We start from the raw sequence: 57,671 nt of genomic DNA on the forward strand, positions 1-57,671 counted from the left end.
CGTTTCAGCTCACTGCCGTCAAGGCCTCCGTATCGCTGTCGCCATTTGTAAAAGGAGGCAGGACTGACCCCGTGTTCACGTGTGATCTCCTGAACGCTTTTTCCTGCCTCGAACTCCTTAAGGATCCTGCTGATCTGCTCCGGTTTGAATCGTTTCCCTTTCATAATACACTGTTAAAGTTATCAATCATTTTTCTATTCTCTAACAGTCTTTTTTTTAGGGAAGCTTACAATTAATTACATCAGATTCTGTTAATGCCGAAGAATAACCAGAAACACAATCTTTAAGTTTGATATTTGGCGACTGAGACAGAATTAATTTCTGACACAGCCCTTTACTAAGAGAGAACGAATCTCAAATCTAATCAAACGCTATTTCAAAATACTGAAGAATAGCTTTGTAATTGTCTTGAGCTGTAAGACAAGTATCTAACAAATATTCTCTTATATTAGTCCACTCCTGTAATCCTCTGTAGTGAAATAGCTTAATGTCTTCGTCAATAATGAAGGGCACAATATTATTAGCAAGACATTCCTTCAACATGATTAGCCGACCAACACGACCGTTTCCGTCCTGAAAAGGGTGAATGATCTCAAATTGGTAGTGAAAGTTTATAATATCTTCGAATGTTTTCTTTTCAATGCTGTGGTAACCAGAAAGCAAATCTTTCATTTTAGCCATTACCTCTTGAGGTGGACAAGTTTCATTACCTCCAACTTCGTTAGGAAGTTTTTTGTATTCGCCAACATTAAACCAGTCTTTTCGACTATCAGACGTTCCTGATTTCAGGAGGAAATGTAATTCCTTTATAAATGATTCTGATAATTTAGATTTTGCCTTATCAATGACTAAATCAATACATCGAAAGTGGTTGATTGTTTCTATGATGTCATCTACATTAACGCTTTCTTTAGAAGCTCCGATAGTATTCGTTTCAAAAATATATCGAGTTTGATCATGGGTTAACTTGCTTCCTTCTATACGGTTTGAGTTATAGGTCAGATCGATTTGTGTACGGTGATAAATACCACCTTTGAGCTTCATTTCTTTTTGCTCTTTGAGATAATTAAGTAATGGATTATCACTAAATTTCTTCTTATTTGCTTTCTCAGGCAATATCGCATCACCGGGAATATTCCATGTTTTACCAGTTAAAAAAGATCCCTTAATTCTTCCTGTAGCACAATAATTCCGGACGGTTCTTTCCGGAACATTCCACTTTTTTGCAAACTCACTTACTGAAATATAATCCATAGCTTTTGATTATAGATGCCGTTATCGGCAAATATACAACAAATTACAACTACATATTTTTAATTTTTGCCGATAACGGCATGTTTAAGGATTTAATTTATGTGACACAAAGGGGACTAAAAAATAAGGAGCAATTATAAACGACGGCGAGCGAGCATGATAGAATAGTCTACTTTAAAATCTAATACAGCAGTCCAAAATACCATAGAGGAATCGTTTTTAAGAAACCATGTTCAATATCATCTTTCACGACAAATCCCCTCTTGGCATCTGCTAGTTGCTTACCCCCTTTATTTTTTCCGCCTATTTCAAAGTCCATATCCTCTATACGAAAATCAGCTGTAGTAGAAGATAACACTTCATGATTGACACGTAGCTGATTAATAAAAAATGTTTCGCGCACATTACCTATATTTTGGTTATTCTTTGCCAATGCATAAACCAAATTTGCATTGTCTAGATAAACCTTATCTATTTTTCCCAGAGATCTTATTCCCGTAGTATCGCCGCGCAATTGCGCTACCATCCCGGCTTCTTCCATGTAGAGCAAGTAGTCGGCTATATTATTCCTACTGATATTTAGGATTTCAGCGATCTTACTCATGTTCGGTTTAAAAGGTACGCTTTCTGCCACAATTCCTAACAATTGCTTTAGTTTTCTTCCTGTAGAGACATTCATTTCGGCATAAGTCGGGATATCCACTTCTAATGTTTGGTTAATCACCTGCTGTAACCTAGTATCGAAATCATCTTCCTGAGCAAAAGGATAATAACCGACCTTTAAATAGTCTGCAAAAACAGGAAGTGGTCGCGGCAATTGTGGAAGTTCTATTTCATGTGCAAGCAATTGCTCTAAGGTATAGACAGGTACAGTCAATTGGTGAAACAAGCGCAGGTACTCCCTAAACGACAAGCCCTGCATAGAATACACCACAGCTCTGCGGCTGAGATCGGCAGTTCCTTTCTTAATATCTAAGACTGAAGAACCCGTGAAAACCACCTTGAGATCTTTATGATAATCATAGATCAACTTTAACTCCCTCGACCAGTCTGGATATTTGTGTATTTCGTCTACAAACAAATATTGCCCACCAGCCTTGGCAAAAGAATCCGCTAAGTCTAACAATCGATTATTTGCAAAATAAAAATCTTCGGCCGTAACATAGAGTGTCTGCTGAACGGGCAAATTCATTTTGATATGCTGCAAAACTAGTGTTGTCTTACCTACCCCTCGAGGCCCAATAAGGCCAAGCAACCTATTATTCCAATTAACTTGCTGATAAGCATACCTAACAAAATCAGTGTTCACCTCAGCTATCAAACGGTTCGAGTACGCAAACAAATCTTCCATTTTTGACTTTATTTATCCAAATATAGCTAAATTTGCACTGCAATAGTGCAAAAAAATAAAAAAAATGCACTGCAATAGTGCAAAATAAATTTATCAAAAAAAGACGCTCATTCTTTTTTTTAATAGAATGCCCTATTGTAAGGAATAATTTGTACTCATGATAATACATCATTTAAGTGACATGGTATAATATTTCTTTTAATTCTTTTTCAGCAATGTTTTTCTCACGAAGCTTACCCACCCTTATCACATCCAGTAAAGCAAGCAGCCGATATAACTCATCATCTCCCTGTGCTGCCTTGACTTGGTTAGCGTATAAAGGTTCTATCGCCTGCCCTAATATACTGCCAGATGGGGAAGGCCAAACATAAGCCTGATCACTGCTGATAAATGTCTGTAAGAAAGGATGTGAATGCGCCGTTGGCAAACCTCTTGCCAATATTCCGGGCTGTGCCGGAAATACATATTTCATTCCGTAGATAAGGAAATCTAACAGGTTCCCACGGTGGACATTCCGTTTTCCAAAATCAATCAAACCAGCGTAAACACTTCTTTCTAACGATTCCGATACTTCTGAATTACTGATGTATAGAGAATTTGCTAAATCTTTTAATTGCCAACTTTCATTGTACATTGTCAAGATCTTTATTAGGACAACGATATCCTGCGGTCTCATGCCGTTGTGTTTGCGTCTCATAACATAAAGGCAAAGCTTTGTTTTGCAATTTGCAAATTGCAAAATACAAAATCCTGTTTCAGTAAGTAGTGTTGCCTAAAAAAATGACTCACCGAATGACTCACTTTTTTATTGGGAAAATTGAAAGATCTATAGATACTGATAAGATAAAAAACGCTGTAAACATTTAATTTACAGCGTTTTTGTATGTTTTGACTTTTAAGTGTGTAGCCCGTAGGGGAATCGAACCCCTGTTTCAAGAATGAAAATCTTGCGTCCTAACCCCTAGACGAACGGGCCATTTGTTTTTGGTGATGCAAATATAAGCGCATTATTCGTATCACCAAAATATTTTTTCAGCAGCCCTTATAAAACACTGAATCTGAAAAGATTATTTTTATATTAAATCAAACCCAATGTCCTTGCGAAAGTATTTCCGCTCATAAAAGATGCGTCCAGCATCCGCAGTAGCCTGTTGCAAGGCCTCAAACAGGTTATCTTGAAGCGTCGTGATTGCTAATACCCTACCACCTGCAGTTACCACTTTGCCATCCACTTCTTTCGTACCCGCATGAAATACAATCGAGTCTTCCACATTCTCCATATTGGCTATCTCTTTACCCGATTCATAATCGCCAGGATACCCACCCGAAACAAGAACGACAGTAACTGCTGTTTTCGGGCTCACGGTGTAGGAACGATCCGTCAGGTTACCTTCCGCGACTCCCTCCAAAAGATCAACAAGATCCGATTCAATACGCGGCAACACCGACTCTGTCTCCGGATCCCCCATCCGTACATTATATTCGATCACAAAAGGATCACCATCCACATTCATCAATCCGATAAAAATAAATCCTTTATAAGGAATATTATCTTTTTTCAAACCATCGATAGTCGGTTTGATAATGCGCTCCTCGACTTTTGCTAAAAATGTTTCATCTGCAAATGGAACAGGAGAAATCGAACCCATACCGCCGGTGTTTAACCCCGTATCACCTTCACCTATTCGCTTATAATCCTTCGCAGAAGGCAACACTTTATAGGAGCTTCCGTCGGTTAATACAAAGACGGAAAGTTCAATTCCCTTAAGAAATTCCTCGATGACGACCACCGAACTCGCGTCGCCAAACTTAGCATCAGCAATCATAGCGTTTAGCTCCGCCTTCGCATCCTCTACTGTCTCGCAGATAAGCACGCCCTTTCCGGCAGCTAAGCCGTCAGCCTTTAAGACGATCGGTAATTTTTGGGAATCTAGATACGCCAATCCTTCCTCCAGATTGGATTTATCAAAGGATCTATACGCCGCCGTCGGAATGTTATGCCGAAACATAAACTCCTTGGAGAAATCTTTCGATCCCTCGAGCTGCGCACCTTGCTGCTGCGGACCAATTACTGGAATATGTTTTACATCATCACGACCCAGAAAATAATCATGAATACCTTTTACGAGCGGTTCTTCCGGTCCTACTAACACCATATCAATGGCATTTGTCAGTACAAAAGCTGCAATCCCCTCAAAATCCGTCACCTTTAAGTCGACATTTGTGCCATATTGCTTTGTTCCGGCATTCCCCGGAGCGATGTATAACTGATTTAACCTTGGACTTTTTGATAGTTTATATGCAAAGGCAGACTCTCTTCCGCCAGAACCAATAATTAAGATATTCATACCCGCAAAGATACCGATGTAAATCAATAATCTACAAAAATTAATAACCTGTGTCCATTTTTTTGTAAATTCAGTAAATTTTTAACCGTTATGATCTTGAAAAGATTCGCATGGCTCTGTGTACTTGTTTTATCGGCCTCTATTTCCAAGGCACAAGATATACAAAACCTGCTCACGAAAAGCAACGCTTACCACGATGCACACCCCGTTGAAAAAATGCATCTGCACCTCGATAAATATTCCTACACCGCGGGAGAAACAATCTGGTTCAAGGCATATACCGTGGTTGGGGCTGAAAATCTGCTATCGAATCTCAGCCACATCGCGTATGTAGATCTAATTGCGCCAAACGATGAAATCGTCGCCCACATTAAAATTCCGTTGACAAGCGGGTTGGGACTCGGCGATATCACCTTGTCAGATACACTTGTAGAGGGCACATACAGACTCCGAGGATATAATAACTGGATGCGAAACGACAGCTCCGCTTATTTCTTTCAACAAAACCTCCAGATAAGCAATGGTCGCCTTGACGATGTACTAACCCATTCAGGCGTGCAAGGTGAACATTTTATCGTGACACTTCAAAACCTGCAAGGAGCTGCACTTGCGGAAACAGCTGTGCGCTATCAGATTTCTAAAAGCGGGAAGAGCTTAAAGCGCGGACGGATAAAAACTGATACCGAAGGAAAAGCCCTCATTCCTTTCAAAGAGGAATATGGAACGGCGAAACTAGACCTCGAATTTGAAAATCAGGCGCAAGTGCCGATTAAGAAGATATTCAAACTCCCCGCTCAAATACAGGCGCCTAACAGCGTACAGTTTTTTCCAGAGGGCGGACGCATATTGGCCGGAACATTGAATAAGGTTGCCGTAAAAGCGCTTCGCCCAAATGGAATGGGGATTGCCGCGAAAACGTATATTCTGACATCGAAAAAAGATACGGCAGCTATCATAGAAACAAATATGTTGGGCATGGGGTCTGCCCCTTTATTTGCAGAAGGAAACGAGACCTTAATGGCGATCACGCTCTTCGCCGATGGCTCGCAAACCGAGTCGACGCTCCCCCCTTTTGAAAATACAGGCTATAGCATACAGGTTAATAACGGAAATCCTGCCAAACTATTCGCGCAGGTAAACCTCAGCCCGGACAAACAAGATGGCAAGGACATCTATTTCGTCGTCCACCACTTAGGACGGTCGTATTATGTATCCAAGCAAGCCGCAGCGAAAGCAGAACTGGTGTTTTCCGTCCCCAAGACATCCCTTCCTTCAGGAATTTTAACCGTAAGCGTATTGAACGCTGATCTGATTCCACTGCTAGAGCGCCCGGTCTTCATTTTTCGAAAGGATCATCAACTGCCGCTAACCGCGACGACAAATTCGCCCGCCGTGGGGTTGCGTAAAAAAGTGTCGGTATCGATGGAAAGTGGCACCGTCTCCGACTCCATACGAAATGCCGTGATATCGGCTTCCGTCCTCAACCTCTCAAAAATTCAGGATAGCACCACGTATATGCCCAACATCTTATCGTCTTTACTTTTGAGCGCAGACTTAAAAGGATATATCGAAAATCCAGGCTATTACTTTTATCCCGAGGTCAAAGACAATGAAATCGACAACTTATTATTAACCCAAGGATGGCGAAAAATTGATCTTTCGGCACTCCCCGTCGAAGAACCTGCCTTTATGCCAGAAAAGAGTATTACGATAAAGGGACAAGCACGAAAATTGGGGCGTAAAGCCCCAGCACCGAACGCAAAAATGACACTCATTTCTTCCAAAAATTTTATGGATTATATCGATACCGTTGCGACAGAGGATGGATATTTCGAGTTTGATAACCTGTTTTTTCCAGACAGTGTAAAATTTCTGATCACGGCGAAAGACGAAAAAGGGAAGAATAACATCGATATTATTGTCCCTAAAATAGAGAACCCTCCCCTGGAAGCAAACAAAAACGAACCGGGTGAACGCAATGATATCAACGCCGCCTCTCTCGATGACATCCAGAACAGCAAACAATACTTTGCGGGACTGGAAGCACAGGGGCTCATGGAAAAGTCTATCGCGATTCAAGAGGTCGTCGTTACCGCCAAAAGCCCCCGAAAAAAAGCATCAGAAAACTCAGCGAACCTCAATGGGCCAGGCAACGCTGATCAGGTCATTTCAGCCGAAGATCTGGAAACCTGTCCTTCGTTGGATATGTGCCTCAACGGTCGCTTAATGGGGGTTATGTTCCGAAATGGAATCCCCTACACTACGCGGGGTGGAGGCGAAATGCAGGTGGTGCTGGATGGCATGTACATTGAAGGCGACCAACTATCAATGATCAACCCGATGGACATACAAAGTGTAGAGGTTTTACGCAATGTAAATTACACCGCCATTTATGGATCATATGGCGGCAATGGACTCATCATCATCACCTCCAAGACGGGGAAAGATGCTATGCGAAGCTACACGCCGAAAGGAATTGTAACCGTACAACCGAAAGGATTCCATCTGAATAAAACATTTTATAAACCGATATATGAAGCAGGTTCGGAAACGCAATTGCAACGCGACCTACGTACAACCATACACTGGGAACCGAATATAGTCACGGACGAAAACGGAAAAGCACATTTCGATTTTTACACATCGGATGAAAGTGGCACTTATCTGATCAACATCGAAGGACTGGATTTTAACGGGCGACTTACGCAGCAGACATTACGCGTCGAAGTAAAATAACAAATTACTTTGAAATAAGACGGGTGAGGGAGATGTGGCATCACGTAGAGGGATCATGTGGCAGCCCCTTCTTCCTCCTTTTTACATGCGACCTACCGAAGTTATTGACGCATCCTAGCATTGTACGATGACAAAACCAGATCCCTTCACCAAGCTACTACTTCGTATAGGCACACCGTTTCTAAAACATGTGTTTTTCGGCATCATTTATCTTGGTAATCATGTAGCGTCCGATACCTGCCCGCTGTACGGCATCTACAGCGTCGACCAAATTCCGGGTCACCGACGCGTCGCTGGGTTTAATAAGAACGATTATCTCCTGTCCATTCGTTTGCCTTTTGACCACTTCTTGCTTGTTAGTAAGTAACTCTCCCAAACCAAGTTTGCCGTACGAGATCCGTTCAGGCGCATTTTTAGGCGTTTCAGAAGCGCCAGTATAATATATCAGCTCGTTATCCGCTCCCAAAAGCAAATTAAGGGTACGATCTTCGCTCAACAAAATAGGTTCGGAAAGAAAACCCTTGTCCGGCATAGCCAGATCAAGCCTATTGGGTGAACGTAGCGAGGTTGTCAGCATAAAAAATGTAATCAATAGAAACGCCAAATCTACCATGGCCGTCAAATCTACTTTAGGCATAGGCCGATTGCGTATGCTACGGCGCTCCTTTTTTCCTTCTTTTCTGGGGTTGTTTGCGATTTCTGCCATAACGTGGGTATTTTAAAAGTTAGCGATTGGTTATTTATAATCTTGATGATTTTTTGCGTATTTTTCCATAAACTATTAAAGGGGGTTATGGGCGAATTTATCCGAACGCAAACAACTGATCACGTGATGCACATAGGGCTTGATCGCGGACGTTCAAATGCGATGCATCTGGAAATGATCGTAGAACTGAATCAAGAGCTGGAACGGATCAAAAATGATCCGGCAATTGAAGCTCTAGTTTTATATGGAAACGAGGGCTTCTTTTCATCGGGCCTAGACTTGATTACACTTTACGATTATAATGAATCGACCATACAGTTATTCTGGGAGAATTTCATCAACTTGACCTATACCCTAGCCTCTTTACCCAAACCTACCATTGCCTCCATTACCGGACATAGTCCCGCTGGAGGGTGTGTACTGGCCATCTGTTGTGATTATCGTATCATGGCGGCCGGTGAGTATATCATCGGACTAAATGAAGTGCCTGTAGGCATCGTTGTTCCGACAAGTATTTTTGACTTATACAGCTTTTGGATCGGACGCGCACAAGCATATCGAAACCTCTTGGAAGGTAAGCTATACGCTCCGGAAGAGGCTTTACGTATAGGGCTGGTAGACGAAGTCGTTGCCTTAGACCGTATTCAGACTGCAGCAACGCGAAAAGCAAAAAGCTGGACACAATATGATCGGCATGCGTGGGGTGCAACCAAGCTCAACTTGCGCCGCGAGCTCCTGCTAAAAATCGCCGAAAACAAAACCGAAGCCATCCAGCAGGTGTTAGAACAATGGTGGCGGCCGTCAACACGGCAGATATTAAAAACGATTATCGAAAACCTAACAAAGAAAAAAGGGTAACACTATGGTTGAAGGTGCATTAAAAGCGAACGCTTTACGGGGCAAAACAATCGTCGTAACTGGAGGAGGAACAGGCTTGGGTAAGGCTATGTCTACTTATTTTTCCGAACTCGGCGCAAATCTGGTTATTACCAGTAGGAAAATCGACGTGCTGACGCAGACGGCTCAGGAAATCGAGCAAAAGACAGGAAATCCCGTCTATGTGGTTGCGTGTGATGTACGTGATATCGAACAAGTACAAGAGCTGCTACGCAAAAGTGAGGAACGCTTTGGCTCCGTTGAGTTATTGGTGAACAATGCCGCAGGTAATTTTATCTCTCCCACGGAGCGACTCTCAGCCAATGCGTTTTCGACCGTTATTGATATTGTACTTAAAGGAACAGCGAACTGTACCCTTACCTTTGGGAAAAACTGGATCGCGAAACAACAAAAGGCTTCGGTATTAAATATCGTAACCACATATGCCTTTACAGGGTCGGGATATGTCGTACCTTCGGCCATTGCAAAGGCCGGCGTCTTAGCATTAACGCGATCATTGGCCGTTGAATGGGGAAAATATGGGATTCGGCATAACGCCATTGCACCGGGCCCCTTCCCTACGAAGGGTGCCTGGGATCGTCTATTGCCCGGGGATCTATTGGAGAAATTCGACTTTAAAAACAAAGTGCCCCTGAAACGCGTCGGCGAACACCAAGAGCTGGCAAATTTGGCCGCATTCTTGTTGTCTGATTTCGCAGGATTCATTAACGGTGAGGTGGTCACTATCGATGGTGGCGAATGGTTACAAGGCGCCGGCGAATTCAACAATATGGAAGCGATTCCTAACGAAATGTGGGATATGATCGAAAATACCATCCGTAAAAACAATAAATCATGAAGAATACTTGGCTAACGCTTTGCTGTTTTATTATAGTATGCTCCTCCTGTACCTCATCTAACAAAAAAACAGAAGAAAGAACGGATTCTGTTCGCACACCAATCACAACGGAAGAGACACAGTTGATCAGCGAGGTAATTACCCGGTTCGCTCGCGCGTATATTTCGCAGGACAACCAAAAGGCAAATGCGCTCATAAACCCGAAACTAGGTCTATATATCATCTACCGCCCTGGCGCTGCGGATAGTTACGAACATGTAGATAGTATTGACTTTCAAAGCCCTATCCCGACCCATTTTCCATATACGAAATTTGAAAATGACTATGTCTTAACGTTCGATAAACTCCCAGTATACGATTGCGGCGGCGAAAAATGGGATAAATTGGGGTTCTTCTGCGATACCACAACACAGGCAAACCAACTGACACAAATCGCTAAATTCAAACAAGAATTCGACGAAAAAAATGCTGCAGAGGTCAGCAAAATCTCCGAGATAGAAAAGGACACCTACCGCGTGATATTGACTAAAAATGAAAATCTAATTTTCCATATCAAAAAATTCGAAGGGGCTTGGTATGTAATCGTGTTGGACCGCGCTTACGGATGGTGTGATGCATAACATAAATAGTCCCAACTACGTATCAAAAGAGAAACCGTGAACAGAATTTCCCTAATGGAAGGAGCTGACTGCATGGTAGCAAGCAAAAAACGAGTATATTTAACGCAAAAAATTATAGAATTACATGAATACCATAGACCAACCGACCCAAACCCGCATACAACAATGGCTGAGTGCCGAATACGATTTGGATACCGTCTCGCTCGTCCAGCAGCTAATAGATAATAACGAGGAGACTGAATTGATCGACTCGTTCTACAAAGACCTCGAATTTGGCACAGGTGGTTTACGCGGAATCATGGGCGTAGGTTCTAACCGCATGAACAAATACACCATTGGAAAAGCGACACAGGGGCTTGCAAATTATCTTAAAAAACAATTTCCAAACCAGCCGATTAAGGTCGCCGTGTCTTATGACAGCCGGAATAACTCCCAAAAATTTGGAAATCTTGTTGCCGATGTGTTCGCTGCAAACGGTATGCACGTATACCTATTTCAGGAACTACGGCCCACGCCCATGTTGTCCTATGCCGTACGTCACTTCGGCTGTCAGGGTGGGGTGATGTTGACGGCTTCGCATAACCCAAAGGAATACAATGGATACAAGGCCTATTGGAGCGACGGAGGCCAGCTGGTTGCTCCACATGACAAGAATGTAATCACCGAGGTGAATGCGATCCAATCCGTGACGGAAATTCGCTTTGAGCGCGTGGAAGAGAATATCACGCTTGTCGGAGAAGAATTTGATCAACTGTATATCGACGCCAACAAAAAACTTAGTATCCATCCCGAAGCCGTTCAGGCGCAACACGACCTGAAAATCGTATATTCTTCAATCCATGGAACGGGCATCACAGTTGTTCCAAAGATGTTAGAGGCATGGGGATTCCACAATATACACTTGGTGGAAGAACAGGCTCAACCAAATGGCAACTTCCCGACGGTCGTTTACCCGAACCCTGAAGAAGAGGAAGCCATGACTAAAGCCATACAAAAGGGGAAGGACATAGATGCTGACGTTGTTATGGCGACAGATCCGGACGCAGACCGTGTAGGACTGGCTGTAAAAAATCACCGCGGAGAAATACAGCTTTTAAATGGAAACCAAATCGGCAGCTTGCTGATCTACTACGTCCTCTCCTCAAAGAAAGACAAGGGTCTTTTAAACGAGAATGATTTTATCGTTAAAACAATTGTTACATCTAATTTGATGACGGACATCAGCACAGCCTTTCACGTAAAACACTATGAAACATTAACCGGATTTAAATTTATTGGTGAAGTAATGACTTTGGTGGAGGAAAAAGAAAACTACTTGGTAGGAGGCGAAGAGAGCTATGGCTTTCTGGTCGGCGATCTGGTGCGAGACAAGGATGCAGTCAATGCCTGTGCCTTCATCGCCGAAATGGCGGCTTATTTTAAGAATCAGGGAAAAAGCGTATTCGACGTTTTGTTAGACATTTACGGATCCTACGGTTTTTATCAGGAAAAGCTGATCTCCTTGACAAAAAAGGGAAAAGCGGGAGCCGACGAAATCAAACAAATGATGGCAAACCTACGCGCTACTCCTCCGCAGTTCCTTGGCGGAATACCTGTTAAAGAGATCCGTGACTATGATTTAGGAATTGCTCATGAGTTAGCATCTAATTCGAAAACAAAAATTGCATTACCGAAATCTGATGTTTTACAGTTCATCACTGTGGATGGCGATGTGATTTCAGCGAGGCCTTCCGGCACGGAACCAAAAATCAAATTTTACTGCTCCGTGAAAGAACAATTACCATCGCCAGATGCCTACGAACAGGTCGCCCTACAGCTAGAGCAAAAGGTGAAGAACATTATGGCCGATATCGTAAAAGATTAGCATGAACAAGTGGACATTACTAGACTCTAAATATATCATTCAACGTCCATGGGCGACGTTGCGTGTAGATAAGCTACAGCTACCTAACGGGAATATAAAGGATGAGTATTACGTATTAGAATACCCCACTTGGGTCAATATGGTCGGTATAACTGAGGACGAACACGTCCTTTTTGTACAACAGTATCGCCACGGGGCCGGCCATATATTGGTCGAATTACCTGCAGGTGTCGTAGAAGAAGGCGAAGACCCCGCCGAAGCAGCACGCCGAGAGCTGTTAGAGGAAACAGGGTATGCATTCGATTCCATTGAAAAAATCTGCCAATTGTACGCCAATCCGGCCACCAGTGGAAATATCACCTATACCTATCTATTGACCGGCGGTAGGAAAGTGCAGGAACAAGAATTAGATCACTCGGAAGACATTGATGTAATCCTGATGCCAATAGACGAGGCCCGACAGTTTTTGTTTGACAATAAAATAGGCCAAGCGCTACACACTTCTGCATTATTTTATACTTTTCAAAAATTAGGTTTGCTTTAAGCATACCTAATTTTATTCCTTTAAAATAGACTTCCTCCGAATAATCCCCGTGATTTTTGTACCTTTGCAACATGGCTAGAGAAATTTTTGAAACCAAACGAAAGGCGTTAAAAATCAATTTGAATTCCGACATTTATGGTACATTCGCCGAAATAGGTGCCGGACAAGAAGTGGCACGCAATTTCTTCGAAGCCGGTGCTGCATCGGGCACCATCGCAAAGACTATCTCAGCCTATGATATGGCGTTCAGTGATGCAATTTACGGTGTAGAAGAGTCTGGACGATACGTGAGCCGAACAAGGTTAATTAAAATGCTGCATCACGAATTCGATTTACTGACAGAGCGGCTACATGGCGAAAAATACGGCTCCAAAAAGTTCTTTGCCTTCGCCGATACCGTAACGACGCTAAATTTTACCAAAACAAATGAACCGCACGGTTGGATTGGTATCCGATTTCAACATGAGGTTGGAGGTCCGATAAATGATATCGTCATCCATGTCCGGCTCTTGGATAGTGACTCCCGACTACAATCAAAAGTCTTAGGAATCTTGGGAGTGAACCTTATATTTGCTGCATATTATTATGCAGAGGCCCCTCAAACCATGATCGAATCGTTGGTGGACAATCTCTCTATCGGATCGGTAGAAATCGACTTGGTAAAAGTCTCGGGACCAGTATTTGAGCAAGCCAATGAGCGCCTCCTCAATCTATATCTTATCGCTAAAGGGTTTGCTAAAGCGGCAATATTTAGACCGGACGCCAAAGCAGCACAAATAAAAGACTACCTCTACAAGAAGAATATCATTATTTTACGCACCAAATATCGTCAAAAATCAAATCCAAACTTCGATCTCTTCAATCTTGCTGTGGAGCAGTTCGAAAAAAATACCGGGGCAACACCAACCGATACTGTCGTCTTGATCGAGGTGCTTATGGGCAATGTGTTGGACGAAGACAGTCCAATTACCGACGACGACCTGACGTACTTTGCTGAACGGGCAGAGTACCTGTGTTCGACGGGCAACAATATTATGGTATCGAACTTTCGACGCAATAACCACCTAGCTGAGTTTATCAAAAGCTTCAAGCCAAAACATGTAGGGATTGCAACGAACGTGTCTAACTTGAAAAATATATTTAACACCCACAACTACAACAAAGACCAGTATACCAACGAGCTGCTGTCTTATATATCAGGAATGTTCAACAAAGACGTGAAGCTCTATGCGTACCCTTACCTAGACCGCAAATCGAACGAGATCGTCACGACGAAAAATATGCCGGTAGCCGACGAAGCGAAACATCTTTTTGATTTTCTTATACAGAATAAATACATTGTGGATATAGAAAATTACGATGAAAAATTTGTAAAAACCGTCTAAAAGAGCGCGTCGCCTGTATAACTATGCAACGCGCCGCTTGCCAGATAAGAATAACCTATAAATACTTCTTAAAGATCGAATACAATATCTTCAAATCTTCGTCGTTTAACGAAGCTGTATTTGTATCACGTTGTATATAATGAATCTTGAATGCTTTGATGGCGGCCTCCAAATTTTTTACATCATAGCCAATTATACGTAAAGCCAATTTGGGATCGAACCCTTCAGGTGGAGTCTCCAATTGAGCGTCATACCAATACCCAAAGCCGCTGTCTGCCAATCTCTCCCAAGGGAATCGAGACGGATCGTTTTTCCGGGTTGGCGCATAGTCCATATGTCCGATAAAGTTGGCCTGTGGGATCTTGTAGGTGTCTTTCAAATACTGCAGCAAAACCAGTAGCGCATGTATTTGTGCATCTGGCCATGGATCTGTCGTTCCATTATTATCCAGTTCGATGCCAATAGACGAAGAGTTAAGGTCTGTATCATTTCCCCATTTACCGAGCCCTGCATGATGCCCGCGATATAGGTCATTGACCATTTGCACAACTTTACCATCCCGGCCAATCACATAATGCGAACTCACACCAGCCTTTGCACTATGGAATGTCTTTACTGTTTGGGCCAAGGAACCTTGAGCAGTGTGGTGAATCATGACATAATTAGGCTTCCGCACACCGAAATTTATGGAAGCAATCCATTCCTTTTCCGACGTATGAATTTGCTCCAATTGTCCAATAACAGGAGAAGCCTTATACAGTTCGGCAAATCCCTTCGCTTTTTCTTTATAAACCTTCTCGGTCGCCGCATATTTGCCGCCGCCGCAGGAAACTGCCGATAACATCAATGCCGCAATCGGCACTATAAGTCCTGATCCTTTCATTTCGTTCGTTTTCTCAAAAATACAACTCGTGTTCAATAAACCTTCACGTGTTAGACTTTTGTTACGTAGAGCAAGAAATACACCAAAACAGGTATTTCGCAACACAAATCCATCGCTTATTTTTGTTTCAGCAAGAATACATAGTTCATAGTGTTAACGACTGCGCTTTCAATCAGTTGCTGTTCCGTTAGTCGTGCAACGACACAGCAACTGGGCGCATGTCTACCGATTACAAGCGATCGACCACCTGTTCGGGAAGGATGTATCCTTCGTCCAGTTCTAAAATTTCCAGATTTCGAAATTCGATCTTCGCTCCTTCTGATTCCAAGCACAAATAGCCCTTGCGCTGGGACGATTCTCGGATACCATTGACGAACTTTCCGTTGACAGAAAGCTTAATTGTACCGTCTACACAAACAACGACATAGGTATTCCACTCGCCTTTTCCCAAACAACGATTTTCTATAGCCCTGCTACGAACGCCTCTCGGGTTGTCCGGGACAGCTGTACTCTGACCGGCTCCGAAAAGTTCCCCGTGCACATAAGCTATGGGTGGCTTCTCACCGTTCACACGATGTTGGTTCACCCAATCGAGCTCTAGCATCTGGACCTCCACCCCGCTCGGCAACCGATTATGCGCTTCTGGCTGGGCATCACACCAGACAAAAATACCAGAATTACCGCCTGCTTCCAGATGCCGCCATTCCACACGCATGATAAAATTCTGATACATCTTCTCCGAACGTACAACTCCGATTGGTAGTCCTATACAGGTCAGCACCTCGTTTTTCACGGCCCAAGTAGTATCACTTGTATTTACCTGCATCCATCTCAAGGGTGCTTTTTTCTCATCGGCGCTAGGAAATAAGCGTCGACGTTCCCCAAACTCAAATAGGTTTCTTTGCGCCAGCACATACGAACCAATCACATGGCAGATCAAAAACAGAAATAAGGATATAGATTTATGCATGATAACGAGGTTAGCTGCACTAAAATAAAAAACTCCAGCTATATTTTACAGCTGGAGTTGTATTTTTAAGGATAGCCCAGTAAACTAAGCTTCTGCATACTCTTCGATCGACGGACAAGAGCAAATCAACATACGGTCGCCTTGTGAATCATTGACACGTCCTACTGAAGGCCAAAATTTATTGACTTTCAGGTACGGCAACGGATAAGCTGCTGTTTGCCGGCCATACGGTCTGTTCCATTCATCGCCCGTAACGACCTCCGCCGTGTGGGGCGCGTGTTTCAATACATTTTCCTTCTGATCTGCTTCGCCAGTCTCCACGGCCGCGATCTCTGCACGAATAGCAATCAACGCGTCGCAGAACCGATCCAATTCCGCTTTCGACTCAGACTCCGTCGGCTCAACCATCAAGGTGCCAGCAACCGGGAAAGAAACGGTAGGTGCGTGGAAACCGTAATCCATCAAACGCTTTGCAATATCCGCGACTTCTATACCGACATTTTTGAAACCACGACAATCCAAAATCATCTCGTGTGCACAACGGCCGTTTGCACCTGCATATAAAACGGGATAGTGACTTTCCAAGCGAGTTTTAATATAATTCGCATTTAGAATGGCCGTCTTAGTTGCAGAAGTCAATCCATCGGCACCCATCATCGCAATATATGCATATGAAATGGTGAGGATCGAAGCCGAGCCAAATGGCGCTGCAGACACGGCAGATATCCCCTGCTCTCCAGAAATTTCAATAACTTCATGATTCGGAAGAAATGGTACTAAATGTGCAGCAACGCCAATTGGTCCCATTCCCGGCCCACCTCCTCCGTGCGGAATACAAAATGTTTTGTGAAGGTTCAAATGGCAGACATCAGCACCTATAAACCCAGGACTGGTAAGCCCCACCTGCGCGTTCATATTCGCTCCGTCCATATATACCTGTCCTCCGTGCTGATGAATAATCGCACAGATTTCAATAATGGATTCTTCAAAGACACCATGTGTAGATGGGTAGGTAACCATCAGGGAGTTTAAGTGTCCAGCGTGCTCTTCTGCACGGGCACGAAGATCAGCAACATCGATATTGCCATATTCATCACATTTTACCACGACAACCTTTAATCCGGCCATAGAAGCAGAAGCAGGATTCGTTCCATGTGCAGAGGCTGGGATTAAACAGATGTTACGATGCCCCTCGCCACGGCTTTCGTGGTAGGCCCGAATAACCATCAAGCCCGCATACTCTCCCTGCGCACCAGAGTTGGGCTGGAACGACATCTTAGCAAATCCGGTGATTTCCGATAGCCAGTCATTTAATTCATTGATCAATTGCATGTAACCCGTTGTTTGATCCACCGGAGCAAATGGATGAAGACCTCCAAAATGAGCCCATGTCAACGGTACCATCTCGGTTGTTGCATTTAATTTCATCGTACAGGATCCTAATGGGATCATAGAGTGACACAAGGACAAATCCTTCGACTCTAACGACTTGATATAACGGAGCATCTCGCTTTCCGAATGATAGCTGTTGAAAATTGGATGTGTAAGATAAGGCGATGTACGCACGAGTTCGTCGGGAATAGATGTTCCGAGGCGCTCAATTATTTCACGTAAATCAATATCATTAATAGATTTACCTTTGATCTTTGCAAATACCTTCACGATCGTCTGAATATCTTCAAACGTTGTTGTCTCGTCTACTGAGACACCCACTAACCCCTCGTGGTAATAGAAATTTAATTCCTGATTAAGCGCCTCCGCCTTTAAGGCTCCTACATGATCGCCTACCACAACCCGAAGCGTATCAAAATAAGAAGTATTTATTTGTTCGTAACCAAGTGCCTGCAGTGCCGTGTCCAATAATTTCGCCAAATCATTGATCCGGCTTGCAATATTTTTCACACCTTGGGGACCGTGATAAACAGCATAGAAGGAAGCCATAATGGCCAAAAGAGCCTGCGCAGTACAAATATTAGAAGATGCTTTATCGCGGCGAATATGCTGCTCCCGCGTCTGTAGCGCCATCCGAAGCGCATAGTTCCCGTTGGCATCGGCAGTGACTCCAATGATACGGCCGGGTATATTCCGCTTATAGGCGTCTTTCGTTGCAAAGAAAGCGGCATGCGGCCCTCCGAATCCCATTGGAACACCAAAACGCTGTGAATTGCCCACAACAACATCCGCTCCCCATTCGCCTGGGGGCGTAAGTAAGGTTAAGGAAAGTAAATCTGCGGCGACACAAGTCGTAATATGCTTGTCCTGTGCTGCTGCAGTAAACGCTTTGTAGTTTTCGATCGTGCCATCTGCAGATGGATATTGGATAAACGCGGCAAAAACATCGTCAGAAAGATTCGATTCCACAATATCAGCAACACGGATCTCCACTCCAAATGGCACGGCTCTAGTTTGTAAAACATCCAAAGTCTGTGGAAAGATATTTGGCGTTACTAGAAATACGTGTGCATTCTTGTTTTTACGAGCACTGTACAACATAAACATAGCTTCCGCTGCAGCCGTTGCTTCATCTAGCAACGACGCATTTGCAATCTCCAGCCCCGTCAGATCTGACACTGCTGTTTGGAAATTCAGTAATGCTTGCAAACGGCCCTGCGCGATTTCCGCTTGATAAGGTGTATATTGCGTGTACCATCCTGGGTTTTCCAGGACATTCCGCTGGATAACACCTGGAACAGTGACATCATAGTATCCTTGACCGATATACGATTTGAATACCTTGTTCTTGTCGGCGAGTTGTTTTACCTTGGCTAAATAGGCTTTCTCGCTCAAAGCTTTTGGTAGGGCGAGTGGATTTTTTAGTCTGATTTGGCTGGGAACAGTTTGCTCGATAAGTTCATCTACCGATTGCACGCCTAAGTAGGCTAACATTTCTTGCGCTTCGTCGGCACTGGGGCCGTTGTGGCGATCCTGAAATCTTTCTTGATAAAATACGTTGCTCATTGTGCGCTTAACTTTTTCATTCGCATCGTCCTAAATCCAAACAAGTTAGTCTTTAGAAAGACACTTTTTTCATATACGTTTTGAGACTGCAAAAATACGATTTTATCCGCGAATAAATACACGTCAAAGCATTTCTTCCGAGACAAAATAAGAGCAACCGTTTGCGCTGCCCCTGACCCGCAAGAATCTGATTTGCAGATCAACAGCGCATCGATCGAACTCCATCCTGTGAATGCCCTCCCATTCAAGATAGGCGCTGAACAAATGACTCCCACAAAAAAAAATCGTGGATTATCAACTCGATTCTGATAAATATTTATCTTTAAGTTCCAATTGGTAAACGAAAAAGCGGTATATGTTGAACCTCCATGTTAGAAATGAAACAGCCAGACTGAGGGCGGTTATTTTAGGGATAGCGAATCAAAATGGTCCCATACCCACGGTTGAAGAAGCTTATGACCCAAAATCCTTAGAGCACATCAAAGCAGGCACGTATCCTTCGGAATCAGATATGGTACATGAAATGACAATGTTCCAGAAGGTGCTCCAAAAATACAAGGTCAATGTATACCGTCCCGAATTAATCCCCGATCTAAATCAAATTTTTTCGCGGGATATTGGATTTGTGATCGATGACTTTTTCGTTAAAGCCAATATTTTACCGGACCGCGCAGATGAATGGCAAGCCATTGGTCCGATTATAGACCAAATTGATCCCGATAAACTGCTGGTAGCTCCCGAGCGGGCACACGTCGAGGGCGGGGATGTGATCTTATGGAACGACTATCTTTTTATAGGCACGTATAAAGGCGCAGATTATTCTTCCATCAATACCGCACGGACAAATTTGGAAGGGGTGCGATTTTTGCGGGAGGCTTTCCCTCATAAAATAGTTAAAGAATTTGATCTCATTAAATCCATGACCGATCCTCGAGCCAATGCGCTCCACTTAGACTGTTGCTTTCAGCCTGTCGGAAAGGATAAAGCCATTATTTATCCAGGTGGATTTCGAGATCCCGCCGACTACCACTATTTGTGCACGATCTTCAGTAAAGAGAATCTCTTCCACATCACTGCTGATGAGATGTATGCCATGTTCAGCAATGTCTTCTCAATCGCCGATGATGTGGTAGTCTCCGAACAGCGCTTCGACCGATTAAACCACTGGCTAGAAGAGCACGATATCTCCGTAGAAAAAATTCCTTATCACGAAATCGGCAAACAAGAAGGCCTTTTACGTTGCTCCACCTTACCGCTTTACCGGGATTAACCTATGAACCAAACGACTGATACTTTATTATTAGTAAGACCCTTTCTTTTTCGAAAGAATGAAGAGACCGCAGTAAACAATTATTTCCAAGAAGACCTGCTGACCGAAAATGCCGCGTCCAGCGCTCAACGGGAATTCGACCATTTCGTACGGGTACTAACGGATAATAAGATAAATACATTTGTTGTCCAGGATACTGGGCTATTAGATACTCCGGATAGCATCTTTCCAAACAATTGTATTTCCTTCCATAAACGAACCGCCGTATTGTACCCCATGTTTGCTGAGAACCGGCGTAGAGAACGACAATTAAACGTCCTGGACGCATTAGCGGGATGGGGATTGACATTTGACGATATCGTGGATTATACGCATTTTGAATCCGAAAACCGCTTTTTGGAAGGCACAGGCTGTTTGATTTTGGATCGGATCAATCGCATCGCTTACTGTTCGCTATCGCCCCGCGCCGACGCTGGCATCGCCCACCAATTCTGCTTGGATCTGGGATATGATCCATTCATTTTCGAAGCAAACCAAACCGTAGACGGTTTGCGTAAAGCCATATACCACACCAACGTGATGATGTGCTTGGGTACACGCTTTGCCACAGTCTGTCTAGACAGTATTGATAACACGTACTATAAGGCACAATTGCAGGAACGACTAGAAGGAACCGGTAAATCAATCGTTGCCATCTCAGAAGAGCAAATGCAAAATTTTTGTGGCAATATGCTGGAAGTCAAATCGATCGTAGGCGAACCGTATATCATCATGAGTTCGCGCGCGTACAATAGCCTCTCTTTCGATCAGATTGAAAAATTAAGTTCGTTTGGACAGATTATCCATGCGCCATTAGACACGATCGAAACCGGTGGCGGGGGCAGTGCCCGCTGTATGATTGCCGAAGTCTTCTATTAACGCTATGAAAATGACGCAAAGACTATGGTTTCCTACCGGAGGATCTCTCGGTCAGTAGCTCCCGACGGACGCGACTAAGGCTTTCCGGTGTGATTCCGAGATAGGAAGCGATCATCCATTGCGGAACACGCAAGAGTAGTCCTGGATACATCTCCATAAAGGACAGATATCGCTCCTTAGCACTCATGGCCAATAGCGAATTGATCCGCTTCTGTTGTATATAAATATTACGCTGCAGGGAATTTTCCAAGAAACAGGAAAAAGCCGTGTTTGATTGGGCTGCTTTTTCCATAAATTCGGGCTGAATAAAAACAATGGTTGAATGCTCAATGGCCTTGATATAATAATCGGAAGGTTTATTGAAATAGTGGCTCGCGCGATCAGAGACAATCCAATTTTCGGGTGCAAACTGCAAAATATGTTCTCCTCCTTTTTCATCCAAGGAGAACGACTGCAATAATCCTGTTTCGACAAAATATGCATAATGGCTCAACTCCCCTGCCCGAAGCAAATACGTGTTGTGTGGCACGGTTTTAAAAGAAAAGTACGACCGAAGCTGTTCCAGATCTTCATCCGTAAGCCCGCCCTTTTCTGAGTAGTACGCATAAAAATGACTCTCTTTCCAATTGTAATCTTCCACGGTCATTAATATAATATGGTAAACCTAAAATCTAATGGATTGAAATAGCGTTTCAAATCGCTTATAAGCTCATCCCCATGCTTCAAATATAAGGAAGCAAAGTTTTCGGTCCGCTCTTGCAACCCGCCCTGAGGGAAAAGCGAATCTTTTATCCGTTCAATTTGAACTAGTGCATCATCGTGGTTATGTTTGTCGGCTTTCAACAATTTTTTTTCCAGATTGTTGATCGCTTTTTTCAATCGTGCTTTAACGGCCTCCGTACTTGGGCCAAGACTCGGATCAATTTTGTGCGCACGTAATTTAATTTTAGCAAAGATAGCGTTAAATTCCATCCACTCGTCACGGAGGTTCAAGCGATGCTTGGTGTGGCGCCGTACATACTCATTTTTAAGTATATCAACCGACCGAAAAACGCTCTTAAAAGTCAAGTCTAACCGAAAAATTTTGCCCGCGATGTTGTCGTCGGTGATCATAGCAGAATTCCGGGGAACCAATACCGGAAAAGGGACTTTGTACTGATCAAAATTTGCTTTTAATTGCAACCAGTACACTATTTCTGCCCCTCCACCGATGTACGCCAGGTTCGGCAGAATGATCTCCTCGTACAACGGTCGCATAACAACGTTGGGACTGAAGCGTTCGGGATAATTGGTAATCTCCGCCTCCATTTCAGCGACCGTAAAGTAGCGCTGTTGATGCAAGATTTCAAAACGACCGTCTGGCAATCGAACGATGCGCTCTCGAAAGTCGTCGGTCAAATAAAAAAAATTTATCTCCCGTGCATGCACTTGTGTCTGATAACCTAACGCTTCTAACCTTTTCGATGTTTCTGCAATAACTTTACTGCTCTTTTCTTCAAGGATGTCTTGTGTAATGTAGGACGTAAAGGTTTCTTTCAGTGGTCTACAATCTGCATCTATGATCACCAACCCGTCTTCCTTAAAGAGTTCATTGACCATGATCCTAGTTGCCTCGGCCAGGGGGAGGTCTTGCAGGTATGCTTTTTCGACAATATTTTTTAGCCGTTCCGCATTTGTGGATATCCCGAACGTATTGCAATATTGTTTGACTGCATCAGCGATATCTCCGGTCGACATCCGTCCTGTGGCTGATCGTGCCGGTGTATCCCACAGGATTTTTTTTCCGAATACCCGAGTATGATTAATTTCAGCAAAATCGTGATCTTCCGTCGCCATCCAATAAACCGGCACAAAGTTGTAGCTGGGGTAAGCTTCTTTCAGATCCCTCGCCAAGCGTATGGCCGTTACAATTTTAAAAATAAAATAGAGCGGCCCCGTAAATATGTTAAGTTGATGACCTGTGGTAACCGTAAATGTATGCTCTTGTCGCAATAAGTCAATCTGCTCTGCAACGCGCGGAGAATCTTCCAACAAATTACCATATTGCCGCTGCAATTCATCGGCTAAAAGCGACCGATGAGGGAATTCACGCCGTTCCTCGATTTGCGCTCCGAATCCCGCCAAATTTGGTCGATGCCCGAAGAACGGCTGTAGTTTTTCTTCATTAGCCAAATAGGCCAATAACGTCTGGGAGAAGCTTCCCGTATCGCTATAATCGATGTATGTTGCTTTCATTTATCTCTTCTACTGCGTTCGTTTACGTAAGCAAGTGGTTATCTAGTAGCATGAAGCTGCGCTAGCTCACCGTATATCGTACGCGTCAAAACGAGAGGTCAAATTACATATTTTTCTGAAAAGCTTTGGGAGAGGGTTTATTTTATTTATTTATTTGACACTGCTTTTATATACCTTACGGCTGCATGCCGTACCGCCGCATCTCCTCAATAAAAAAGCACGATCCAATAAAGACCGTGCAGAATATATTTTCTTGATGTACTCAATCCTGACGAGCAACTATGCTATTTGACGACCTCTCCATAAAGATCGAAATCTTCAGCCCGATCCACCTTGACCTGTACAAAATCACCAATACGCATATAGTTTTGTTTAGCGTCCAAAATAACTTCGTTGTCTACTTCTGGCGAGTCGTATGCCGTTCTACCTATAAAGTAATCGCCGTCTATGCGATCAATGAGCACTTGAAACGTTTGGCCGACTTTTGTTTGGTTAATCTCATAGGATATACTTTGCTGAACCTCCATAATTTGCTCAACACGGGATTCTTTAATCTCCTCCGGAATATTATCTTCTAAGCTAAACGCATGGGTTTTTTCTTCATGCGAATACGTGAAACATCCCAAACGGTCGAAACGAGTCTCTTCTACCCATTGAAGCATCTCGCCGAAATCCTGATCGCTTTCTCCTGGATACCCGCAAATAAGCGTGGTACGCAAAGCTATATCTGGAACTTTATCCCGGATTTGGTTTACTAAATCGATCTGCTTTTGCTTGGTCGTACCACGGCGCATAGACTTCAACATATTGTCGCTGATGTGCTGTAGCGGCATATCCAAATAATTACATATATTGGATCGTTCATTCATAGCATCTAGGATATCCATAGGAAAACCCGATGGATACGCATACTGCAAACGTATCCATTCGATGCCGTCAACGTCGGACAAGTGGCGCATTAAATCCGAAAGATTTCGCTTACCATAGATGTCTAACCCGTAATACGTTAAATCTTGCGCGATCAGAATAAGCTCCTTTGTCCCGTTCGACGCAAGAAATTTGGCTTCCTTTACTAAGTCTTCAATAGACTTCGAGATGTGTTTTCCCCGCATTAGAGGAATCGCACAAAAGGAACAGGGACGATTGCACCCTTCCGCTATCTTGAAATAGGAATAGTGTGATGGCGTGGTCAACAACCGCTCGCCCAATAGTTCATGTCGATAGTCCGCGCCTATCGTCGACAACAGCTCTGGCAAATCATTTGTCCCGAAAAAAGCGTCGACATTTGGTATCTCGGATTGCAGCTCTGGTTTATAACGCTCAGACAGGCATCCTGTTACTATAACTTTATTGACTTTCCCCTGATCTTTAAGCTCCGAATATTGTAGAATTGTGTCGATGGATTCCTGCTTAGCATTGTCTATAAAACCACAGGTATTGATTACCACAATATCATCCGACTGTATGTTGGACGCCTCATGGACCACTTCCATCTTGTTGCCTTTGAGCTGCCCCATCAATACTTCGGAATCGTGAATATTTTTCGAACAACCCAAAGTCACCACATTTACCCGAGGCTTCCGCACTTGGGCAGCTGTTTTTGCATATTTTGTTTTCATGTTTTTAATACGGATGTATCATCTATAGCTGTCGCTATGGATGAAATCATTTAAATAAAGAATCGACAAAATCCTTTTTTTGGAAAAGCTGTAAATCGCCGATTTTCTCACCTACACCGATGTATTTAACGGGAATCTTAAATTGATCTGAAATGCCGATAACCACTCCTCCCTTGGCCGTGCCATCTAACTTTGTCAATGCTAGAGCATTGACATCAGTTGCCTGCGTAAATTGTGTCGCTTGTTCAATCGCATTTTGCCCTGTAGAAGCATCCAGAACCAATAAAATTTCGTGTGGAGCATCAGGTATTACCTTCTGCATCACATTCTTGATTTTCGTTAATTCGTTCATCAAGCCTACCTTATTGTGCAGGCGACCGGCAGTATCTATGATCGCGACATCATCTCCATTCGCTATAGCGGATTTCACGGTGTCATAAGCCACCGACGCTGGATCGGATCCCATCGGTTGTGCTACTACACGAACACCAACTCGCTCACCCCAAAGCTGGATCTGATCAACGGCTGCTGCTCGAAATGTATCGGCAGCGCCCAATACAACACTATTCCCAGCCTCCTTTAACTGATGCGCCAATTTTCCAATCGTTGTCGTTTTACCCACGCCATTCACACCAACCACCATAATGACATACGGTTTATGTTGCCCGTAAGCAAAGGATTCAAAGTCATTGCTGTTATTTTCTGCTAGCAAGTCTTGTATCTCCTCCTTCAACAAACGGTTCAAATCCTCCGTCCCAACGTATTTGTCCCGGGCGACACGATTCTGTATACGATCCACAATTTTTAAGGTCGTTGTTACACCGACATCAGACATAACTAATACTTCTTCTAGATTATCAAGCACCTCGTCATCAATCGTCGATTTACCGACAACTGCCTTGGTAATCTTAGATAGAAAACCCTCTTTAGTTTTTTCTAACCCCTTGTCTAAAGCCTCTTGTGCTTCCGGCGTTTCCTGCTTCTTCTTAAAAAAATCGAATAATCCCATAATGTGATCGTATGTAAGGATATGTCTTGCTTAAAATGGAGTCAAATATACTCAAAATCAGCTATACTAAAAAAGCCCTTTCGGCTGATACCAAAACGGCTTCTTTCATTTTTAAAGAAAAACTTTAAAAAAAGGAATATTTCCTGCGTAGCTTATTTAGTAGCTGCAGCTACAACTTCCTTCACTTTATCATTGTGAACCATACTCTCTTTGAAAGTATAAGCTCCCGTTTTCGCAGATTTAGCGGTAAGAACAACCTTTGTAAATTCTTTACCACCTCCTTTTTGTAACGATGCAACTGCTTTCTTTGCCATTGTCTTATATTTTTAGTCGAGCACAAAATGCTCAGGTTAATTACTTAATTTCTTTGTGAACAGTTACTTTTCTAAGTACAGGATTGAACTTCTTCAATTCTAAACGCTCCGTTGTGTTCTTCTTGTTCTTCGTAGTGATATAACGAGACATTCCCGGAAGACCACTTTCTTTGTGCTCAGTACACTCTAAGATTACTTGTACTCTATTTCCCTTTTTAGCCATTGTTTTACTTTATTATAATCCCGAAAGATTAGATTTCATGAATATTTTGATAACAGGCGATAATAATTAAATAGATCCTTTTTGGATAAATTTATTGATTACTGCTGTAATACCGTTCTTGTTGATTGTTTTGATCGCCGATGTCGATACTTTCAACGTAATCCAACGATCTTCCTCTGGAATGTAAAAACGCTTCGTTTGTAAATTTGGGTAAAATTTACGCTTAGTCTTAACGTTTGAGTGCGAAACGTTATTTCCTTTTAATGCCGCCTTGCCTGTTAAATCACAAATTCTTGACATGATATTTGATTTTTAATGTTGTCTGTTCTCTTTTTCTCTTTTCACAAAGAGTTTGCAAATATCCATATTTCTTTTGGGAATTGCAAGGAATGAAAAGAATAATTTTAAAAATTTAGGAAGCTCCTTGCTGTATGCAGCAAAACTAACGTTTTTACGTCAATCTGCCCTGTCTAAGTACCACAAATAGTTTTCCACAATCCACACTTCCCTTTCCCTGCTTTTTATTTGCTCCTTCGTATCTTTGCGCTTTATCGAATACGATTATGCTTTATAAAACGAAAGGGATTGCACTAAAAACGACAAACTATTCCGAGAACAGTATTGTCGTTCACATTTTCACAGAAACCTTTGGGATGCAATCTTACTTGATCAACGGAGCAAAAAAACCTCGAGCTAAAATCTCGGCTAACTTATTTCAGCCGCTGCATCCACTCGATATGGTAGTTTATCATAAAGAAAACAATGGCCTGCAGCGAATGAAAGAGGTTCATCAACTCCCCGTCCTGCGGGAAATTCCTCTCGATATTACGAAAAGCTCAATCGCTCTTTTTTTAAACGAGATCCTCTACAAAGTTCTGCGTCAACAATCACCGGATCCTTTCCTTTTCAACTTTATAGAAAAATCCATTGGATGGTTGGATGAAACACCACATAATTTGGCTAATTTTCATTTGGTCTTTTTAATTAAATTGAGCCGTTTCCTTGGATTTCTTCCGCTGCAGCCAACGACCTCCCATCTTCCCTACTTTAATTTAGTGGAGGGAGTCTTCTCCACCACCTTGCCTGCACATAGTCATATCCTACAGGAACCACACACTTCGTTGTTTCGTCTACTCTTGCAAGCAAGCTTTGAAGAAAGTCAAGCTGTCAAGATGACCAAAGAAGATCGAAAATACCTGCTCGAGAAAGTATTGGAATTCTACAAATTACACACGACCAACTTTGGCTCCGTCAACGCACTTTATATTTTGGAGGAAATTTTTCAATAATTTGTAAACTGTCACATTTTTATTGCTATTTTTATATGACACAATCGCAATTAACAAATTATACACTTAAAATCAATGACATATGGAATGGTTTCTGAAAGTAGTTCGAGACAACTACGCCAATTTTGATGGACGTGCTCGCCGTAAAGAGTTCTGGATGTTTGTGTTGGTTTGGATCGGAATTTACGTGGCGTTAGCCATCTTAGGAGGCATTCTTTCCTTTATTAGCAGTAGCCTTGGCTATCTGGTGTATGGACTCATTTCACTGGTGGGGATCGCACTGCTCATCCCATCGCTTGCTGTAGGTGTGCGCCGCCTGCACGACACAGGTGCTCCAACGTGGTATATCGTTTTCGCGTTTCTTCCAATCATCAGCTTTTACTATTTGTACCTGATGATTAAAGAGGGCGATAAGGGACCAAATGAGTTCGGCCCCGATCCGAAGGGGGCTGAAAATGACACAAATCCGTTTGGGAATTTTCCTCCGACACCAGAAAATAACCCGTTTACTAACCCCAACCCATAAATAAAAAGCCAGCCCATCAGGAGCTGGCTTTTCCATGTAGAAATTGGTTCATTTGCTTTCAAACGACTACTTTAACTAACAAAATAAAAAATATGGAATGGTATTTTAATGTAGTTAGGGATAACTATGCAAATTTTAGCGGACGGGCACGCCGAAAGGAGTTTTGGATGTTCGCACTATTTAACTTTATAATTGGTTCTGTCATTCTCCGTCTGCTTGACAATCTACTCGGACTAACATATGGCGGAAGTGATGTATATGGATCATACGCAGCATATGCCGAACAGGGGATCTTGAGTTCGATCTATAGTTTGGTGGTACTTATTCCCAGCTTGGCAGTAGCTGTACGTCGTCTACATGACACAGGAAAATCAGGCTGGTTTCTCCTCCTTCTGCTTATACCGTGCGTTGGATGGGCAATTTTGCTTTATTTTTACATCGTGGAAGGAGACCGCGAAACAAATCAATATGGCCCAGATCCTAAAATGGAAGAGCATAACCATCCCTTTGGAAATGTTCCCCCGCCGCCAACACCTAATCCTAATCCGTAGAAAGCTTGTTTTGCCCGCTATATTTTCGTGCCGTTCTAGGCTAAGTCGCAGTTTTATCAATTAAAAAAGCCAGATGTTACACACCTGGCTTTTTCACAATAAATATATTTTGAATCTACTACTAGATAAGCTTTACATTTACCGCATTTAGACCTTTACGGCCTTGTTCAATTTCATAAGATACGTGATCGTTCTCACGAATTTTGTCTACTAATCCCGAAACGTGAACAAAAATTTCGCTCTCGCCAGAGTTAGGAATGATGAAACCGAAACCTTTGGTCTCATTAAAGAATTTTACTACGCCTTCTTGCATTTTAATATGGTATTATATTTTGTATTGATCCTAAAGGTATAAATTATTTTTCAATGTACCTTTATTTCTTTTTAAAAATTTAAACGAAAAGCACCTGTATCGGTCAAACAATATGGACACATTTTTGTAGTAGTAACATTAAAATACAGAAACATGAAAAAAATAGTCGGTTTAATTTTAGCTATTTGTATGGTAACAATCGCCAGTGCACAATCGAACAATTATGAATTTAGCAGAAAAGTCTCTACCCGAGGCTATGCAGAACGAGAGGTAACACCAGATATCGTCTATCTTTCTGTTTCCCTAAAAGAGTACTTTGTAGATGGCAATACAAAGAAAAAAGTGACGATCGAAACCCTTGAAAAACAACTTTATGATGCGGCAATGACCATCGGAGTAAAGAAAGAAGACTTCACGATCCAAAACATTTACAGTTACAACTACGAAACTAAAAAGAAAGGGAATTCGGAGTTGCTGCAGGCCAAGCAATATCGGATTAAGATTTCAAACCTAAATGGATTGAACAGCATGCTGGATAAAGTCGACGCAAAAGGGTTACAAAGTACATCCATCAATGGATATGATCATTCCCAAAAACGCCAGATCGAAAAAGAACTTAAAGTGGCCGCCGTACAAGATGCCCGTGCAAATGCGGAGATCATTGCTTCAGCTACTGGAGACAAAATTGGAAAGGTGTTGGCTATTAACGATAACAGTTCTTTTGGCTGGAATGACATTATGCCAACACCGAGAGCTTACAGCATGGCCAAGATGGAAATGGCGGCAGATGCTGCAGGAGCAATGGAACCGAGCTTGGATATCAGTGTTCGGCCGATCAAGTTAACCTGTAACATCGATGGTATATTCGAACTGCAATAGAACACATGATGTTTGAACAGACCACACCGCAACCAAGCAATCGTAGAGACCAAGACTTTAAATGGGTAGAGCGGGTTGCTTCGTTGTTGGACAACAAATACAGCATCGGAGGGTTTCGATTTGGACTCGATCCGGTGCTGAATTTTTTTCCCGTGCTTGGCCAGACCGTGACCTTCGGGACTTCCGTTATATTAGTCGTCGTTATGTTTAGGAACGGCGTAAGTCCGAAAGCTGCAACCAAAATGCTCCTGAATGTTATGTTGGATGCGATTCTTGGTGCTATCCCTCTCCTAGGAAACGTGGTGGATTTCTTTTCAAAGGCAAACCAACGCAATATTAAGATCCTGAAAGAACATTATTATGAAGGAAAACACCAAGGCAGCGCAAAGGGGTTATTAACCGCTATTTTTATCGCCTTGTTATGCTGCTGTGTCGTGTTTATTTACCTGATATGGGTCTTCGGAAAATGGTTGATAGGCCTTTTCTAAAAAATTGAATTATCCTTCTCATAACGTAGCAATTCGTGCTGTATTTGCTTACTTTTGTTGTATGAGCAAAACCAGAATTTTCGCAATTTCGCTGATAGCAATTATACTGATTGCTTTCTTTACAAATCCTCGCCAAGAACAGCACGAGACGGCTATCAAAAATAAGGCCCTGACGTTACTACGTGAAAAATCAAACGCAAAGGATAAAGAAACAGTAAATTTTGGCATACAACTATTTGGAAGTACGCTAATTGACCAGTTTATAAAAGAGCATGTAAAAGTGGAAAATTATTACTTATTTTCACTGACAAAGATCAATTGGAATAATCAAGAAATGGTAATCGGCGGAGGGGCATTCAAACAAATTTGGTTAAGTCCTAAAATCGATGAAAAGGCTGCGGAGATTGTAGAAATGATAAAGGGGCTATGACGTTGGATATTCTTTACCGGGACGACGACATCATCGCGGTCAACAAGCCCCATGGCCTATTAGTCCACCGCTCTTCCATCGCCGCAGATACCTCGGTATTTGCCCTACAAATCCTTCGCGACCAAATACAACAGCCCGTTTATCCAGCACATCGCCTAGATCGGAAAACCGGTGGCGTGCTTCTTTTTTCTCTTAGTAAGGAAATGGATGCCTGTATCCAGCAGCTTTTCGCTGACAAGCAAATGGAAAAAAAATATTGGGCCATCGTTCGTGGTTTCACGAATGATGATGGGACCATCGATTATCCCCTTCGAAAGGAAAATGGCAATCTACAGGATGCTGTAACACATTTCCGCACATTGGGACGGGCAGAATTAGCACTGCCCTCTGGAAAACATGATACGTCGCGCTATTCTTTGGTGGAAGCATTACCCGTCACCGGACGTATGCATCAGATTCGAAAACATTTTGCACACATTTTTCACCCTATTATAGCGGACAGACCGCATGGTTGCAACAAGCAAAACAAACTATGGAAAGATCGGTTCCAGATGGACACGATGATGTTACATGCGCACTCGCTGAACTTCATGCACCCGCGTACAAAACAAAGAATTTTCATACAGGCTCCCTTGCAATCGGCCTTTGTCCGCGTTATGCAACTCTTAGACCTGGAATAATGAAAGAATTTATGTTAGAGGTGTTATTCACCATTCAAGGTATCGGGGCCGCTTCTGGATTACTCTACCATAATGAACAGTTGTTTGTTATCTCCGACAACAGTAACTATCTATACAATTTTCAGCGCGATACACAGCAACTAGATAAAAAACTGCTTATTGAAGACTCTGTACACACGCGTATCCCCAAAGACAAAAAAGCCGACCTAGAAGCGATTACGCAGTTTAATGAAACGCTTTACCTGTTTGGTTCGGGTTCCACCGAGAAACGAAATTTGCTAGTCACCTATACACTTGCGGAAGAACAAGTAGAGCGAATCGACTTGACAGAAACCTACCACTCCTTGCAAACAAAGTATGGGGTTGCGCCCGGAGACTTTAACATTGAAGGCGCACTCGCAATGAACGACGAATTCTGGCTATTCAATCGGGGAAACGGCCCTAGGCAAAAAAATGGTATTTTCGTCATCAGTCGCTCGTTTACTCCAAAGGCGTACTACCCTATTGAGCTACCAAAGCTACATCAGGTTCCCCTAGGCTTCACCGATGCTACTCTAATCGACGGAAAGATTTACTTTATCGCCGCAGCCGAAGACAGCCGATCAAATTATCTAGATGGTGAAGTAAAAGGGACAGTATGGGGCGTCATCGATCCACGAACAAAAGCGCTAGAATCGTTACAGACAATATCCGAAACACATAAATTTGAAGGGATGACATGCTATAAAGAAAGCAAGAACAAACTGGACTTTTTGCTGTGTGAAGATCAAGACGGAGACCTAGATAGTTCCAACATCTACCAACTCACTATTTTTCGATAAATCGATTGCGTAATTTGAAAATTTCATAAATCATACGGTTAAAAATGCTCTTTTTTTGCCTATTTTTGAACAAACTAAGATCTTACAACTGTTATGATTAAAAACACTGCGCTATCCGAGCACCATGTTGCTCTTGGGGCTAAAATGGTGCCTTTTGCGGGCTTCAATATGCCTGTTCAATACTCCGGCATTAACGATGAACACGAAACCGTGCGCACCGGAGTGGGCGTATTCGACGTTAGCCACATGGGGGAATTCATCCTCAAGGGGGAGAAAGCGCTAGACCTGCTTCAAAAAATCTCGTCCAACGATGTAGCGAAGTTGTATGACGGAAAAGTGCAATATGCCTACATTCCGAATGAAACGGGCGGTATCGTGGACGACTTTCTCACCTACCGCATCGATGAACACACCTATTTTTTGGTTGTCAATGCATCTAATATCGATAAGGATTGGGATTGGATAGGCAGGTACAATACTTACGGGGTGGAGATGAAAAACATTTCAGACAAAACTTCGCTATTTGCTGTACAGGGTCCAAAGGCTGCAGAAGCTCTGCAATCGTTGACAGATATTGAGCTTGCACCCATGGAGTATTATTCGTTTCAAAAAGGAACATTTGCAGGTGTAGATAATGTTTTAGTTTCGGCTACGGGATATACCGGAGCGGGCGGTTTCGAGATTTACGTGGCCAATGAAGATGCCAAAAAGGTATGGGACGCGATATTCGAAGCAGGTACACCGTATGGAATTAAACCTATTGGACTTGGAGCGCGGGACACCCTGCGTCTAGAAATGGGATTCTGTTTGTATGGAAATGATATTGATGACACGACTTCTCCTCTAGCTGCAGGCTTGGGATGGGTGACAAAGTTTACGAAAGATTTTGTAAATAGTGCAAATTTGCAAGCGGAAAAAGAACGTGGCGTGTCCCAAAAATTGGTTGGTTTTGAGATGCTAGATCGCGGAATACCCCGTCACGATTATGAGATTGTAGACAATGATGGCAACAAAATAGGACGAGTTACCTCCGGAACACAGTCTCCTACACTAAAAAAGTCTATCGGACTGGGTTATGTAGATAGCGCCTTTTCGAAAGAAGGCTCCGAAATTTTTGTCAATATAAGAAATCAGGCCATTAAGGCTGTTGTCAGAAAACCACCTTTTGTAAAATAAATTTTCAGTAAAAATACATTAAAGATTAATAATAGGGAAAACGGTTGTAAATAAAGGATTTACAACCGTTTTTTGATTTTTTGGTAATGTGATAAAAAGCAGAAAAAAGCGAGGTTAGGCAAAAGTAAGGTTACTAAAACGTTACTTTCAAGCATTAGAAACAACTACTTTAAAATACTGTAATTCAGCTTTCTGCATAGTTTTTCATATTGTTCCGTAGCTCACATAGGTTTAATTTTATCATTAAGAATTGTGAGTGCATAGACCGGAGCATGCTGACCCCCTGATTCCGGACTTAGTTTAGGTATGTCATGTTTGTTTAATCGTAGTTATCGCATGGCATTCCGTCAGATACTGACCCCTCTATTGTTCAAACAGCAGTATATTCCGGGGCATGTTGACCCCGTCGCATATAAAATTCTGTTTTGACAATTATTATTCTGGAGCATACTGACCCCCATTTTATTATTGGGACTTCAGGATTCCGGAAGAAATTGACCCCCTGTGGGAATACTGATTTTGGTTTTACTTTTGGGAAAATCATATACCAATGGCCGGAAAAACCAGACCCCCAAGATGTGAACGGCAAGCTTGATAAAATCCGTTTGGGTATTGAGGAATGTTATTCCAAAATTCTGAAGAACGAGGGGGCTGTAAACAGTACTAAACTTAAAAATGCCTTCCTCGGTATGGAAAGCGGAGAAATGACCTTTTTCAAGTTTTATGAACAGTTCTTATCCGACTATGAGAAAAAGGTCAATAGCGGACTTCGGGTAAATGGAACACGAAGTAAGTATAAAACACTATTAAGACATCTTCGCAATTTTGTACTTACAAAATACGGTTACTCCGATGTGTCTTTTAATTATATATCCGTAAGTTTATCTTCTTTAACAGGATATAAGATTGTCTTCAATTTATCCAAAGCTTTTGTATGCTTTACAATATCCATATTATTTAGATTCATTAGTTTCCATTGAACAGAAGGTAAATTAGAAACTTCATCTATGTTTTCTAATCCCAATAAATCCCAAGGTTTATGCAAAATAAAAAAGACGGCATTTAACGCCGTCTTTTTTAAATAAGCAAATATCATTTGGCTTTTATAAAAGCTGAATAAATTTCTCACTCATTTTTATTATATTTTGCTATGAGCTAACGGAAACACATTGAAAAGCAAAGCAATAAGCACCGTTACCAAATCGTTACCTTGTAATCTTTGATTACCCTTATAAAAGCTTAGTATTCAAGCGATACAGCTTTTTCCTGAAAACTTTAAAATAAAAAGAAAAAAAGGAGTTATTAAAGTGTCCCCAGAAAGTGTCTAACTTTTTGGGGGCATTGTATATTTAGCTCCTTTTTTTTTGTCCTTTATTGCTCATGTTGGCGGTATTCCTTTTAACAATTTTAAGCAAAACAACCTTCAGATAGATCATAACGACCAAAACAGCGATGGCTATAAAGACATACAGCTGGTTACCCGCTTGAAAAGACATAATTCCGCCATACACTAAGAATGCGATAGCAAAATTCAACACCACGTTTAAGATAAAATATTTTGTCATACCTATTTTTTAATCGATTCCCCAAGTACCCGCTCCCTAAGAAAGAAGAAATATACAATGCCCGCTACTATGTTTCCAAAGACCACAAAAACAAGGAGTAATATGCGCTCTATAGTTGTCAGTCTACCGGAAAGTATAATTTCCCGCAAAACCAAAAATAGCCAGACCAATGACAAGAATAAAGCAATACTTACCAATACGTCGGCAAATGGAAACGACAAAACCTTCAAGAGTAACGCCAATAGGTAAAATCCCAAGCTAAAATAGAACGCTTGTTTGGTTTGCTGCACAAGATTACTCATACAACAAAAGTACACAATCCGTAACAAAGTCCGGATTTAAAACTAGATCAATGTGATTGTATTAATGCGATAGTATTTACATACGGCCAGAGTAGACCACAGGCCGTATGTATGAAAAAACAAACGACGGTTTATTTCTGTTACGGAAAAATACCCAATTCTTCGTATGCTACGCCAATTTTATTAATGGCACAGACAAATGCCGCTGTCCGCAAATCCTCCACGTCATCACCTGAAACATATATTTCTCTGATTTCCCGATACGATCCGATCATCGTATCTTCCAATCCAGAATGTACCAAATCAATCTCATCTGGCCCCCGCAGGATCGTCTTCCGCTCAAGGTCCGATACTTTCTTTCCTGTGGTCGACTCGATGATATCAATAAGCTCATGGTACATATTTTCACTAAAGCGCTTTTCCAATCGTCCGTACCGGACATGACTTAAATTTTTCAACCATTCAAAATAAGAAACAGTCACCCCGCCGGCGTTCAAATAAATATCAGGAATGATCAGCACGCCCTTTTTATTCAGGATATCGTCTGCGTCAGAGGTCAACGGTCCATTTGCGGCCTCTCCAATAATCATCGCTTGTATGCGGTCTGCATTATCTTTATGGATTACGCTCTCTAGAGCTGCTGGAATAAGGATATCACATGGTTGCTCCAAACCCTCTGCCGGATTAGAAAAACTGATGGCTCCTGGATAATTTACAATCCCTCCGGTATGCTGCCGATGTGCCTGCACGGACTGAAGATCCAATCCGTTTTCGTCATAAATAGCGCCATCGTATTCGATCAGCCCCACCAGCTTTGCCCCTGCTTCCTGAAAATATTTAGCCGTGTGGTAGCCAACGTTACCCAATCCTTGTACAATCACCTTTTTCCCGGCAACCCCTGTCGTTAAACCAAGTTTTTCCATATCCTCCTGAAAAGAACAGGCTTCTCGAACGCCAAAAAACACCCCCAAACCAGTAGCTTCTGTGCGACCCCGAACGCCGCCCTGCGAAATCGGTTTCCCGGTTACACAAGCCTGCGCATTGATGTCATTGGGATTCAAAGAGGAATAGGTATCCAAGATCCAACTCATTTCTCGGGCGCCCGTACCGTAGTCGGGCGCAGGAACATCAATCCCTGGACCTATAAAATTTTTCTTACAAAGCTCCGAGGTATACCGACGTGTTATCTTCTCCAGTTCGAAAGCGGAATATTTCTTTGAATCTATCTTTATTCCACCCTTACCTCCGCCAAATGGTACGTTGACAATGGCACATTTGTAAGTCATCAACGATGCCAGGGCCATGACCTCTTCCTGGTCAACTTCTAAGCTGAAACGGATCCCGCCCTTACACGGCAACTTATGATGAGAATGTTGTACGCGATAGGCCTCAATAACTTCAATCCGTTCGCCTATTTTTACAGGAAACTTCACGCGTAAGATGGAATTGCAGGCCTTAATTTGATCGAGAATTCCTCTGTCAAAGCGTGTATGCTTTGCCGCCTTTTCAAAGTTCTGAAGAACGCTCTCAAAAAAACTATTGTTTACTGAATTTGTTATCGCCATAACAATGCTGTTTATATGTTTATTTTGGTTTTATTAATACGTTAAAATTAAAAAACTTTGCCCGACTTGCAGAGGAAATAAACTGATCGTAAAACATTTACTTGTTTTACGTTTTTAACGCCAATTTGTTTTGGAACAGCTAAAAAACTATGCAAAACAATGCGAGTTTTTATTAAAAGCGTGCTGATTATTGAAAACAAAAAAGGAGGCATATGCCTCCCATTTCTTTTTACTTGCGCAGAATGTTTAATATACATCCAGCTCAGGATCAATTTCTTCTTTCCAGGCTAAAATTCCACCTTTTAAATTTGCCAGATTTTCGAACCCCTGTTGTTCCAATAACATAACCGCTTGAGCACTTCGTTTTCCACTCCGACATTGAATGATAACCGGCTTGTCTTTTGCCACCTTATCCGACTCTATTACGATGCCGGCTAGCGGAATATTCAAACCATTTAGGTTGGAAACTTCATATTCAAACGGCTCGCGAACGTCAATCAGCTGAAATTCGTCGTTGCGATCCATCATGTTTTTCAATTCTTGAACGGTAACTTCTTTCATATTTTTTTTACTTTTATCAAACTTAGATAAATTTACGATTGTATGCAACATTCTCGATAAGGCACATCATGTAAACGGACAAATACATGTATCGAGAATCTGCAGCATATGATCACAAATTTTGTACCTAATTGTACACGATATATCATGAAAATAAACACTATTTCTCTTTCTCTCTTTGCAGCGTTGCAATTGCTCTCCGGCGCGGCCAATAGCCAAACTTCGATAGCAGACACGCAAGATATCCAACGCATCATACAAACCTTAGCCGCAGATGACATGCGTGGTCGTGCAGCATTAACACCCGATATCGGCAAGGCTGCCGACTTCATCGCCAATGAATTCAGACAGGCTGGACTCAAGCCTTACGCAGAAGAGAACTACAGACAAACCTTCGATATAACACGTGTCTCAACAGCAGAACAAAATGTTCAAGTAAATAGCGAACAGCTAAAACCTGACGACTATATTATTTTGAGCAATGAACCTTCCTTGCGATGGAGTTCCTCACAAGATCTGCCTTCTCTGGAAATAACGGCTGGACAAGATTTCTCCGAACGCTTTAGGGAAATCGTCCGCAATAATCCGGGTAACGCGGTCATATGGGTAGACCCGTCTTTTGCGCCTCTACTCGCCCGCTTCAAGAAAATATTCACTCGCGAAAACGTGGTGCCCAAACAGGACACGCCTTCATACGGGTTCAGCAAGGTGTTTATTGTTAAAAGAGCGCCTATAACATCTTTTCAGATCACTTCGGATACTAAACATCAGGACTTTTCGCTGTTTAACGTAGCTGCCGTCATTCCAGGTCGGTCTAAAGCCGATGAATTCGTTGTTTTCTCAGCCCATTATGATCATATCGGGATATTAGACCCTGTCGAACAAGATTCCATCGCTAATGGAGCCGACGACGATGCCTCAGGAACAACAGCCATGATTGCCCTAGCCAAACATTTTCAAAAACTAAATAACAATGAACGTACGTTAATCTTTGTTGCATTCACGGCGGAAGAGATTGGCATGTTCGGGTCCAAATATTTTTCCAACCAGATTGATGCCGATCAGGTAGTAGCAATGGTCAATATAGAGATGATCGGAAAAGACTCCAAATTTGGACCAAATAGCTTGTATGTCACAGGTTATAACAATTCAAACCTGGCCGCTTTAATGCAAGAAAACCTAAAAGGAACAGCATTTACGTTTCACCCAGATCCTTACCCACAACAAAACCTTTTCTATCGAAGCGACAACGCGGTCTTAGCTGCATTGGGCGTGCCTGCGCATACGTTCTCCACATCGCAAATTGATAAAGACGCTTATTATCACACGGTAAAGGATGAACTATCCACATTGGATATACAAAACATTAAATCGAGTATCGAAGCAATTGCACAAGGTGTGAAGGGTATAGTCGCAGGGAAGCAAACACCATCGCGGGTTGAGAAATTAAAAGAGTAACCGTTGCCTAGGATGCCTTAGCATACCAGATAAAAGGTGCTCACAATCTATTTCTGGATTCTAATGTCAACTATTACTTGTTTAGCGACGAATGCGTAGGCTGGGCCGTTGTCCCCGTCACTCGCTTACGCATGACGTAATCGTTGAGCACGAATCCAAAATAAGGAATATCGACGGTTTTCCATATCTCGAACCCCTGACGAAGGTAAAAATGATAGGCTTTATTATTGCGGTTAACATTAAGCTCCAACAAACTAAATCCCAGTTGCAAAGCGAGCCGTTCAGCAAATAAAATGAAGTTCCCTCCATAACCTTTGCCTTGCTCTTCGGGCGACAAATACAACTTCTCAAGTCGCAGGACATCTGCCCCTTGTCGTTGTACAGCGGCAAAGCCAACCGTTTTTTCACCATCATTTCCGAGATAGAAAATTTGTCCACCATCCATAGCCTCAGCAATGCCCCTTTCCGTATAGGATCTATTCAACATAAAATCGATTTGTACATCGGAAAGCACCCCGGCATACCCTATCCGCCAACTACGATCCGCGACTCCCGCTATGAGCTGCCAGTCTCGCTTTGTTGCCTGTACGATCTTCATCACTTATATTTTCTCCCCGATAGCGACAAAATCGCCGGTATTCAAATCCACATAAAAAAAACCGTCGTCTTCCGTTTCAAACGTATCCACACTTATTTTCCGCAGGTTCACGAATGATTTGAGCGTATGCTCTGCAACAACTATACGTGTGCCCGCCACAACCCATTTTTCATAATGTTCGCGAACAAATACATAGCGAATTCCAGCACAAAACAAAACAACATTGATTCGGTCCGCCAGCGTAGACAATTCCTTGGGTATATAAGAGTTGACGATATTAACCGCTCCATAATCTTTAGCAATGAGATGGGTCACACAAGCAAGTACAAAATCCTGTGGTGATGATAGAATCTGAATTTCTTCTTGGGCATAAATCGCGGCATCGTTTGTACAAACGATGTCTACTTTTATTCCCTCAGCGAGTAAAAAGTCAACCGTGTACGCACTAGCAAGGACCGTAGGACTCCATTCCAGCAACTGACCGATATAGTCCGCCGGAAGATCCTGAATGGAACCAAGAATAAGCGCGGGCTCTTGATTTTCCCTAACAATATGGTGCGACGACATGATGTTGATAAAATGTAAACCACACGAGACCTCCCTTATAAGGATAAAGTCTAACAGCCGTTATCCTTCCAGTTGGCGGAGCGTTATATAGGCCATTAAACCGATACTTGTTTTTAGTGAACGTTCGTCCACATCAAACGCCGGAGTATGTACTGCAGAGGTTATTCCAGCTTCCTTATTACCTGTTCCGAGACGATAGAAACAGGCATCAACCTCCTGTGAATAGTATGAAAAATCTTCTGCGGCCGGCCAAATGTCGAGTTCGACAACATGGTCTTCTCCCAGATATTCCACCGCAAACGCTCGGGACGAGCTTGTTATCTTGGCCTCATTAATCAAAAACGGGTATCCCTTCCTCACTTCGAAGTCACAAGTAGCTCCCATACTTTCGGCTATTCCCACAGCCATCTTTACCATGCGCAAGTGTGCTTCCGCACGCCAGCTTTCGTCAAACGTCCGAAATGTCCCTTCAAGATAAACCTCATCGGGGATGACATTTGTTGCTCCATTTCCAACAATTTTTCCCCAGGAAAGTACCGTTGGAGTACGTGGATCTGCCTGACGACTCACGACCTGTTGCAAAGCGGTAATAATCTGTGCCGTAATGGCAATGGGATCAATATTCTGATGTGGATGCGCTCCATGCCCGCCACGGCCCTTTATGGTCATAAACAATTCGTCACACGAAGCCATATATTTTCCAGTCCGAAAGCCTACTTTTCCGGCTTCTATCAATGGCATAACATGCTGACCGATAATACCCACCGGCTCAGGGTTTCGTAAGACGCCTTCCTTAATCATGATCGATGCCCCGCCAGGTAGACGCTCTTCTCCAGGCTGAAAAATTAGTTTAACGGTTCCTGCAAATGTAGCTTTCATCGCGTTTAAAATCGCGGCTACACCAAGCAAAGACGCGGTATGTACATCATGTCCGCAAGCATGCATTACGCCGGCATGTTGTGAACCATATGACCGACCCCCCACTTCTTGAATCGGTAATGCGTCCATATCGGCACGCAACGCCAAGACCTTTCCTCCCACTTGCTCGCCGCGTATCAAAGCAACAACCCCTGTGCCTGCCATACTTTCGTAAGAAATACCTAGCCGGTCTAACTGTTGTTTAACAAATGCTGCCGTCTCATATTCTTCAAAAGACAGCTCCGGATATTGGTGCAAGTGTCGCCTCACTTGGACCGTTTCTTCAAAAAATTGCTCGGCTAGTGCTTCGATTTCGTCTTTTAGCATGGGATATGGCCTTTCTATTATTCGTAAACCCAAACGTTCTCAGTAAATACAAAAACGTTACTATATTGCGAGCGCAGCTCACGCATAAAACTGTTTGCTTCTGACCGGCTTCGAAAGTCGCCGACCTTCACCCGATAATTCGGCTCGCTATAACTTACATAGCTACCGAAATCTTTGTATTCTTGCTGAAAACGACTTTGTACCGCATACGCATCGTTTCGGCTAGAGCCAGAGTAAATTTGAACGCGAAATCCCCGAACTTGGACACGTTTCGCATTCTTCTTGTCAACGACCTTAGAGCCTAAGCTGACCATCCGGGCTGTCGTAGGATTGATCCCGTTTTCTGCTCTGAACGCTTGTAGTAAGTTGATCAAAGAATCTTTCTGAACTTCAACAATACCGTTCGATTGCGCTTTCGCCACGTGCGTTAGTCCACAAATAAACAAACCGATTATCAATCCCTTATATAACATTTTCTTTAAAATTTATTAACTGTTTTTTCCGTGACAGTTTTTATATTTTAATCCGGAGCCGCATGGACACTCTTCATTGCGTCCTACAGTTTGCTCTTTACGGATAGGCTGTGTTACTTGCTGCTCTCGTGTATCTTTGTCTTCTTCAGAAACACCCGTTGGTGATGTTAACTCTGCCTTACTCTCTTTCACCTGTGCTGGCTGTGCAGGAATTGGACGTGCAGCTTGTATGTTCTGTGGCTGCTGCTGTTGTCCAGGAATATCACCCTTGAATAGGAAACTCACTATCTCCTTATTCATGGAAGCAAGCATGCTCTTGAACAGGTTATACGCTTCCATTTTATAGATGATAATCGGGTCCTTTTGCTCGTAAACCGCGTTCTGAACGGATTGCTTCAAATCGTCCATCTCACGAAGATGCTCTTTCCAAGCCTCGTCAATTAACGCCAATACAATGCCTTTTTCAAATGATTTGAAAACCTCCTTACCGTTAGATTCTACTGCCTTCTGTAAGTTCGTCGCAACTTGTATGCCACGAATGCCATCGGTGAAAGGAACAACGACATTCTCGATCATGGCGCCACGTTCCGCTAACACATTGGTTAACACAGGTAATGTCTGCTCAGCGATATGCTGTGCTTTAGCATGATAATGCGTGATAATCTGCTGGAATAATCTGTCTGTCAATGCTTCCAAGTTTGTTTGAGCAAACTCTTCCGCTGAAATCTCTGGATTAACCGCGAACAGACGGATTACTTCGATTTGAAACTCTTCGTAATTTCCTCCTTCTTTAGCTTCCGCTAAGATATCTTCCACAACATCGAAAATGGTATTGTTTAAGTCAACATCTAAGCGCTCGCCAAACAACGCATTTTTACGTTTTGTATAGATTACCGTACGTTGAGAATTCATGACATCGTCGTATTCGAGCAATCTTTTACGAATACCAAAATTGTTTTCTTCAACTTTTCGTTGTGCCCGTTCGATAGATTTGGTGAGCATGCTATGCTGCATAACCTCGCCTTCTTCTACCCCCATCTTGACCATAATGTTGGAGATCCGCTCTGAGGCAAACAAACGCATAAGATTATCCTCTAGCGAGACAAAAAATTGAGAAGAACCAGGGTCTCCCTGACGTCCCGCACGACCACGTAACTGACGATCGACACGACGAGATTCATGCCGTTCTGTACCAATAATTGCCAAACCACCCGCTTTAATGACTTCGTCCGTCAATTTAATGTCGGTACCACGACCCGCCATATTCGTTGCGATCGTAACCTGCCCCGGCCGTCCCGCTTCTGCAACAATGTCTGCCTCCTTTTGGTGAAGTTTCGCGTTAAGAACATTATGTTTAATACCCCGTAATTTTAGCATCCGGCTCAATAGCTCGGATATTTCCACCGATGTAGTACCTACCAAAACGGGTCGTCCCTCTTCTGTCAAACGTTGTATTTCGGCCGCAACCGCATTATACTTTTCGCGAGCTGTACGATAAATGAAATCTTGTCGGTCATCGCGCTGTATAGGTCGGTTTGTTGGGATCTCTACCACATCTAACTTGTAGATCTCCCACAGCTCGCCAGCTTCCGTAGATGCTGTACCCGTCATGCCGGAAAGCTTGTGATACATCCGGAAGTAATTCTGTAAAGTAATCGTAGCATAAGTCTGTGTCGCATCCTCCACCTTCACGTTTTCTTTCGCTTCGATCGCCTGATGCAATCCATCCGAATACCGACGGCCCTCCATAATACGTCCGGTTTGTTCGTCAACAATCTTAACTTTACCTTCGTCCACAATATACTGATCGTCGATCTCGAACAAAGTATATGCTTTAAGCAACTGGTTTATGGAATGGATACGTTCCGATTTAATAGAGTAGTCTCGTAATAGTTCTTCTTTTTTCTGAGCTTTTTCCTCAAGGGATAATTCCGATTTCTCGATATCTGCAATCTCGGAACCTACATCAGGAAGGATAAAGAATGTAGGATCTTCACCGGAAGCGGTAATCAATTCTATTCCCTTTTCTGTAAGCTCTACCTGATTGTTCTTTTCGTCAATTACAAAGTATAATTCTGCATCGACCTTAGGCATGTTTCGGTTCTGCTCTTGCATATAGTAATTCTCTACCTTTTGCAAGAGTTGTCTATGGTTTCCTTCCGACAAAAATTTAATCAACGCCTTATTTTTCGGCAAACCGCGAAAAGCCCGTAATAAAGCCATACCTCCACCTTCGACGTCACTTTCTCCAGCAGCAATGGCCTTTTTGGCTTCATTGAAAACGGTATTGATATACGCTTTTTGAGCATTAACCAATCGTTCAATACGTGGTTTCAGCTGATAGAACTCGTGTTGATCCCCTCGAGGAATAGGACCCGAGATAATAAGCGGCGTCCTCGCATCATCAATTAGGACCGAGTCGACCTCGTCAATCATCGCAAAATGTAACTTGCGTTGCACCATTGCGTCTGGTGTCTGCGTCATATTATCACGCAAATAATCAAAACCAAACTCATTATTAGTACCATAGACAATATCGCTCAAATAGGCTTTTCGCCGCTGTGGAGAGTTCGGCTGATGTTTGTCAATGCAATCCACACTTAACCCATGAAATTCAAATAACGGACCGTTCCACTCCGAGTCACGACGTGCTAAATAGTCGTTCACCGTTACGATATGCACCCCCTGTCCAGTTAACGCATTCAAATAGGTAGGCAATGTTCCGACTAATGTCTTACCTTCACCGGTTGACATCTCGGCTATCTTTCCCTGGTGAAGAACGATACCCCCGATCAACTGTACATCGTAATGAACCATGTTCCACGTGACCTCAGTTCCTGCTGCAACCCAAGTATTCTTCCAAATGGCTTTATCCCCAGATATAACCACATTTGGCTTCCTGGCTGCCAGTTCTCGATCAAAATCAGTCGCCGTAACTTCCAACTCTTTATTTTCTGTCAAGCGTCGAGCGGTCTCTTTAACCACAGCAAATCCTTCTGGGAGGATTTCCAATAATATTTCTTCTAACTTTTTATCTCGGTCTTTCGTCAACTTATCAACCTTCTCATATAATTCGGTCTTAAGACCCATGTCGACATCATCTTTATCCGCCTCAGCCTTCAGTGTGGTTATTTCTTGGTCGATGTCTGCTAAGTATTCGTTGATTCGGTTTTTAAAGGTGTTGGTCTTTTCACGCAGTTCGTCGTGTGTCAGTGACGACAGCTTCTCGTACTCTTCTTTAATCTTGTCTACAATAGGTTGTATGGATTTGATATCTCGCTCAGACTTGCTGCCAAATAATTTGCTTAAAAATTTCAACATAATATTTTTTTATCTCAGTTTACCGCCGTGCAATAATGGCTCCAATCCTATTTTGCAGACATTTTGGCACTAATCGGGCAAATTTACTTATTACATGTGATAACTAACAGGATTACAAGTTATTTTTTTATTTCGTATGCTCAGGACAGTGGTCTTTTTGAAAAAGACTTTCTGCCCTTGCCATATGCATCGGATCCAACCGAACAATAATGCATTGGTCAATCAACGGTCTGTCAAAAACAGGTTGTTCCGTATTGCAGGGATTACACCCGAAGCAATGGCTCTGTCAAACATCTGTCCAATAGCTTTTCGTCCATCCGTGCCAAGATCTTCAGAATACGCGTTTACATAGAGTTCAATATGTTTATACATGACCGCTTCTTCCATTTCTTGGGCATGCGATCGGATATAATCTATTGCTGACTTGGGATGTGCAAAGGCAAATCGCACACTTTCTCGAATCAAAGCATTGATTTTGAGCTTTAGCTCCTGACCCAAGCTTCGCTTTACCACAATCCCGCCCAAAGGTATAGGATAACCGGTCGTACGCTCCCAAAAGTCTCCCAAATCCACGATTTTATGCAATCCCTTTTCTTGATATGTAAACCGATTTTCATGAATGATCAATCCTAAATCAATCGTCCCAGCTATCAGCGACGATTCGATATCGGAGAAAACAAGTTCTATTTTATTTGCTAATTCAGGAAATGCCAGCCCCAAAAGAAAGTTTGCTGTTGTGTATTTACCCGGAATACCAATCTTTAATGCCTTCTGTGTCTCGTCCAAAGCTTGCCCGGACGCCAGAGCGGCCTGTAACCGCCGAGCAACCTCAGCATCTTTAGTGATAAGCAAAGGCCCAACGCCAAAGCCCAAAGCACTCCCAGCATCTAGCAACTCATAATCATCCACCGCATAAGCAAAGGCATGATAGCTCAGCTTCGTAATATCCAATTTGCCTTGAAAAGCTTGTTGGTTTAGCGTTTCTACATCTTGGTAAGAAACGTCGAATGCCAATCCCTCTGTATCGATTTTATGATGAATCAACGCATCAAAAATAAACGTATCGTTTGGACAAGGAGAAAACCCCAATGTTAATGTCATGATTATAACTTTTCGTTTATGCCTAGGATAACCCCGCCTAAACCTGTTTACATAGATAATTTGTGAAAATACAGGAACAAAACCATCGCCAAAAAGGTAACGAAAACAATTCCATTTGCCGTACGACGTTGGTCTTGCGCCGCCCTATAAAAGAAACGGACCAATATAAGGTTAACTGCCGCAGCTACCGCATAAATTAACGCCGGCTTTGTGGAAACGTGATAGGACAAGTCTGTATAAACCATCACAAGATAAGCTACAGCAGGGGCACAGACACCAATTGCCATACCTAACCAAAAACTGTTTTTCATGGCTTTATTTCGAAGTTCCAAGAATTCAACTCGGTAATGGTATGGTGCGCTGTCATATCAAATTGTGTTGGAACAACCGACACATATCCTTGACTTAACGCAAAAACATCCGTATCTTCCCCTTTATCCAACAATTGAAATTTCCCCGTCATCCAAAAATACTCCCGTTGATAAGGATCCAAACGTTCATCAAACTCTTCAAACCATTTCGCTGTTGCTTGCCTGCATATTTTTATTCCTTTTATTTTATGGCTTATGTGTGGAAAATTCACATTTAACAACGTGGCTTTCTGCAAACCGTTTTTGAGCACCTGTTGCGCTATTGCGCGAAGATAAGGACGACAGTGCGAAAAATCGGCCTGATGAGAAAAATCATCCAGTGAAAATCCAATGGAAGGAATACCTTCGATCGCCCCTTCAACAGCCGCCGACATCGTCCCAGAATAAAGCACATTGATCGAATAGTTCAATCCATGGTTAATCCCCGAAACGCATAAATCGGGCTTCTTTCCTTTGAAAATCTTATTAACAGCTAATTTCACACAGTCTACAGGTGTCCCCGAGCACTTATACATATCAACACCATCATACAAGTCTATCTTATCTAGACGCAGAGGCCGCCCGATGGTAATAGCATGCCCCATACCGGATTGTGGGCTGTCTGGAGCGACAACAACAACCGTCCCTATTTTCTGCATTTCTTCCAGTAAAACCTTAATCCCTGGCGCAGTAATTCCGTCATCGTTTACTACCAAAATGGTTGGGCTCTTCTTCGTCATAGTGCGAATTTAGAAAAAAGTGCGCAGAACTTCACCCACTCTCTACGCTTTTGTCTTCAACAAAGGACAACACAAGAACGACACTATCTAAGACTTGACTAAGAGCAAGAAATAGACAAAAATTACTATAGTAATACAAGAAAAATACGTCTTTTTAATCCATTTTTAGGAAGGATCTCGATTCCGCTCTTGGAAATTTATTAATAATAAATAGGAAGAGGTGCCAGAAACGAGCACCTCTTTTCTGATTAAGATAAAACCACTATCCTAAACTCTTCAACCAATCGACCACTTCTTCTCTCGTTTTACCTAACTTCTGTTGGATTCTCCCCAACAACTCGTCGTCTTTTCCCTCCTCATATTTCAGATCATCATCTGTCCAATCGGCGTACTCTTGCTTTACTTTTCCTTTAAGTTCGTTCCACTTACCTTTTAAATCTAATTTATCCATAGTTTCTTTTTTTTCTATTTAAATAAACAAATGGCAAAAAGAAAAGTTTGTTAATCTTGCAAATGCCGTTGTTGTCCTCCATGTGATCTTTGGCAACGTTTCCGAAGATTCACTACCTATTCCGGCGAATAAGCCTTATCTTAGACTAATTATCAATCTTTGTTTATTTTAATTATTATGAGTCACACTATTTTCGAAAGTAGGTATGCCATCGGACCAAACGAAACCAAATCGCTAGACACCCAGGGCCTTCGTGAAAACTTTCTTATAGAAACCGTGTTTGAGGCAGACAAAATTCACTTTGTATACACGCACTACGACCGCTATATGGCTGGCGGCGCAATGCCCGTTGAGGGTCCTTTAAAATTGGAGACAATAGACGAACTTTTGAAAGAGCCATTCTTTTTGGCTCGTAGAGAATTGGGCGTAATCAACGTAGGTGGCGCTGGAACCATAGAGGTAGATGGTACAACATACGAAATTGGCCACAAAGAAGCCTTGTATGTGGGTAAAGGAGCGAAGGAGGTCATATTCAGCAGCAAGGATGCATCGAATCCAGCAAAGTTCTATTTAAACTCAACTCCTGCACATCAATCATACCCCACTAAACAGGTAACCAAAGCAGAGGCAAATAAAATAGAACTTGGTTCGTTAGAAACTGCCAATCATCGTACCATCAATCAAATGCTATTAAACAAGGTCGTGGATACCTGTCAATTACAGATGGGCATGACCGAACTTAAGCCAGGTTCCGTATGGAACACCATGCCATCCCATACGCACGATAGACGTATGGAAGTATATTTTTATTTTGAAGTGCCAGAGGGTCAGGCAGTATCTCACTTCATGGGACCAATTAACGAAACAAGACATATATGGATGCAAAATGAACAAGCTATCATTTCTCCTCCTTGGTCTATACATTCCGGTGCTGGAACAAGTAACTATACGTTCATTTGGGGCATGGCTGGTGAAAACCTAGACTATGACGATATGGACAAATGTGCGATCACCGAACTACGATAACCAGGATGAGCAAGATTTCTCTGCTGCTCTTGGCCTGCAGTATGCTTTCTTCTGCAAGTTTTGGACAAAAAAAGATCAGAGTGTCCAATACACTGGATATGCCCAGACAGGAGATTATCAGCATCCCATATGTCACCTTCACCAAGCATTTTGGTGTAGACTCGCTGTTTCGTGTGACTTCCGAGGAAACAACGGAGCAAATGCTCCACCAATTAGAAAAACTCGGAAAGCAAACTCCACAATACGTATTGATCGCCGTGTCCGTACCCGCACAGTCGACCATGAATCTGATCGTAACTGCAAGTGAAAAAAAACCTTCCTTCCCTCAAAAAACGTTCGCTCGTTTCGTTCCGGAACGGTTTGATGATTTCGCATGGGAAAATGATGTTGTCGCTTTTCGCATGTATGGAAAAGCATTGGAAGGACGCGCCGACAATGCACAGGGAACGGATTTTTGGGCAAAACGCACGGAAAAACTGATCATTAATAAATGGTACCTGGAGAATGATTACCATACCGACCATGGTGAGGGATTAGACTATTATGCAGTAGGACAAACGCTGGGCGCCGGAGATCTTGGACTTTATCTGGGTGATAGTGTTCGCTATACGAAACATTATAGAGCGTACGAAGTTCTTGACAACGGCCCGATACGGACCACATTCAAACTGACATTCGAACGAGAAAATATCCACGGACAGAACATCTCCGTTGTAAAAACGATTTCACTAGACGCCGGACAACACTTCAATAAAATAGTACTCGCGATCAACAATGAGCAGGCAAAGAAAACGCCAATTGTTGTTGGGCTTGTAAAACGATCGGAAGAGCGACCAATATACTTATATAACAAAAAGAATAAGGCCCTGACATATTGGGAACCGGATATAAAAAGCCATGGACAAACTGGAACCGCGCTGATCATTCCGGAAGGAAAAGTCCATTTTATAGCGGATGACAAGAAGCAATTTTTACTCCGAACAACGGCGACCAATGGGAAACCTTTTGTCTATTATAGCGGTGCTGCATGGAACAAAGCGGGAAAGATAACTTCAGCAGAGTCTTGGCAGGAAAACGTACAAAACAGGGCGTCACAAATGAAAGAACCTCTTCAGGTAACGTTACAATAAATACTTGATTTTTTAATTTTTGAATTTATCACTATGTCTATTTTAAATACATTCGATCTTTCTGGAAAGGTCGCTTTAGTTACTGGATGCAAACGGGGGATAGGAAAAGCCCTGGCAGAAGCACTAGCGGAAGCTGGCGCAGATGTCATCGGCGTATCCGCTACGTTAGAGCTGGAACATTCAAAGGTTGCACAGGCAGTGGAATCTTTGGGAAGAAAGTTCTACGCTTATCAATGTGATTTTTCAGACCGATCATCTTTGTATGCTTTTATTAACCAAGTAAAAAAAGATCATCCGGTAATTGATATTCTATTTAACAATGCCGGAAACATCCTGCGCAAGCCGGCCGCTGAGCATCCCGATACATACTGGGACGAAATCATCGAAATAAATCAGAACGCACAGTTTATTTTGACCCGCGAGATCGGAAAAGAGATGATTTTACGTGGAGCCGGAAAAGTAGTGTTTACCGCTTCGTTACTTACATTTCAAGGAGGAATAAATGTTCCTGGGTACGCGGCATCCAAGGGCGCCATAGGTTCATTAACCAAAGCTTTTGCCAACGAATGGGCCAGTAAGGGCGTCAATGTCAATGCCATTGCTCCCGGTTATATTGCAACGGATAATACAGAAGCCTTACGCGATGATCCGGACCGCTCTGCTTCTATTCTCTCTCGTATTCCTGCTGGCCGTTGGGGCGAACCTCAAGATTTTAAAGGACCGGCTGTATTCCTAGCCTCGAAAGCGTCCGATTATGTGCACGGTACAATCTTGACGGTAGACGGCGGATGGATGGGACGTTAACTAACAAAGGGAGCGAAAATGTGCTCCCTTTCCTTTTAAAGGGAATAAAGTCCCTTTTTTTCTATAAACTCAATTACGTTGTCAGGGGTATAAAAACGAATATTTTTCTTGTCTCGAATCGACTTTCGTAAAAATGTAGACGACAGCTCCAAAAGCGGCGTATCTGTTAGTTGAACGGCCGGATGATCTTTCAGAATGCCACCGTCGTATCCGGGTCTCGGATAAACCACAATGGGATAATCGCGAAGAATAATATCGGCATTCTTCCATTTGGGCAAACCCTCCAGGTTGTCTGCTCCCATAATCAAAGCGAATTCTTTCAACGGATAACGTTCCCTTAGGTGGGTGAGCGTGTCGATTGTGTACGACGGTTGTGGCAAATTAAATTCAACGTCCGAGGCTCGTAATCGATCTTCACCATCAATGGCCAAGTTCACCATTTCCAGTCGATCATACATGTTTCCCAAGCTCTTTTTTTCCTTAAATGGATTATGGGGGGAAACGACAAACCACACTTCATCTAGATCTGTAAAATTAGTCATGTAATTGGCTATGATCAAATGACCCACATGGATCGGATTAAAAGAACCAAAAAACAGACCTACTTTTGACATATTCTAGTTCGCTAAAAAATCTAAAACAAGCCTTTCGGCTTCCTCACATGCCGTGTCCAAATCGAAATTATTAAGGACAAGATCAAATTTACCGGAATAGGTTAGCTCAGAAGCTGCTTTTGCGAAACGTTCTTGCAATTTTTCTTCCGAATCCGTACCACGTCCACGCAAACGCTCCTTCAAAACCTCCAAAGACGGTGGATTCACAAAAATAGACAATGCTTGTTCCGGAAATTTCGACTTTAACCGAACACCGCCTACGACATCGATATCGAAAATAACTGACTTGCCGGATTTCCATATACGCTCAACTTCCTTACGCAGTGTCCCGTAAAAGGTACCGGAATACACCTCTTCAAATTCAATAAACTCCTGTTTCGCGATCTTATGTAAGAAATCGTCTTTGCTGATAAAATAGTAGTCTTTACCGTCAACCTCTCCTTCTCTTGGTGGTCGTGTACTCGCCGAAATCGAGAAGGCTATTTTATCACCATGCTTAGCCAATAAACGCTTCACGATCGTCGTTTTACCAGCACCTGATGGCGCAGAAAATATAATTAATTTGCCACTCATCTTTCCTATAGCACGTTAAGCAATTGTTCCTTAATTTTTTCAAGTTCTTCCTTCATACGCACAACGATCTGTTGAATATGGGCATCGTTAGCTTTGGATCCTAGTGTATTAATTTCCCTGCCCATTTCCTGCGAGATGAACCCCAGTTTCTTTCCATTTGAATCACTCGCATTCAAAGCTTGGATAAAATAATTGCAGTGACTTCGTAGCCGAACCTTCTCCTCGGTAATGTCGAGCTTATCAATGTAAAATATGATTTCCTGTTCAAAACGGTTCATATCCACGTTTTCTTTCCCAACAGTCTCGTCCAAATAGTGGTGTATTCGCTCCCGGATAAGCGGAATCCTGTTCCCTTCCACTCGCTCCACTTCTGTCAGATGAGTGAGAATAAGCGCTACACGAGCCTCTAGGTCGTTTTTCAAGATTTTTCCTTCGTCCTGACGAAAAGTATTGAAACGCTCCACCGCATGATAGAAAGCATCCATTAGAACCTTTCCTTCTTCTTCATCCACGACGTCCTCATTAGACGTCACCACCTCAGGCATATTTAACGCCATTTCAAATAGAGCTGCATTTTTTTCTCCTACCTGAAAGGCTATTTCCTGTAACTGTTTATAATATTTCGTTAATAACGCACCATTAATAGATGACGCTTTTGCTGTTTGATCAACATATTCAACCGTCACGATCACGTTCACCTTACCACGTTCAATCAACTTGCTCGATTCAGAACGAATACTAAATTCCCGATCAGACACCGCTTTCGGCAACCGAAGACTCAGCTCAAGAAATTTGGAATTCAGGGATTTTAACTCGACGGTATATTTTACCTTCCCATTCTCCTGAGAACCTATACCATACCCTGTCATGGATTTTATCATATGCAAAGGTATGAAAAAAATCAACTACCAATCATGCTTGGCGATAATTACACTTAAGTATGTCTGATAAGCGGAACCGTTTGGAACACGAACAAAACCGATTCCAATATCGTATAATGAACCATTCCACGCATCCATACCTAATACGTGCTTTCGATGCATAAAGCCGGGTGATCCACGACCGATAATAAATGCTTTAATTCCGTCCACGGCAGACGCATGATTTGCCGCTATGGACTCAAAATTGTTTGCCGAACGCTTTTTTGTCCAATCTTTATTTAGCGTGTAACCGGCCTTGACAATATAATAGTTTGGCCCAATACCTTCTGGATTAGTATGGTCAAAATAATTTCGTTCAGCCATATCCCTAGCCCTATACTCCGCCACACGTGCCAATTGATTGTTCCATCTCAATCTTATCTTAGAAACCTGCGACGAATCAAAACGGACACCCAACTGCCGCATCATTTTTGTAGGGTTAGACCGGAATGCCATTAAATAGGCGAAGGCTTCCTTGGCTTCCCGCTTTTCAACATATACTCGCTTACGTTGTCCATATAAAAAGTTAACAAAAAATACCAATAGAAAGATCCAAATGACACGCATATACATTTTCGTTTAAAAAATAGACTTCACTCGTCATCTAACGTTTAACGATAAAATTATTATATATGCGGTTCTGTATTCGGTTCCTCTACCATCAAAAAAAGGAAACATTATGCTTCCTTCTTCTTCGTATTCATTTTTTCTTTGGCGACCTCTATGAGTGGAGGTAATAGCGAGAGCAATATAATTGCAAAAATCACAATGGTAAAGTTATCTTTGATAACGGGTAGTCCTCCGAAAAAGTACCCAATAAACAAAAACCCGGTCACCCATAAAATAGCGCCCACCACATTGTATGAGGCAAACTTTTTATAGGACATCGATCCTACCCCAGCGACAAATGGAGCAAAGGTCCGCACGATAGGAACAAAACGCGCATAAATAATCGTCTTCCCCCCATATTTCTCGTAAAATCGCTCAGTCTTCTCCAAGTACTCCTTCTTCAAGAATCGATATTTTCCACTAAATGCTTTGGGTCCAATGTACTTTCCAATATGATAATTGACCATATCTCCTAGTATTCCGGCAACCATCAACAAAACCCACATCAAAAAGATATTCAAATCGGTTTCTGGTTTGGCTATAATCGCTCCTGCAGCAAATAATAAGGAGTCTCCCGGTAAAAAAGGAGTAACGACTAAACCTGTTTCCGCAAAAATAATAAGAAACAGAATAAGGTACGTCCATGTTTGATAATCGTTTACAATCTCAACAAGATGCTTGTCGATGTGTAAAACAAAATCGATAATTGAATATACTATTTCCAAGGCTTAGATATTATTTAACATAACTGGCATGACCAACATCAAAATATCTTCGTTGTCTTCCTTAATAGCTGGTATCAATAACCCTGCCCGGTTAGGCGTGCTCATCTCGATAACAACTTCGCTTGAACTCAGATTATTCAACATCTCCACTAAGAATTTAGCGTTGAAACCGATTTCCATATCCTGCCCCTCAAACTGACAGCTCAACCGTTCATGAGCTTCATTAGAAAAGTCGAGGTCTTCCGCCGAAATATGCAGTTCACTTCCGGAAATTTTCAGTCGAACTTGATGTGTCGTTTTATTAGCAAAAATCACGACCCGACGCAACGTATTGAGAAACAAAAGTCTATCTACTGTTAATTTATTCGGATTGACCTGTGGGATAACAGCTTCATAATCTGGATAACGCTCATCAATCAGCCGGCAAATAAGATGTATATTTCCGAACTGGAAAAACGCATTGGTATTATTGTATTCTATGGAAACAATCGTATCATCCGATGGCAAAGACGATTTTAGCAACGTAAGTGCTTTTTTCGGTAAAATTAACGATGTCGGTTTTTCAGAACCAATGTCCGTACGGCGATAGCGTACCAATTTATGCGCATCCGTGGATACAAAAGTGATATTTTGTTCGGCGAGCTGCACCAAAACGCCAGACATTGCCGGCCGGAGCTCATCATTACTCACGGCAAAAATTGTCTTGTTGATCGCTTCTGCAAGAATAGATGCTCCCAACGTTACGGTTGAGACATTGTCGACAACTGGAATTTTAGGAAAATCGTCTGCGTTCTCACCACTAAGCTTATATTTACCGTCACCAGCGCTTATCTCAATGGCCAATGTATTCGTATCCACCGAAAACGCGACAGGCTGATCAGGAAGTGTCTTTAATGTTTCAATCAAAATCTTAGAGGGCATGGCAACTCTTCCTTCTTCCTTCGCCTCAATTTGTAAAGAGGTGACCATGCTTGTTTGAAGGTCCGTCGCAGAGATCGTTAACAAATTATCTTTGATCTCGAACAAGAAATTTTCAAGGATGGGAAGGACCGTACTACTACTCGATGCCCCGCTAATTGCTTGTAATTGTTTTAATAAAATTGACGTGGATACAATAAATCTCATTTCCTGAATTTTATAGATTTTTATATGCAATATTACAGAAAAGAATCTACATTTTCTAAACTACCTCCGTGTTAATTCTCATCACAAACTAATTAATTAGTACATTTGTGGCATCAAAATATGCAGTTTAAAGATATCATCGGTCAAGAGCACACGAAATCTCATCTTATACAGACGGTTAAAGACAACCGGGTGAGCCATGCTCAACTTTTTCTTGGACCGGAAGGCGCTGGTGGCCTTGCTTTGGCCGTCGCTTATGCGCAGTACATCAATTGCGAAAATAAGCATGCAAACGATAGCTGCGGGTCTTGCAATTCCTGCAATAAATATCAAAAACTTATTCACCCTGACCTACACTTTTCCTATCCCTTCTTTGCAAAGGGAAAAGACGAGGTTGCTGTCACCTATATCGAAGAATGGAGAAAGTCCTTCTTAGCCAATCCGTATATGGGATTAGATTTTTGGAGAAAAAATCTTGATGCTGAAAACAAACAAGCGAATATCAATATCGCAGAAGCACACGATATCATCAAAAAATTAAGTTTAAAAGCATTTGAAGCAGAATACAAAGTCCTCATCATGTGGCTACCTGAATTTTTAGATGTTCAAGGAAACGCTTTGCTTAAACTTATTGAAGAACCCCCAGCCAAAACGTTGTTTTTGTTAGTTGCCGAAAATCAGGATCGAATATTAAACACGATTATTTCTCGTACGCAGCTCATTAAAGTGGCTAAGCTAGATCACGACGCCATCAAACATTATTTATGCATGGAGAAAATGGTGCTGCCGCAACGAGCAAACGAGATCGCCTTTATTGCAGACGGCAATTTACAGGCCGCTTTGGATTTGTTGGAAGAAGACACAAACCCTTATTTTGAACTTCTTCTTGCCTGGTTGCGCTGTATTGTGACAGATGCCGGATTGAATATCATTCGAATGTGCGAAGAGGACTTCCCGAAATTAGGCCGTGAAAATCAAAAAAATTTCTTACTTTATGCCATTCATATGTTGCGACAGATTATACTGACACAACAAGGAGTGCAAAGTCTCGTGCTTTTACAGGGACAGGAGCTGGATTTCGTTCAAAAATTCAGCGAAAATTTCAAGTCGGAACAATTGGAATGGACAATCGATCTATTGGAAAAAACACACTACAAAGTAGAGCGGAATGCCAATCCTAAAATTTTATTTTTAGATTTATCTTTACAATTAGTTTTAATATTTAAATATCAAACGTTCCCTCAAGGGACTCAATATATATAAAGGAGGAAAATATGGGATGTGGCAGTTGCTCATCCGGAGGCGGGTGCGGTAGTAGTTCAGCTACTACAGGAAAAACCCCTGCAGGATGCCAAAACAATGGTTCTTGCATGACTAGCGGATGTAATAAATTAGATGTATACGATTGGCTGTCCGATATGGATTTGCCATCTAACTATAAACCTTTTAACATTGTGGAAGTAAGATTCAAAGGATCTCGTAAAGATTTTTACGTGAATACCGATAATCTATACTTAGAAATGGGCGAAATGGTTGCTGTGGAACCAACAACTGGTGGGTACGATATTGGACACGTATCATTGACAGGCGAACTGGTACGCTTACAGCTCAAAAAGAATAACCTCACCGCCGATTCGGTTTTAAAAAAAATATACCGAAAAGCCAGTGAAACGGATATCCAAAAGTATAATATAGCAAAAGATCTGGAATGGGAAACAATGCACAAAGCCCGTAATCTGGCGCTTGAATTGGG

General features: G+C 42.4%; 61 protein-coding genes and 1 tRNA gene (1 of these 62 running past the window's edge). 24 read left to right on the forward strand and 38 right to left on the reverse strand.

Annotation, left to right across the window (positions count from 1 at the left end; genetic code table 11):
• The 6 genes from ACFSR5_RS02310 to purD all read right to left on the reverse strand — a co-directional run.
• A partial coding sequence (locus tag ACFSR5_RS02310) for a transposase (RefSeq protein WP_380900652.1) occupies positions 1-164 on the reverse strand: 164 nt, incomplete at its 3' end.
• Between the two features lie 196 nt (positions 165-360).
• Positions 361-1,254, reverse strand: coding sequence for a Fic family protein (locus ACFSR5_RS02315; RefSeq protein ID WP_380900309.1), 894 nt, complete (start codon positions 1,252-1,254; stop codon positions 361-363).
• Between the two features lie 181 nt (positions 1,255-1,435).
• The gene (locus ACFSR5_RS02320) at positions 1,436-2,605 is read right to left on the reverse strand and encodes an ATP-binding protein (RefSeq protein ID WP_380900311.1); all 1,170 of its coding nucleotides are present in this window, start codon (positions 2,603-2,605) and stop codon (positions 1,436-1,438) included.
• 172 nt (positions 2,606-2,777) lie between these two features.
• A complete protein-coding gene (locus ACFSR5_RS02325) occupies positions 2,778-3,281 on the reverse strand; it encodes a hypothetical protein (protein ID WP_380900313.1) in 504 nt (167 codons plus the stop codon).
• A gap of 228 nt (positions 3,282-3,509) precedes the next feature.
• Positions 3,510-3,581, reverse strand: a tRNA-Glu gene (locus ACFSR5_RS02330).
• Positions 3,582-3,678: 97 nt separating this feature from the next.
• Positions 3,679-4,953 carry a phosphoribosylamine--glycine ligase gene (purD, locus tag ACFSR5_RS02335; RefSeq protein ID WP_380900315.1) on the reverse strand — a complete coding sequence of 425 codons (1,275 nt, stop codon included), beginning with the start codon at positions 4,951-4,953 and terminating at the stop codon, positions 3,679-3,681.
• Positions 4,954-5,049: 96 nt separating this feature from the next.
• On the opposite strand from purD, the gene ACFSR5_RS02340 reads away from it, so the two are divergent.
• On the forward strand, positions 5,050-7,689 hold the full coding sequence (locus ACFSR5_RS02340; protein WP_380900317.1) for a TonB-dependent receptor plug domain-containing protein: 2,640 nt from the start codon (positions 5,050-5,052) through the stop codon (positions 7,687-7,689).
• 181 nt (positions 7,690-7,870) lie between these two features.
• On the opposite strand, the gene ACFSR5_RS02345 is transcribed toward ACFSR5_RS02340, so the two are convergent.
• The gene (locus ACFSR5_RS02345) at positions 7,871-8,395 is read right to left on the reverse strand and encodes an ExbD/TolR family protein (protein ID WP_380900319.1); all 525 of its coding nucleotides are present in this window, start codon (positions 8,393-8,395) and stop codon (positions 7,871-7,873) included.
• Between the two features lie 87 nt (positions 8,396-8,482).
• Here ACFSR5_RS02345 and ACFSR5_RS02350 point away from each other — a divergent pair, with 87 nt between their 5' ends.
• The 6 genes from ACFSR5_RS02350 to ACFSR5_RS02375 all read left to right on the forward strand — a co-directional run bounded on the left by ACFSR5_RS02350 (position 8,483) and on the right by ACFSR5_RS02375 (position 14,543).
• On the forward strand, positions 8,483-9,253 hold the full coding sequence (locus ACFSR5_RS02350; protein ID WP_380900321.1) for an enoyl-CoA hydratase/isomerase family protein: 771 nt from the start codon (positions 8,483-8,485) through the stop codon (positions 9,251-9,253).
• A gap of 4 nt (positions 9,254-9,257) precedes the next feature.
• Positions 9,258-10,130 (forward strand): SDR family oxidoreductase, encoded by an 873-nt coding sequence (locus tag ACFSR5_RS02355; RefSeq protein WP_380900323.1) that lies wholly within the window; start codon positions 9,258-9,260, stop codon positions 10,128-10,130.
• Positions 10,127-10,750, forward strand: coding sequence for a hypothetical protein (locus ACFSR5_RS02360; protein ID WP_380900325.1), 624 nt, complete (start codon positions 10,127-10,129; stop codon positions 10,748-10,750). Before ACFSR5_RS02355 ends, ACFSR5_RS02360 begins: the two co-directional genes overlap by 4 nt.
• Positions 10,751-10,874: 124 nt before the next feature.
• On the forward strand, positions 10,875-12,614 hold the full coding sequence (locus tag ACFSR5_RS02365) for a phospho-sugar mutase (RefSeq protein ID WP_380900327.1): 1,740 nt from the start codon (positions 10,875-10,877) through the stop codon (positions 12,612-12,614).
• Between the two features lies 1 nt (position 12,615).
• On the forward strand, positions 12,616-13,158 hold the full coding sequence (locus ACFSR5_RS02370) for an NUDIX hydrolase (protein WP_380900329.1): 543 nt from the start codon (positions 12,616-12,618) through the stop codon (positions 13,156-13,158).
• 71 nt (positions 13,159-13,229) lie between these two features.
• On the forward strand, positions 13,230-14,543 hold the full coding sequence (locus ACFSR5_RS02375) for a nicotinamide mononucleotide adenylyltransferase (protein ID WP_380900331.1): 1,314 nt from the start codon (positions 13,230-13,232) through the stop codon (positions 14,541-14,543).
• 55 nt (positions 14,544-14,598) lie between these two features.
• Here the strand turns inward: ACFSR5_RS02375 and ACFSR5_RS02380 are convergent, their stop codons facing one another.
• The 3 genes from ACFSR5_RS02380 to gcvP all read right to left on the reverse strand — a co-directional run bounded on the left by ACFSR5_RS02380 (position 14,599) and on the right by gcvP (position 19,354).
• Entirely contained in the window at positions 14,599-15,426 is an 828-nt protein-coding gene (locus tag ACFSR5_RS02380; protein ID WP_380900333.1) for an N-acetylmuramoyl-L-alanine amidase, read from the reverse strand.
• 229 nt (positions 15,427-15,655) lie between these two features.
• The gene (locus ACFSR5_RS02385; RefSeq protein WP_380900335.1) at positions 15,656-16,396 is read right to left on the reverse strand and encodes a 3-keto-disaccharide hydrolase; all 741 of its coding nucleotides are present in this window, start codon (positions 16,394-16,396) and stop codon (positions 15,656-15,658) included.
• Between the two features lie 84 nt (positions 16,397-16,480).
• Positions 16,481-19,354 carry an aminomethyl-transferring glycine dehydrogenase gene (gcvP, locus tag ACFSR5_RS02390; protein WP_380900337.1) on the reverse strand — a complete coding sequence of 958 codons (2,874 nt, stop codon included), beginning with the start codon at positions 19,352-19,354 and terminating at the stop codon, positions 16,481-16,483.
• Positions 19,355-19,709: 355 nt separating this feature from the next.
• On the opposite strand from gcvP, the gene ACFSR5_RS02395 reads away from it, so the two are divergent.
• Both ACFSR5_RS02395 and ctlX read left to right on the forward strand, forming a co-directional pair.
• Positions 19,710-20,624 carry a dimethylarginine dimethylaminohydrolase family protein gene (locus tag ACFSR5_RS02395; protein WP_380900339.1) on the forward strand — a complete coding sequence of 305 codons (915 nt, stop codon included), beginning with the start codon at positions 19,710-19,712 and terminating at the stop codon, positions 20,622-20,624.
• A 3-nt stretch (positions 20,625-20,627) separates the two neighbouring features.
• Positions 20,628-21,542, forward strand: a complete 915-nt coding sequence (gene ctlX, locus ACFSR5_RS02400) for a citrulline utilization hydrolase CtlX (protein WP_380900341.1) — start codon at positions 20,628-20,630, stop codon at positions 21,540-21,542.
• A gap of 22 nt (positions 21,543-21,564) precedes the next feature.
• Here ctlX and ACFSR5_RS02405 read toward each other — a convergent pair whose 3' ends face one another.
• The 7 genes from ACFSR5_RS02405 to rpmB all read right to left on the reverse strand — a co-directional run bounded on the left by ACFSR5_RS02405 (position 21,565) and on the right by rpmB (position 27,242).
• On the reverse strand, positions 21,565-22,188 hold the full coding sequence (locus ACFSR5_RS02405; protein ID WP_380900343.1) for a Crp/Fnr family transcriptional regulator: 624 nt from the start codon (positions 22,186-22,188) through the stop codon (positions 21,565-21,567).
• Positions 22,188-23,777 (reverse strand): bacillithiol biosynthesis cysteine-adding enzyme BshC, encoded by a 1,590-nt coding sequence (gene bshC / locus ACFSR5_RS02410; RefSeq protein WP_380900344.1) that lies wholly within the window; start codon positions 23,775-23,777, stop codon positions 22,188-22,190. Before bshC ends, ACFSR5_RS02405 begins: the two co-directional genes overlap by 1 nt.
• A gap of 284 nt (positions 23,778-24,061) precedes the next feature.
• Positions 24,062-25,396, reverse strand: coding sequence for a 30S ribosomal protein S12 methylthiotransferase RimO (gene rimO, locus ACFSR5_RS02415; protein ID WP_380900346.1), 1,335 nt, complete (start codon positions 25,394-25,396; stop codon positions 24,062-24,064).
• 46 nt (positions 25,397-25,442) lie between these two features.
• Positions 25,443-26,405, reverse strand: a complete 963-nt coding sequence (ftsY, locus tag ACFSR5_RS02420; RefSeq protein WP_380900348.1) for a signal recognition particle-docking protein FtsY — start codon at positions 26,403-26,405, stop codon at positions 25,443-25,445.
• A gap of 152 nt (positions 26,406-26,557) precedes the next feature.
• Positions 26,558-26,719 (reverse strand): DUF4295 domain-containing protein, encoded by a 162-nt coding sequence (locus tag ACFSR5_RS02425; protein ID WP_274267457.1) that lies wholly within the window; start codon positions 26,717-26,719, stop codon positions 26,558-26,560.
• 40 nt (positions 26,720-26,759) lie between these two features.
• Positions 26,760-26,942, reverse strand: a complete 183-nt coding sequence (gene rpmG, locus ACFSR5_RS02430) for a 50S ribosomal protein L33 (RefSeq protein ID WP_002998409.1) — start codon at positions 26,940-26,942, stop codon at positions 26,760-26,762.
• Between the two features lie 66 nt (positions 26,943-27,008).
• Complete coding sequence (gene rpmB / locus ACFSR5_RS02435) at positions 27,009-27,242, reverse strand: 50S ribosomal protein L28 (RefSeq protein WP_037497627.1); 234 nt, start codon at positions 27,240-27,242, stop codon at positions 27,009-27,011.
• A gap of 263 nt (positions 27,243-27,505) precedes the next feature.
• On the opposite strand from rpmB, the gene recO reads away from it, so the two are divergent.
• The 3 genes from recO to ACFSR5_RS02450 all read left to right on the forward strand — a co-directional run bounded on the left by recO (position 27,506) and on the right by ACFSR5_RS02450 (position 29,308).
• Positions 27,506-28,231: a DNA repair protein RecO gene (recO, locus tag ACFSR5_RS02440; RefSeq protein ID WP_380900351.1), complete on the forward strand. Its 726-nt coding sequence runs from the start codon at positions 27,506-27,508 to the stop codon at positions 28,229-28,231.
• 82 nt (positions 28,232-28,313) lie between these two features.
• Complete coding sequence (locus ACFSR5_RS02445; RefSeq protein ID WP_380900353.1) at positions 28,314-28,757, forward strand: DUF805 domain-containing protein; 444 nt, start codon at positions 28,314-28,316, stop codon at positions 28,755-28,757.
• A 92-nt stretch (positions 28,758-28,849) separates the two neighbouring features.
• The gene (locus ACFSR5_RS02450) at positions 28,850-29,308 is read left to right on the forward strand and encodes a DUF805 domain-containing protein (RefSeq protein ID WP_380900355.1); all 459 of its coding nucleotides are present in this window, start codon (positions 28,850-28,852) and stop codon (positions 29,306-29,308) included.
• 121 nt (positions 29,309-29,429) lie between these two features.
• Here the strand turns inward: ACFSR5_RS02450 and ACFSR5_RS02455 are convergent, their stop codons facing one another.
• Positions 29,430-29,621, reverse strand: coding sequence for a cold-shock protein (locus tag ACFSR5_RS02455; RefSeq protein WP_148909422.1), 192 nt, complete (start codon positions 29,619-29,621; stop codon positions 29,430-29,432).
• Between the two features lie 153 nt (positions 29,622-29,774).
• Between ACFSR5_RS02455 and ACFSR5_RS02460 the strand changes: the two genes are divergently transcribed.
• The 6 genes from ACFSR5_RS02460 (at position 29,775) to gcvT (ending at position 34,095) form a co-directional block, all read left to right on the forward strand.
• Positions 29,775-30,500 carry an SIMPL domain-containing protein gene (locus ACFSR5_RS02460; protein ID WP_380900357.1) on the forward strand — a complete coding sequence of 242 codons (726 nt, stop codon included), beginning with the start codon at positions 29,775-29,777 and terminating at the stop codon, positions 30,498-30,500.
• Positions 30,501-30,505: 5 nt separating this feature from the next.
• On the forward strand, positions 30,506-30,988 hold the full coding sequence (locus ACFSR5_RS02465) for a DUF4112 domain-containing protein (protein ID WP_380900359.1): 483 nt from the start codon (positions 30,506-30,508) through the stop codon (positions 30,986-30,988).
• Between the two features lie 61 nt (positions 30,989-31,049).
• Positions 31,050-31,418, forward strand: a complete 369-nt coding sequence (locus ACFSR5_RS02470) for a DUF4359 domain-containing protein (protein WP_380900361.1) — start codon at positions 31,050-31,052, stop codon at positions 31,416-31,418.
• Positions 31,415-32,098: a pseudouridine synthase gene (locus tag ACFSR5_RS02475; RefSeq protein WP_380900363.1), complete on the forward strand. Its 684-nt coding sequence runs from the start codon at positions 31,415-31,417 to the stop codon at positions 32,096-32,098. Before ACFSR5_RS02470 ends, ACFSR5_RS02475 begins: the two co-directional genes overlap by 4 nt.
• Positions 32,098-32,919, forward strand: a complete 822-nt coding sequence (locus tag ACFSR5_RS02480; RefSeq protein WP_380900365.1) for a DUF6929 family protein — start codon at positions 32,098-32,100, stop codon at positions 32,917-32,919. Before ACFSR5_RS02475 ends, ACFSR5_RS02480 begins: the two co-directional genes overlap by 1 nt.
• Positions 32,920-33,015: 96 nt before the next feature.
• Positions 33,016-34,095 (forward strand): glycine cleavage system aminomethyltransferase GcvT, encoded by a 1,080-nt coding sequence (gene gcvT, locus ACFSR5_RS02485; RefSeq protein ID WP_380900654.1) that lies wholly within the window; start codon positions 33,016-33,018, stop codon positions 34,093-34,095.
• A gap of 865 nt (positions 34,096-34,960) precedes the next feature.
• On the opposite strand, the gene ACFSR5_RS02490 is transcribed toward gcvT, so the two are convergent.
• From ACFSR5_RS02490 to ACFSR5_RS02510, 5 genes are all read right to left on the reverse strand, one after another.
• Positions 34,961-35,224: a hypothetical protein gene (locus tag ACFSR5_RS02490; RefSeq protein WP_380900367.1), complete on the reverse strand. Its 264-nt coding sequence runs from the start codon at positions 35,222-35,224 to the stop codon at positions 34,961-34,963.
• Between the two features lie 220 nt (positions 35,225-35,444).
• A complete protein-coding gene (locus ACFSR5_RS02495) occupies positions 35,445-35,660 on the reverse strand; it encodes a DUF6358 family protein (RefSeq protein WP_380900369.1) in 216 nt (71 codons plus the stop codon).
• A 2-nt stretch (positions 35,661-35,662) separates the two neighbouring features.
• The gene (locus tag ACFSR5_RS02500) at positions 35,663-35,962 is read right to left on the reverse strand and encodes a hypothetical protein (RefSeq protein WP_380900371.1); all 300 of its coding nucleotides are present in this window, start codon (positions 35,960-35,962) and stop codon (positions 35,663-35,665) included.
• A gap of 140 nt (positions 35,963-36,102) precedes the next feature.
• Positions 36,103-37,527: a Glu/Leu/Phe/Val family dehydrogenase gene (locus ACFSR5_RS02505; RefSeq protein ID WP_380900373.1), complete on the reverse strand. Its 1,425-nt coding sequence runs from the start codon at positions 37,525-37,527 to the stop codon at positions 36,103-36,105.
• A 246-nt stretch (positions 37,528-37,773) separates the two neighbouring features.
• Positions 37,774-38,088, reverse strand: a complete 315-nt coding sequence (locus tag ACFSR5_RS02510; RefSeq protein WP_380900375.1) for a rhodanese-like domain-containing protein — start codon at positions 38,086-38,088, stop codon at positions 37,774-37,776.
• Between the two features lie 147 nt (positions 38,089-38,235).
• On the opposite strand from ACFSR5_RS02510, the gene ACFSR5_RS02515 reads away from it, so the two are divergent.
• Positions 38,236-39,546 carry a M20/M25/M40 family metallo-hydrolase gene (locus ACFSR5_RS02515; protein ID WP_380900377.1) on the forward strand — a complete coding sequence of 437 codons (1,311 nt, stop codon included), beginning with the start codon at positions 38,236-38,238 and terminating at the stop codon, positions 39,544-39,546.
• A gap of 73 nt (positions 39,547-39,619) precedes the next feature.
• Here ACFSR5_RS02515 and ACFSR5_RS02520 read toward each other — a convergent pair whose 3' ends face one another.
• The 9 genes from ACFSR5_RS02520 to ACFSR5_RS02560 all read right to left on the reverse strand — a co-directional run bounded on the left by ACFSR5_RS02520 (position 39,620) and on the right by ACFSR5_RS02560 (position 48,392).
• On the reverse strand, positions 39,620-40,144 hold the full coding sequence (locus ACFSR5_RS02520) for a GNAT family N-acetyltransferase (RefSeq protein ID WP_380900379.1): 525 nt from the start codon (positions 40,142-40,144) through the stop codon (positions 39,620-39,622).
• Between the two features lie 3 nt (positions 40,145-40,147).
• Positions 40,148-40,711 (reverse strand): hypothetical protein, encoded by a 564-nt coding sequence (locus tag ACFSR5_RS02525; RefSeq protein ID WP_380900381.1) that lies wholly within the window; start codon positions 40,709-40,711, stop codon positions 40,148-40,150.
• A 60-nt stretch (positions 40,712-40,771) separates the two neighbouring features.
• Positions 40,772-41,956, reverse strand: coding sequence for a M20 metallopeptidase family protein (locus ACFSR5_RS02530; RefSeq protein ID WP_380900383.1), 1,185 nt, complete (start codon positions 41,954-41,956; stop codon positions 40,772-40,774).
• A gap of 17 nt (positions 41,957-41,973) precedes the next feature.
• Complete coding sequence (locus ACFSR5_RS02535; protein ID WP_380900385.1) at positions 41,974-42,429, reverse strand: SPOR domain-containing protein; 456 nt, start codon at positions 42,427-42,429, stop codon at positions 41,974-41,976.
• 15 nt (positions 42,430-42,444) lie between these two features.
• The gene (secA, locus tag ACFSR5_RS02540; RefSeq protein WP_380900387.1) at positions 42,445-45,750 is read right to left on the reverse strand and encodes a preprotein translocase subunit SecA; all 3,306 of its coding nucleotides are present in this window, start codon (positions 45,748-45,750) and stop codon (positions 42,445-42,447) included.
• A 222-nt stretch (positions 45,751-45,972) separates the two neighbouring features.
• Positions 45,973-46,851 carry a menaquinone biosynthesis family protein gene (locus tag ACFSR5_RS02545; protein WP_380900389.1) on the reverse strand — a complete coding sequence of 293 codons (879 nt, stop codon included), beginning with the start codon at positions 46,849-46,851 and terminating at the stop codon, positions 45,973-45,975.
• Between the two features lie 47 nt (positions 46,852-46,898).
• Positions 46,899-47,162 (reverse strand): hypothetical protein, encoded by a 264-nt coding sequence (locus ACFSR5_RS02550; RefSeq protein WP_380900391.1) that lies wholly within the window; start codon positions 47,160-47,162, stop codon positions 46,899-46,901.
• Entirely contained in the window at positions 47,159-47,941 is a 783-nt protein-coding gene (gene surE / locus ACFSR5_RS02555) for a 5'/3'-nucleotidase SurE (protein WP_380900393.1), read from the reverse strand. Before surE ends, ACFSR5_RS02550 begins: the two co-directional genes overlap by 4 nt.
• A 262-nt stretch (positions 47,942-48,203) precedes the next feature.
• Positions 48,204-48,392, reverse strand: coding sequence for a CsbD family protein (locus ACFSR5_RS02560; protein WP_380900395.1), 189 nt, complete (start codon positions 48,390-48,392; stop codon positions 48,204-48,206).
• 177 nt (positions 48,393-48,569) lie between these two features.
• Between ACFSR5_RS02560 and kduI the strand changes: the two genes are divergently transcribed.
• The 3 genes from kduI to ACFSR5_RS02575 are packed head-to-tail and all read left to right on the forward strand — an operon-like array spanning position 48,570 to position 51,352.
• On the forward strand, positions 48,570-49,418 hold the full coding sequence (kduI, locus tag ACFSR5_RS02565) for a 5-dehydro-4-deoxy-D-glucuronate isomerase (RefSeq protein ID WP_380900397.1): 849 nt from the start codon (positions 48,570-48,572) through the stop codon (positions 49,416-49,418).
• Between the two features lie 5 nt (positions 49,419-49,423).
• Positions 49,424-50,548 carry a DUF4861 family protein gene (locus ACFSR5_RS02570; RefSeq protein ID WP_380900399.1) on the forward strand — a complete coding sequence of 375 codons (1,125 nt, stop codon included), beginning with the start codon at positions 49,424-49,426 and terminating at the stop codon, positions 50,546-50,548.
• A gap of 39 nt (positions 50,549-50,587) precedes the next feature.
• On the forward strand, positions 50,588-51,352 hold the full coding sequence (locus ACFSR5_RS02575; protein ID WP_380900656.1) for an SDR family oxidoreductase: 765 nt from the start codon (positions 50,588-50,590) through the stop codon (positions 51,350-51,352).
• 35 nt (positions 51,353-51,387) lie between these two features.
• Here ACFSR5_RS02575 and nadD read toward each other — a convergent pair whose 3' ends face one another.
• From nadD to dnaN, 6 genes are all read right to left on the reverse strand, one after another.
• Positions 51,388-51,966: a nicotinate (nicotinamide) nucleotide adenylyltransferase gene (gene nadD, locus ACFSR5_RS02580; RefSeq protein ID WP_380900401.1), complete on the reverse strand. Its 579-nt coding sequence runs from the start codon at positions 51,964-51,966 to the stop codon at positions 51,388-51,390.
• A gap of 3 nt (positions 51,967-51,969) precedes the next feature.
• A complete protein-coding gene (gene gmk, locus ACFSR5_RS02585; protein ID WP_380900403.1) occupies positions 51,970-52,539 on the reverse strand; it encodes a guanylate kinase in 570 nt (189 codons plus the stop codon).
• 5 nt (positions 52,540-52,544) lie between these two features.
• Entirely contained in the window at positions 52,545-53,420 is an 876-nt protein-coding gene (locus tag ACFSR5_RS02590; protein ID WP_380900405.1) for a YicC/YloC family endoribonuclease, read from the reverse strand.
• 24 nt (positions 53,421-53,444) lie between these two features.
• Positions 53,445-54,026, reverse strand: a complete 582-nt coding sequence (locus ACFSR5_RS02595; protein ID WP_380900407.1) for a CAP domain-containing protein — start codon at positions 54,024-54,026, stop codon at positions 53,445-53,447.
• Between the two features lie 110 nt (positions 54,027-54,136).
• Positions 54,137-54,793, reverse strand: a complete 657-nt coding sequence (locus ACFSR5_RS02600) for a DedA family protein (RefSeq protein ID WP_380900409.1) — start codon at positions 54,791-54,793, stop codon at positions 54,137-54,139.
• 3 nt (positions 54,794-54,796) lie between these two features.
• On the reverse strand, positions 54,797-55,918 hold the full coding sequence (gene dnaN, locus ACFSR5_RS02605) for a DNA polymerase III subunit beta (RefSeq protein WP_380900411.1): 1,122 nt from the start codon (positions 55,916-55,918) through the stop codon (positions 54,797-54,799).
• 120 nt (positions 55,919-56,038) lie between these two features.
• On the opposite strand from dnaN, the gene ACFSR5_RS02610 reads away from it, so the two are divergent.
• Together ACFSR5_RS02610 and ACFSR5_RS02615 are read left to right on the forward strand one after the other, a co-directional pair.
• On the forward strand, positions 56,039-57,181 hold the full coding sequence (locus tag ACFSR5_RS02610) for a DNA polymerase III subunit (protein WP_380900413.1): 1,143 nt from the start codon (positions 56,039-56,041) through the stop codon (positions 57,179-57,181).
• 11 nt (positions 57,182-57,192) lie between these two features.
• A protein-coding gene (locus ACFSR5_RS02615; protein ID WP_380900415.1) for a PSP1 domain-containing protein crosses the window boundary here: on the forward strand, positions 57,193-57,671 show its 5' end (the start). 892 nt of this gene lie beyond the right edge of the window; 479 of the gene's 1,371 nt are visible here — the first part of the coding sequence; the start codon lies at positions 57,193-57,195; its stop codon lies beyond the right edge, outside the window.

The sequence above is a fragment of the Sphingobacterium suaedae genome (assembly GCF_042684625.1).
GTDB classification, from domain to species: Bacteria; Bacteroidota; Bacteroidia; order Sphingobacteriales; family Sphingobacteriaceae; genus Sphingobacterium; species Sphingobacterium suaedae.

Bases quoted from the DNA above. Each gene is read 5' to 3' on its own strand.
- ACFSR5_RS02315 (WP_380900309.1), bottom strand. From the start codon at position 1,254: ATGGATTATATTTCAGTAAGTGAGTTTGCAAAAAAGTGGAATGTTCCG.
- ACFSR5_RS02320 (WP_380900311.1), bottom strand. From the start codon at position 2,605: ATGGAAGATTTGTTTGCGTACTCGAACCGTTTGATAGCTGAGGTGAAC.
- ACFSR5_RS02325 (WP_380900313.1), bottom strand. From the start codon at position 3,281: ATGAGACCGCAGGATATCGTTGTCCTAATAAAGATCTTGACAATGTAC.
- purD (WP_380900315.1), bottom strand. From the start codon at position 4,953: ATGAATATCTTAATTATTGGTTCTGGCGGAAGAGAGTCTGCCTTTGCA.
- ACFSR5_RS02345 (WP_380900319.1), bottom strand. From the start codon at position 8,395: ATGGCAGAAATCGCAAACAACCCCAGAAAAGAAGGAAAAAAGGAGCGC.
- ACFSR5_RS02350 (WP_380900321.1), top strand. From the start codon at position 8,483: ATGGGCGAATTTATCCGAACGCAAACAACTGATCACGTGATGCACATA.
- ACFSR5_RS02355 (WP_380900323.1), top strand. From the start codon at position 9,258: ATGGTTGAAGGTGCATTAAAAGCGAACGCTTTACGGGGCAAAACAATC.
- ACFSR5_RS02360 (WP_380900325.1), top strand. From the start codon at position 10,127: ATGAAGAATACTTGGCTAACGCTTTGCTGTTTTATTATAGTATGCTCC.
- ACFSR5_RS02365 (WP_380900327.1), top strand. From the start codon at position 10,875: ATGAATACCATAGACCAACCGACCCAAACCCGCATACAACAATGGCTG.
- ACFSR5_RS02370 (WP_380900329.1), top strand. From the start codon at position 12,616: ATGAACAAGTGGACATTACTAGACTCTAAATATATCATTCAACGTCCA.
- ACFSR5_RS02375 (WP_380900331.1), top strand. From the start codon at position 13,230: ATGGCTAGAGAAATTTTTGAAACCAAACGAAAGGCGTTAAAAATCAAT.
- ACFSR5_RS02380 (WP_380900333.1), bottom strand. From the start codon at position 15,426: ATGAAAGGATCAGGACTTATAGTGCCGATTGCGGCATTGATGTTATCG.
- ACFSR5_RS02385 (WP_380900335.1), bottom strand. From the start codon at position 16,396: ATGCATAAATCTATATCCTTATTTCTGTTTTTGATCTGCCATGTGATT.
- gcvP (WP_380900337.1), bottom strand. From the start codon at position 19,354: ATGAGCAACGTATTTTATCAAGAAAGATTTCAGGATCGCCACAACGGC.
- ACFSR5_RS02395 (WP_380900339.1), top strand. From the start codon at position 19,710: ATGTTGAACCTCCATGTTAGAAATGAAACAGCCAGACTGAGGGCGGTT.
- ctlX (WP_380900341.1), top strand. From the start codon at position 20,628: ATGAACCAAACGACTGATACTTTATTATTAGTAAGACCCTTTCTTTTT.
- ACFSR5_RS02405 (WP_380900343.1), bottom strand. From the start codon at position 22,188: ATGACCGTGGAAGATTACAATTGGAAAGAGAGTCATTTTTATGCGTAC.
- bshC (WP_380900344.1), bottom strand. From the start codon at position 23,777: ATGAAAGCAACATACATCGATTATAGCGATACGGGAAGCTTCTCCCAG.
- rimO (WP_380900346.1), bottom strand. From the start codon at position 25,396: ATGAAAACAAAATATGCAAAAACAGCTGCCCAAGTGCGGAAGCCTCGG.
- ftsY (WP_380900348.1), bottom strand. From the start codon at position 26,405: ATGGGATTATTCGATTTTTTTAAGAAGAAGCAGGAAACGCCGGAAGCA.
- ACFSR5_RS02425 (WP_274267457.1), bottom strand. From the start codon at position 26,719: ATGGCAAAGAAAGCAGTTGCATCGTTACAAAAAGGAGGTGGTAAAGAA.
- rpmG (WP_002998409.1), bottom strand. From the start codon at position 26,942: ATGGCTAAAAAGGGAAATAGAGTACAAGTAATCTTAGAGTGTACTGAG.
- rpmB (WP_037497627.1), bottom strand. From the start codon at position 27,242: ATGTCAAGAATTTGTGATTTAACAGGCAAGGCGGCATTAAAAGGAAAT.
- recO (WP_380900351.1), top strand. From the start codon at position 27,506: ATGCTTTATAAAACGAAAGGGATTGCACTAAAAACGACAAACTATTCC.
- ACFSR5_RS02445 (WP_380900353.1), top strand. From the start codon at position 28,314: ATGGAATGGTTTCTGAAAGTAGTTCGAGACAACTACGCCAATTTTGAT.
- ACFSR5_RS02450 (WP_380900355.1), top strand. From the start codon at position 28,850: ATGGAATGGTATTTTAATGTAGTTAGGGATAACTATGCAAATTTTAGC.
- ACFSR5_RS02455 (WP_148909422.1), bottom strand. From the start codon at position 29,621: ATGCAAGAAGGCGTAGTAAAATTCTTTAATGAGACCAAAGGTTTCGGT.
- ACFSR5_RS02460 (WP_380900357.1), top strand. From the start codon at position 29,775: ATGAAAAAAATAGTCGGTTTAATTTTAGCTATTTGTATGGTAACAATC.
- ACFSR5_RS02465 (WP_380900359.1), top strand. From the start codon at position 30,506: ATGATGTTTGAACAGACCACACCGCAACCAAGCAATCGTAGAGACCAA.
- ACFSR5_RS02470 (WP_380900361.1), top strand. From the start codon at position 31,050: ATGAGCAAAACCAGAATTTTCGCAATTTCGCTGATAGCAATTATACTG.
- ACFSR5_RS02475 (WP_380900363.1), top strand. From the start codon at position 31,415: ATGACGTTGGATATTCTTTACCGGGACGACGACATCATCGCGGTCAAC.
- ACFSR5_RS02480 (WP_380900365.1), top strand. From the start codon at position 32,098: ATGAAAGAATTTATGTTAGAGGTGTTATTCACCATTCAAGGTATCGGG.
- ACFSR5_RS02495 (WP_380900369.1), bottom strand. From the start codon at position 35,660: ATGACAAAATATTTTATCTTAAACGTGGTGTTGAATTTTGCTATCGCA.
- ACFSR5_RS02500 (WP_380900371.1), bottom strand. From the start codon at position 35,962: ATGAGTAATCTTGTGCAGCAAACCAAACAAGCGTTCTATTTTAGCTTG.
- ACFSR5_RS02505 (WP_380900373.1), bottom strand. From the start codon at position 37,527: ATGGCGATAACAAATTCAGTAAACAATAGTTTTTTTGAGAGCGTTCTT.
- ACFSR5_RS02510 (WP_380900375.1), bottom strand. From the start codon at position 38,088: ATGAAAGAAGTTACCGTTCAAGAATTGAAAAACATGATGGATCGCAAC.
- ACFSR5_RS02515 (WP_380900377.1), top strand. From the start codon at position 38,236: ATGAAAATAAACACTATTTCTCTTTCTCTCTTTGCAGCGTTGCAATTG.
- ACFSR5_RS02520 (WP_380900379.1), bottom strand. From the start codon at position 40,144: ATGAAGATCGTACAGGCAACAAAGCGAGACTGGCAGCTCATAGCGGGA.
- ACFSR5_RS02525 (WP_380900381.1), bottom strand. From the start codon at position 40,711: ATGTCGTCGCACCATATTGTTAGGGAAAATCAAGAGCCCGCGCTTATT.
- ACFSR5_RS02530 (WP_380900383.1), bottom strand. From the start codon at position 41,956: ATGCTAAAAGACGAAATCGAAGCACTAGCCGAGCAATTTTTTGAAGAA.
- ACFSR5_RS02535 (WP_380900385.1), bottom strand. From the start codon at position 42,429: ATGTTATATAAGGGATTGATAATCGGTTTGTTTATTTGTGGACTAACG.
- secA (WP_380900387.1), bottom strand. From the start codon at position 45,750: ATGTTGAAATTTTTAAGCAAATTATTTGGCAGCAAGTCTGAGCGAGAT.
- ACFSR5_RS02545 (WP_380900389.1), bottom strand. From the start codon at position 46,851: ATGACATTAACATTGGGGTTTTCTCCTTGTCCAAACGATACGTTTATT.
- ACFSR5_RS02550 (WP_380900391.1), bottom strand. From the start codon at position 47,162: ATGAAAAACAGTTTTTGGTTAGGTATGGCAATTGGTGTCTGTGCCCCT.
- surE (WP_380900393.1), bottom strand. From the start codon at position 47,941: ATGACGAAGAAGAGCCCAACCATTTTGGTAGTAAACGATGACGGAATT.
- ACFSR5_RS02560 (WP_380900395.1), bottom strand. From the start codon at position 48,392: ATGGATAAATTAGATTTAAAAGGTAAGTGGAACGAACTTAAAGGAAAA.
- kduI (WP_380900397.1), top strand. From the start codon at position 48,570: ATGAGTCACACTATTTTCGAAAGTAGGTATGCCATCGGACCAAACGAA.
- ACFSR5_RS02570 (WP_380900399.1), top strand. From the start codon at position 49,424: ATGAGCAAGATTTCTCTGCTGCTCTTGGCCTGCAGTATGCTTTCTTCT.
- nadD (WP_380900401.1), bottom strand. From the start codon at position 51,966: ATGTCAAAAGTAGGTCTGTTTTTTGGTTCTTTTAATCCGATCCATGTG.
- gmk (WP_380900403.1), bottom strand. From the start codon at position 52,539: ATGAGTGGCAAATTAATTATATTTTCTGCGCCATCAGGTGCTGGTAAA.
- ACFSR5_RS02590 (WP_380900405.1), bottom strand. From the start codon at position 53,420: ATGATAAAATCCATGACAGGGTATGGTATAGGTTCTCAGGAGAATGGG.
- ACFSR5_RS02595 (WP_380900407.1), bottom strand. From the start codon at position 54,026: ATGCGTGTCATTTGGATCTTTCTATTGGTATTTTTTGTTAACTTTTTA.
- dnaN (WP_380900411.1), bottom strand. From the start codon at position 55,918: ATGAGATTTATTGTATCCACGTCAATTTTATTAAAACAATTACAAGCA.
- ACFSR5_RS02610 (WP_380900413.1), top strand. From the start codon at position 56,039: ATGCAGTTTAAAGATATCATCGGTCAAGAGCACACGAAATCTCATCTT.